Below are 57,671 nucleotides of genomic sequence, written 5' to 3'. Positions count from 1 at the left end.
ATTGTCGTCCGGCAAGTTATACTGCTCTACACCGAGCAAAACTCCTTGGTATTTTTCCGGGTGGCACATATCCGCCTGCGGGTGTTCGCCCTGATAGGCAATAAATACTCCCCCCGCTTTCAGCGCACCCAAACAAATTTCCAAAATATCGGGCAGTTGGCCCATAGCGCGCTCGGTTACAAAATCAAACGCAAATGCAGTTCCCTGCCCAAGACGCGCCTGTTTAACTTTGGTATTTTTGATACCCAGTTGCATAATTGCCCAGTTCATAAACGAGCAACGCTTTTCAATGCTTTCCACCAGCGTTACCTGAACGTGCGGCAAAGCGAGTGCCGTCGTAATACCGATATATCCCGCCCCTGCGCCAACGTCGGCCGCCTGAGGAGAAACCATTTTTTTAGCGTGTATAAAACCGTTTATCTTGGCTGCCGCGGTTAAACCGTCGCAAATATGGCGGGTGATAACTTCGTTCAAATCCGCCGCGCTTGTTAAGTTTAAAAAGTCCTTTTTATTCCACACCAAGTTGGCATAGGATAACATTTGCTCCGCCTGTTTCTGTGAGAGGGGCAAATTAAGCGTTGTGGCGAAATCAATCAGCGTTTTGAGCATTTTTAAGTCTCCGGTATCGTTCAATATGTACCGCCAGTAATTGCAAATCTGCCGGGGTTACACCCGGGATACGCCCGGCCTGCCCCAAGGTTTGCGGTTTTACCTCACGCAGTTTTTGGGCGCTTTCAAACAAAATGCCGCGCACGGAGGACGTGTCAAACCCCTCCGGAATTTTTATATTGTCCATTTCCGCCAATTTTTCGGCATCTTTTTTATTGCGTTCGTAATAACCGGCATATTTATTGTGAATATCGGCGTGCGCACGGGCTTTTTCCAACGTCCACGGGAACAAATCTTCGTCGGTTTCGGCCGGTTGTGCGCCCGGATGTTCAATTAATTTTTCGCACAGCGCGCGGTATTTTTCAAACGGCGCTTTGTACTTTTCTTCCAATAATCCCATTTTAAAGGCGTGGGGCATCAGGCGCAAGTCCGCGTTATCGTTACGCAGTAAAATGCGGTATTCGGCGCGCGACGTAAACATACGGTATGGCTCGTTTACGCCCTTATTTACCAAATCGTCAATCAGCACGCCGATATAGGCTTCGTCCCGGCGCAGAACAAAAGGCTCTTTACCCAAGGTTTTTAATGCCGCATTGATACCCGCTATAAGGCCCTGTCCGCCGGCTTCCTCGTAGCCGGTGGTGCCGTTAATCTGCCCGCCTAAAAACAAGTTGGGCACGAGTTTGCTTTCCAACGACGGAAACAAATCGCGCGGGTCGGAAAAGTCGTATTCCACCGCATAACCGGGGCGCGTGATAGAGGCCTTTTCCATACCGGGTACAGATTTTATCAGCGCGCGTTGGACGTCCTCCGGCATACTGGTAGAAAAGCCCTGAATATAATATTCTTCCGTATGAAAGCCCTCCGGCTCCAAAAACAGCGGGTGGCTGGTAACGTCCGGAAATTTTTTAATTTTATCCTCTACCGACGGACAATAGCGCGGCCCCATCCCGTGAATATTTCCGCTATACATAGCAGAACGTTGGAAGTTATTACGCAGAATTTTATCCGTTTCCAAGGTCGTTCTGGTAATGTGGCAACTCAAAAACCGGCGCTGCTGTTGGGCTTTTACGTCCGTAAAATGGGAAATAGGCTGCAACGGATTATCAGACGGCTGCAAGCGGAATTTAGAATAATCTAAACCGCGTGCGTTAATACGCATAGGCGTACCCGTTTTAAAACGCAGCATATGCAGGTGTAATTCTTCGCGCAAATTTTTAGCCAATCCGTCAGACGGCATATCGTTGTAGCGGCCGCCCTTAAACATTTCGGTACCAATATGTATGGTTCCCGCCAAAAAAGTTCCGGTAGTCAGCACGACGGTCTTGGTATGGTAAAAAGTGTTGCGCAAGGTTAGCACGCCGTTTACACCGTTATCCGAGGTGGAAATTTTGACGGCTTCGTCCTGCATAATATCCAAGTTGGGCTGTAATTCCAAAAAGTGCTTAAAGGTGAACTGGTAAATTTTCTTATCGCACTGTACGCGCGGCGAGTGAACCGCCGGGCCTTTGCCGGTGTTAAGCATATGGTAATGCAAGGCCGCACAGTCCGTTACGCGGCCCATAGCCCCGCCCAAGGCGTCAATTTCGCGCACGATTTGGCCCTTAGCAATACCGCCGATAGACGGATTGCAGGACATTTGGGCAACGGTATCCAAACTTTGCGTAAGCAGGAGCGTTTTAGCCCCCAATTTGGCGGAGGCCAAGGCGGCTTCGCACCCGGCGTGTCCGCCCCCGATTACAATAACATCATACTTATCTTCGCAAACAAACATTTATTTCCCCATACAGAACTTGGAGAATATAATTCCCAAAACATCATCAGGAGTTACCTCTCCAATCAAATCTTGTAAATAATTCAGCGCACGGCGCAGGTGCTCGGCATAAATTTCCCCTCCGGCGTGCGCGGCCAGGCGGATTAAAGCACTTTCCAGTTCGGTTTGTGCGTTAATCAAGGCTTCGTAATGGCGCAAGTTGGAAATCATCAGTCCGTCTGCCGTTTGAGCCTCGTTGATATCGGCGGTAATAGCCAGTTTTAACGCATTTAATCCGTCTCCCGTTTTGCACGAAACCGGCAGCACTATATAATTTTCGCACTCCGCCAACGGGCAAACAGGTTTTTGTACGGCATCTGTTTTATTAAGCACAATAAGGGTGCGCTTTTGCTGCCGGCGGATATCTTGCCACAAATCTTTTTCTTCCGGAGTCAGGGGTCTGGAAGAATCCAGCACAAACAAAATTAAGTCTGCCCCCTGCATGGCTCTTAGGCTGCGCTTCATTCCTTCTTTTTCCGCCGGGTCCAGCGCGTGTTCGCGAATACCGGCAGTATCGGTTAAAATGATTTTTTGCCCGTTAATTTCCAGGGTTTCTTCCACCGTGTCGCGCGTGGTGCCACTGGCAGAAGAAACAATCGCCCGGTCAAACCCTACAAGAGCATTTAGCAAACTGGACTTACCGCTGTTGGGGGCGCCCACGATAGCGGTTTTGAGGCCGTCTTTAATATACTTACCAACGGAAAAAGTGTCTGCCAACGCTTTAATATGTGCCAGAACGGCATTTATTTGGCCGGATACAAATTCGTCCGCAAGCGGGGTCATTTCCTCGTCCACGTCGTCCAAGCGGACCTCTATTTGCGCCAAAAGTTCGGAAAGTTTGGTTTTCATATCGTCCAAACGGGAGGATAGTTTTCCGTCCAAGGAGTCCATAGCCAGTTTATGCGCGTGTTTATTGCCCGAAGCAATCAAATCGCACAACCCCTGCGCTTCCACTAAGTCCATTTTTCCGTTAAAAAAAGCCCGCTGGGAAAATTCCCCCCGCCGCGCCATAGAAGCCCCGTTTTCACACAGCAGTTCCAAGAGCCTGCCCTTGATATAGGGAGATGCGTGGACGGCAAATTCCACCACATCCTCGCCGGTGTAGGAGTGCGGGGCTTTAAAATACGTTACCAGTGCTTTATCCAGCACTTCGCCGCCGTCATAAAGCGTACAAAAAATTTGTTTGCGCGGCTCCGGCGCCGTTTGGCGGCGGGTAAGCGTTTGGAAAAGGGCAAGCGACCGGGGGCCGGACAGGCGGATTAACGCCACCGCTCCGCCCATACCGCTGGCTAATGCGCAGATAGTAGTTTGCATAGGTATATTTTATCAATTTTTCATACGCTTGCGGGGTGTTTTTTGTATTGGGAAAAACAATAATTTTTATACTTGCCAAAGCGCAGGCAAAAAACTATAATCTAAATATTCTTTTTCCGCAGAAAAAAACGGACGTTTCGGAGAGGTTTTTATATGAGTAAAAATATTTTAGTGCTTACGGGCAGCCCGCGCCAACTGGGCAATTCAGCCTTACTGGCGGACGCTTTTATTCAAGGAGCCAAATTTGCAGGCCATACCGTGCAGGTGTTTGAGACGGCTTTCCACCCGGTACTGCCGTGCCACGCCTGCGACAAGTGTTGGTCCGCCAAAGAGCCGTGCGTATTTAAAGATAATTTTGAAAAGTTGGCCCCCATGTTGGAAGAAGCCGATATGTTGGTATTCTGCACGCCTTTGTATTGGTTTACAATGAGCGCGCAGTTAAAATCTGCCATAGACAAATTATATTCGTATATGAAAGACATTGCTCCGCGCAAACTGAAAATTAAAGAGTGCGTATTGCTGGCCGCCGCTGAGGGAAGCGAAAAAGACGGCGACTACGACGGTTTAAAAGCCACCTACCACAGCATAGCCAACTATTTAGGTTGGCAGGACCGCGGTATGGTGTTAGTGGGCGGTGTGGGAGAGCCGGGTGAAATTATCAAAACAGGCAAACTGAAAGAAGCCTTGGAATTTGGTAAAACAATGTAAAAGCAAGGAACACTTTAAACTACCCCGCTAAAATAAATTAGCGGGGTAGTTTTTGTATCTAAAAAACCCCTTGGCTGATAATAAACCAAGGGGAATCGTATAATTTTAAGCAATTAACTATTTGGCGGCGTTTCCGGCAGATTTTTGTTTGAGCAAATTTAACAAGGCCGAACCCGCACCTGAATTTTGTCCTTGAATCGTCTGCGCGGTAGCGGCGGAGGGGTCCTTGCCCTTGGCTATACTCATAGAAGCCGCAGCCGCGGCTTTGGCTGTTTGTTCGGCTGATGACGGCATTAAGCCCGATTCGCCCCCGCTTAGTTGCGCTGCTTGCTGCGGTTTAGCCGCTTTAAAATCTTTGGCTTTCTTTGGCTGATAATTACTCATAGAAGTTTGGGCTTGTGCCATTGGCGCGGCGGTTTTTTTGCCTATATCCACCCCCCCGGGTTTGGACACAGCCGTTTCTCCCCCAGTAGTCGGGCGGCTTGCAGAAACCTGCGTTGTCGGGCGGGACACCTCTACCGTTGTAGCCGGACGGCTGACGGACGGCATTGTAACCGGGTGGTTTGCCGCCGCCGAGGTTTCCGGCTTGGCAACCGTAACTGATGTGGTCGGCTTTTTTACTTGTACAGCGGTAGTGGGTTTAGCGGAAACGCTCCCCGTCGTCGGACGGGATACCGACACCGTAGTTGTCGGGCGGGAAACGGAAACCCGCGTAACCGGGGCCGCCTGCAAAACGGTTGCGCCCAGCACCATATAACCAATAATAAGAAAACGGTTCATTTTATTCTCCTTGTTATATAGTATAAGTTCCGTTTGCCCATAGTCAAGGCGAAAATCCCCCGGACAAAACCGGGGGATTTTTACTTAAACTAAAATCACCTGTTTATTTTTTGCCTGAACTTTGTCCGCCCATAAGGGCCGATAAGTCCGGCATTTGCCCGGAACTGGCCGCCTGCATAATAGCCGACATATCCGGCACCCCGGGGGCAGCCGCCGCGCCGGCATCAGCACCTTTATTAGCGGAGCCTCCCCGGCTAGATGAAGCATTGGAATTGGCACTCCCCGCGCGGGAATTATTACCACGATTGCCCGCCTTTTTATCGTTCTTTCCCTCTGCCTGAGGTACGCCCGTTTGCGGGGCGGAAAGTCCAAAACTGTTCATCATTGCCTGCACTTGGCTGACGGCCGTCTGGGCTTGTTGGTCGCTATCCGCTTTTTTTTCGCCCTCTTTGGGGTCGGCCTTCTGATTTTTTCCTGCGTTTTTGTCCGCTTTACCAGCCTTACCGGAAGAAGGAGTTTGTGGAGCCGTATTGCCCGTTGTTGCAGGGGCGGCCTGCCCGGCGGCAGAAGAGTCCGTTTGCGCCGTTGGAGCAGACGGCTGAGTATTAGCGCTTTGCGTGCGTTGGCGGCGGGCACCGTAACTGCTAAACGTGCGCGTAGCAGGAGCCGCAGTTTCTTCCGTCTGTTGGGAACCAAAACTCGCGCGGGAAGTTCCCCCCACCCGGTACATTTGGGCGGAAGCCGTAACGCTCAGCCCCAAAATAAAAAGTAAAAATCCGATTCTCATAAATGCCTCCTTTTTGGCTACTTTTTATAGTATATACTTACCCGGCAAACTGTCAAGAGTGAAAAGAGTTTCTTTTTTTGCTAAACTGTATGAAATGAATTTGCCTATTTACGACGTAATTATTATCGGTGCGGGTGCCAGCGGGCTAATGTGCGCGCGGGAGTGCGCCCGACGCGGGGAAAAAACGCTTTTACTGGAAAAAGATGCTCTTCCGGCCCGCAAAATTCTTGTCAGCGGAAACGGACGCTGTAACCTGACTAATGCCAACGTCTTGCCTGAATATTACCACGCGGACCCGGTGTTAATTACGTCCGCCCTCAAACAATTTTCCTTTCAGCACGCACTTGATTATTTTCACCAGTTGGGCGTACTCACACAAGAGGAAGCCTTGGGGCGCGTATTTCCGCAAACGGGAAAATCAACCGCCGTGGCCGAACCACTTAAACTGGCCGTAAAAGAGGCCGGGGCTGAACTTTTAACCGGGCAAGAGGTGCTGCGTGTAAAGCGCGGCAAAACTTTTTTAATTTCCACCAAACAAGGCCAAAACTTTCAATCTAAAAAATTAGTCTTGGCGTGCGGTTCGTGCGCATACCCGCAAGTAACAGGCACTAATTTAGGCTATGAACTCGCTAAAAAACTGGGGCATACTATTATCCAGCCGCGCCCGGCATTGAGCGCCTTGTGTGTAAAGGAAACAGCCGTCGCCCGCCTGATGGGTATCCGCAGCCAAGTGGAACTTTCGGCCTGGCAGGATAAAAGCCTGTTGGCCCGGGCAGAGGGCGAAATCTTGTTTACGAATTACGGTGTAAACGGCCCGGCGGTGCTAAATATCAGTTCCGCGGTCTCGCGCGCACTCGCGCACGGAAATGTGCCGCTGACGATTAATTTCTTTGCGCAAATAAAGGAACCTAAAAAATTTTTAGAGGAAAGATTGAAACAATTTTCCCACCGAAAACCTAAGGATTTTTTTGCCGGGATTTTACACGAAAGTATTGCTAATTTACTGATTGATTTTATAGGTCTTCGCAAAAATATCCCTATGCAGGAACAAACGCCAAACGGTTTACAACGTATCGGGGAAACCCTTACCGCGTGGCCGCTTACCGCCACCGGTGTACGCCCGTGGACCGAAGCAATGGCGGCAACAGGGGGTGTAAATACGAAAGAAATAAACTATAATACATTTGAGTCCCTCAAATGCCCGGGGCTGTTTATTACGGGAGAATTATTGGATGTGGACGGAAAAAGCGGCGGATTTAATTTACATTTTGCCTGGGCCTCGGGCTATATAGCGGCCAAAAATGTGTCGGAGGAGAAATAATCATATGGTAGATATCGTTAGAAAGACAACCAGTTTAAATGACCCCTTGCACGTCGGTTTTGTGCGCACTTATTATGTAAACGACAAAGAAGTTTATCAGGAAACTTTGGACAAAAACCTGGATATTGAAAAACACTCCGGCACAATGCCCGACGGAATTGTAAAGGAATTTTTTGAAAACGGAAAGGTTTATTTTGAGTGCGAATTTAAAAACGGACTGAGAAACGGCATCTGTAAAATTTATTTTGAAAACGGCAAAGTAAGTATTGAAAAATTTTACAAAGACGGTATGCTTGAAGGCAAAGCCCGTGTTTTCCACCCGACCGGCCGCCTTTATAAAGAACTGTCGTATGTGGACGATATCCAAGACGGCAAAGAAGTAAAATACTACCCCGACGGAAAAGTATTGGAAAGCGCCGAATATAAAAAGGGCTACTTAAACGGCGTGAGCAAGGTTTATACGCCCGACGGAGATTTGCGCTCCGAGTGTACCTATAAAAACGATAAAATCGTAGGTGATAAAATCATTTACCACCCCAACGGTACGATTGCGCTCATCTCCCCCCACAAGGACGGAAAACCCCACGGCGTAACCAAAAAATTTAATGAAACGGGCGCCCTTATTGAAGAGTGGTTCTTTGAGGACGGCGTTTTAACGCTCAAAAAAGCGCACTAAACTCTTTTATCTTCCCCCCGGGAATACTTTCCCGGGGGTTTTTCTTTATAAATTCAAACGCGGCTCGTTTCTTTTTGCTACAATAATAATAGGGAAGGATTTTCCTTCAAAATTACGCTCCTATGAGAGCCCCAAACAAGGATTCTAAATCAAATGATTATATTGTTTTTAAACTGCGGCAGTTCTTCCGTTAAGTACAGTGTGTACGACTGGGACCAGAAGAAAAGCCTTTGCGCCGGCGCGGTAGAACGCATCGGCATTGACGGTTCCTTCATTTCCCAGGACCGCAACGGATACCCCTCCTTTGAATTAAAAAGAAATTGCAAAGACCACAAAGACGCTATCAACCTGGTAATTGAAACCTTAACCGATAAAGAACACGGCGTCATTGAAAACGTCAACGTCATCAGCGCAGTGGGCCACCGTATCGTGCACGGCGGTAAATTTGCCAAATCTGTTATCGTGGACGACAGCGTGGTTGCCGAACTTAAAAACATTTCCGACTTGGCTCCGCTGCATAACCCGGCACATATTATGGGTATTGAAGCGGCCCGCGCCCTTATGCCCAATGTTACGCACGTTTGCGTAATGGATACCGCTTTTCACCAGACGATGCCGGCTTCCTCTTATATGTATGCATTGCCGCGCAAATGGTACACCGATTATCAAATCCGCCGCTACGGTTTCCACGGTTCTTCCGTTTTATATACCTCCCGCCGCGCCGCCGTACTTCTGGGCAAAAATGTGGACGAAGTAAACACCATTGTCTGCCACATTGGCGCCGGGGCAAGCGTAACCGCCGTAAAGAACGGACAATGCTTAGATACCTCTATGGGCTTAACCCCGTTAGAAGGCCTTGTAATGGGCACGCGTTCGGGCGATATGGACCCTTCCATTTGCTTCCATATGATGAAGAAACTCAATATGAGCCCGGACGAAATGTACACCATTTTAAACAAAAAAAGCGGTATGTATGCCCTGACCGGGGACCGCTTTGCCGACCAGCGCGACGTGCGCAAAGGGGCCGCCAACGGCGACGAACTGTGCAAACTGGCCTTGGACGTGGAATCTTACCGCGTGAAAAAGTACATTGGCGCATATATGGCTGCCTTGGGCCGCTTGGACAGCATTGTCTTTACCGCCGGTGTAGGCGAAAGAGCCACCAATATCCGCGAAATGATTTTAAAAGGCCTTGAAAACTTTGGCATTATCCTGGACGAGGAGCGCAACAACGCGGCAGATACAAACAAAGCCGAGTGCCGCATTTCGGCCGATAATTCGCCGGTAAAAATCTTTGTCATCCCGACAGATGAAGAAATCGTCGGCGTACAAGATATTGTCGCCCTCTTGGCCGGAACATACGACGTATATACTAAGTTCCGCTATATCTTCCAGGAGAAAGACTACCGCAACAAACTGCGCGACGCCGCCTTTATAGAAGAGGTCAAAAAACGCCCCTTCCTGTTAAAAGCAGCCGTTAATTTGCCCGAGCAGTTAAAGCAGGAGTTAAATAAGTAGTTTTTATGTGCGCCCGTTTGGTTATTCAAACGGGCGTTTTTTTAAAGAAAAAAATGCTGTAAGATGTAACCCGCCCGGACGAAACAGGTTCGCACCGGGCCCGCAAGTTGCAAGATGAACGAAAAAAATTAATTGGAGCAAACTTATGTTCTTACCCAAAGAAGTAAAGTTTTTTGATTTGTTTGATAAGCAGGGCGAAAATATCGTCCGCGCGGCTGAGTTTTACAAAAAACTCGTGGATAGCGGCAACTTTACCCCCGAAAACATCCGCGAAATGCACGAAATTGAACACTATGGCGATGAACTCACCCACACCACCATTAACACCTTAAACGAAACCTTTATCACTCCGTTTGACCGCGAGGACATTTTGGCCTTGGCCAACCGTTTGGACGATATTGTAGATAGCATTTACCTGCTTGCAAACCGCTTTTGTATGTACAAAATCCAAAAGCCGACCGAATACAGCAAAAAAATGGGCCATACCATCGCCCAAACGGCCAAGGCCTTGCAAAAGGCTCTTGCCTCCCTGCGCAGTAACAAAAATATGAAGGAAACCCTTATCCAATGCGTGGAAATCAACCGTTTGGAAAACGAGGGCGACGTCCTGCGTGATGAGGCCATTACCTATTTGTTTGAAAACGAAAAAGACCCCATTATGATTTTAAAACAAAAGGAACTCTACGAATTAGGCGAAACCGTAACCGACTTTTGCGAATATGCCGCCAATATGGTGGAATCTATTTTGGTAAAAAATAATTAACGGAGCCGGTTATGCTGTGGATATTATTCCTAATTATTTTGGCCTTATTCTTTGATTATTTAAACGGTTTCCACGATGCTGCCAACTCGGTGGCTACCGTGGTGTCCACGCGCGTATTATCGCCCAAGGTGGCGGTAGCGTGGGCCGGCTTTTTTAACTTTGTAGCCTTTTTGGTATTTCACACGGAAGTTGCCAAAACCATTGGTGCGGGTATTGTAGATATTCACTTTGTGGATGCTAACCTGGTCTTTGGCGCACTGATGGGAGCCTGCGGCTGGAATATCCTCACCTGGTGGTGGGGGTTGCCGTCCAGTTCCTCGCACGCATTAATTGGCGGGCTGATTGGAGCAGGTTTTGTAAAAGGAGGGGTAAACGCTTTGGTTGCCGGCGGGATTTTTAAGACGATTTTATTTATCTTTTTATCCCCCCTTCTGGGTTTTTTACTCAGCATTATTATCGGCATATTAGTATTTAATATCTGCCGTCCGTTTAACCCCTACAAGGTGGACCATTTCTTCCGCAAAGGACAACTCTTTTCAGCAGCGGCCTACTCCTTGGGCCACGGCGGAAACGACGCGCAAAAGACTATGGGTATTATCAGTATGCTGCTTTTAGGCGGGCTTGCCGGGCAAGAAGCAGCCCCTATCCGCGATTTTTTGCTCACACACGAAGAAATGCACCAAGTCGCACAAGGCACATTTATTGTGCCGCTTTCAGTGGTACTTTTGTGCCAAGGCTCTATTGCGTTAGGTACGCTTTCCGGCGGATGGAAGATTGTTAAAACAATGGGACAGAAGATTACGCGTTTGCGCCCGGTGGACGGCTTTTGCGCCGAATCCGGCTCGTCTATCTCTCTCTTTGTGGCATCTATGTTGGGTATTCCTGTCAGCACTACGCACACTATTACAGGTGCGATTGTGGGCATCGGCTCCCTGCGCCGCCTGTCGTGCGTGCGCTGGGGTGTAGCCAACCGCATTGTGTGGGCGTGGTTTATCACTATTCCTGCCGCGGCTTTGATTTCTGCCGCTTGTTACCTGCTTAAAACGTGGCTTTTTAAGTAAGTGAATATTTGCAAAGAACCGCCTCGGGTTTCTACATTTCCCGGGGCGTTTTTTTATGGATCCAAATTATTATCATACAACTAGGAAAGTTGGGAAATGGCGGCCCGCAAAATTTTCAACTCCCCCGACGTAAATTTCCCAAAACAATACGCGCTACAAATCCCGTGCCCCTCTACAAATTTGACATTGGTCCAAATTTGATAAAATGAAATAAAGGATTTACTATGCCCCGCAATATTTTAGCACTTGATTTCTACGGTTCCACCGTTACTGCCGCTCTGGCCGCTGTGGACGACGACACCCGCCCCCTGCGCATCCGCCACGTTTTGCGCCGGACTTGTCGCTCGTTTTCCGGTGCGTTCGTGCGTGATATGGCCGGTGCCGAAGAAGGGCTCAACAAAGTATTTGCGGAAATGAACGAATACATAAATGCCGATCCGTCCGTCGTAGTAGGCTTGCGCGGGAATTTCCTTTCCTTTAAAAGTTCCAGCGGATTCAAATCCATTGATACCCGCAACCGCATCATTGGAGACAGAGAAATTGACGAGGCGATCCGCAACTCCGTACCGATTAATTTAAGCGACACCTTAGAGGTAGTGGATATTCTTCCCCAGTCGTATATGATTGACGGGAACACAGGGATTCTAGACCCCAAGGGGATGGCCGGGTTTACCTTGGAAATCGGCACATTTTTATCCTACGCGCTTGTAACGCACTTAAATAATTTAAATAATGTTTTATCCGCCTGCAACTGCCCGGAATATGCACTTTTGCCGTCCTCGGTGGCGTTAGGCGAAACATTGCTAACCGAGGGCGAAAAACGCTCGGGCGCGCTTTTGCTAGACTTAGGGGAGGAGTCCGTTTCCGCCCTGTTATACAACAAAGGGATTTTACTGGACGGCCTGGAACTGCCCTATGGTTTAAACCGCCGCGCCGAAGCGGTGGCGGACCTGTTGCAAAACGATGTGGAAACCGCCCAAGAGGTGCTAAACGGCTACGAACCGGGTGCGGACGAAATTATGGACGAGGTAATAGAGGATGCCGAAAGCAAAATGCTCCAAGGCATTAATAAGGAAATTTTACAGGCGTTCTGCCTGCACTTAAAATACCCCTCCCCCAACTTGATTTTATGCGGAAGCGGAGCGACTAAGCAAATGGTCAAAACCGCCAAAGCCATTTTTAACGCCAAAAAAGCACGCTTGGGAGTGGTGGACCACCTGATAAGCGATTGCCCCGCCGATAACCCTGCTTACACGGGAGCCTTGTCTCTTATCCGGCACACACTAGAACGCGAGCAAAACCAACTGGGCGTAGCGCAGACCAAGGAGTCCGGCCTGTTTACAGGCTTTTTAGACAAATTAGGCCAACTGTTTGAACATTAATTTTCCTGCTGACAGAAAATGCCGCAAGTTTTTCGGCTTGCGGCATTTTTTTGCGTAAAAAAGGGCCGCACCGAAAGAAGTGTAGCCCTTTAAATTATTTTCACACACCCGGATTATGCTTCTTCTTCCTCGGCGCGTTCCGTGCGTTTGCGCAACAGGTGCGACAAGATTTTCTTTCTCAAACGCAAAGATTGGGGTGTAATTTCCACCAATTCATCCGGCGCAATATATTCCACCGCCTGTTCCAAACTCATCACGCGCGGCGGGGTCAGCACATAAGATTCGTCGCTGGCTTTACTGCGCATATTGCTTAGATGTTTTGCTTTACAGGGGTTGACGACTAAGTCATTACTGCGGGCGTTCTGCCCGACAATTTCGCCCGCATACACTTTTACGCCCGGCCCCAAAAACAGTTCGCCGTTGTTTTCCAAAGCGTACAAGGCATAAGGAGTGGTTTCGCCGTCTTCTTTGGCAATCAGCACCCCGTTGCGGCGCAAGTCCGGCAGGTTCACTTTGGGATAGTAGCCTTTAAAACTGTGGTGCATAATACCCGTGCCGCGGGTATTGGTTAAAAGTTCGTTTTTAAAACCGATAAGCGCGCGGGACGGAATCAAATATTCCAGGCGCAAGCGGTCCTCGCCTTCCGCCACCATATTTTCCAGTTTTGCAGCGCGCGTACCCAACGAAGTAAATACCGCGCCTTGATACTCGCTCTTAATGTCCAAAATCAAGTATTCCATCGGCTCTAAAATTTGCCCGTTTTCCTCTTTGTAAATTACTTCCGGGGAGGAAACGGCCAATTCAAAACCTTCGCGGCGCATATTTTCAATTAAAATGGTTAAATGCAATTCTCCGCGGCCATATACTTTAAATTTACCTTCGCCCTCTAATTGTTCCACTTTCAAGCCCACATTGGTTTGGGCTTCTTTTTCCAAACGGTTTTTCAGGTGGCGGCTGGTAACAAATTTACCTTCGCGGCCGGAGAACGGGCTGTCGTTGACCATAAAGTCCATAGACATCGTCGGCGCATCAATGGCCAAGGGCGGAAGCGGCTTTAAGGCATCGGGGCGGCAAATCGTATCGCCCACGTCCACTCCTTCCAACCCGGCGATAGAAACGATATCGCCCGCAGTGGCACTTTCCACTTCGGTTTTTCCTAAACCGACAAAGCGTTCAATTTTGGCAGCCTTAGCATTGGTCGTGGAGCCATCCGGGTGAATCAGGGTAACTTGCTGGCCCTTGGTGATATTGCCCGCCAAAATACGGCCGATACCGACGTGCCCCAAAAAGTTGTTGTAGTCCAACATTGTAACTTGCATTTGCAAGGGTGCGTCGGGCATAGCCTCGGGCGCGGGAACGTGGGCCAAAATCGTATCCAAAATGGGAGCAATATCTTTGCCTTGTTCTTCCATTTTAAGGCTCGCCCAACCGGCGCGGCCGGAGGCATAAATAATCGGGAAATCCAACTGTTCGTCCGTTGCGCCCAGTTCCATAAAAAGGTTAAACACTTCGTCCACTACTTCGCTGGGGCGGACGTGTTCGCGGTCCATTTTATTGATAACTACAATCGGCTTTAAGCCCAAAGCAAGCGCTTTGCGCAGTACAAAGCGGGTCTGCGGCATAGGCCCTTCCACGGCGTCCACCATTAAAATAGCACCGTCCACCATACGCAAAACGCGTTCCACTTCGCTGCCGAAGTCGGCGTGGCCGGGGGTGTCAACAATGTTAATGGTATGGCCTTTGTAACCGATAGAAGTGCACTTGGCCAAAATCGTAATGCCGCGCTCTCTTTCAAGCGGGTTAGAGTCTAAAACAGTATCTTGGGCTTGGTCTTCTTTTACTTTAAATTCTCCGGCAAATTTTAACAGAGAATCCACAATCGTGGTCTTGCCGTGGTCAACGTGGGCGATAATGGCTACGTTGCGTACGTCCTCGCGGGTATTATTCATATATGTTTATACAGTCCTAATATTAAGATATATATATTTTAGTATTTAAGGGGGCTTTTCCACAAGCGGGGAAAAATTTTTTATAATAACCCTATGGAACAATTTTTACAAATGGCCGGAGTTTTAGCCGCCCTCTATATCGCCTATGCGCTCACCCTAAAAAAATGGGACTACGCCAGCGAAGCCAAGCGCACCGAGCGCCGCACCCAATTAAAAGAATTGGGGCTTTCCAACACGTTTTATTTTATCCACGCAGGTACGCTGCTTATTTTAAATGCTGTTAGCGGCGGGCTGTTTGTGCTCTATTGGCTTTTCCGCCAATGGAAAGCCGTTCTGACGGGTTTCCGCCGCCTGTCCGGGCAACCGCTTTCCGGCGGGGCTTTTATGCGGACATTGGGCGGTGCGGTTACATTTTTTGAGTTAAATGCCCTTATCTGCCGGACCTGTGAATATATGCGCAAAAAATCGCCCTTTCCGCCGTGGGTGTGGGGCACGCTGTGGCTGGGAGGCTTAATCGGCACGGTGTTGGTAAAACCGCTCTTTTGGCGGGCTTGCTGTTACGCGCTGTGGGTGGGCGCGCCTGCGGCCCTGCAACACCGTTTAAATGCCTTACCCGAACAAACTTTATCCGCCAAACCAAAACCCGGGGAACTGGCCTTTGCCGTTTTCGGCCTTGTATGCGTACTGGGGCTTGTGGCGGCATTCCGCGTTTTTATCCGCTAAAAACGGAGCGGTTTGCCCCGCTCCGTTTTAAAGTTCCCCTCCTCCAACAAAATTATTTTTTAATATCTTGGCGCACCTCGTTAATAATGCGGTTAGCCTGTGCTTGCCCTCGTTTTAACCCGGCCTCTGCTTTTTGACGCGCTTTCAAACTTTTTTGGGTTTCAGCCAAGGCTATTTCCCGCTTGTTTTTGGACGCCAAGGCTTTACTTTGCTGGACAACTCCGCGCAACTGTTCAGAAGGCATTTCCAGCAAGTCCCGCACCGCCTGAAAGGTTTCCCGCACACCGTACATTTCTTCGGGCGCCTGGGATAATGCTAATTTTAAAGAGTTTTCCGATACCTCTTGCAAACGGTAAAACTCTTTATTAAATTTGACTGATGCCGCCAGCAAAACAGCCATTTTCCGCTCGCGCGGATATTGCTGATAAACAAGCACCGTTGCCCCCACCATACGGGCATCCTCGTCTTGCGCGCCCAACAAAAGGGCCAAACTGATATCTTCTCCCCCCGCCTGATTAACACGCGCGCGAAGCGAATCTAACTGCGCCGGAACTTGCCCGCGCAAGGCCGCAAAAGAGTCATCTTCCGCCAAAGCAAACTCCCAGCCGGACGCAAAAAAGAATACCAACGCCAAGATAAGCACCGTTAACCCGCCATATGCTTTAAAAAGGTTTTTCATAGCATTTTCCCCCTTACTATAAGTATCTGCGGAAAAGGCATTTTTTCAAGGGTTTTTAAGGGTGGCGGGAAAATAGCAACGGCAAACAACAAAGGGGGCCGTGTCTTTTCCGAGTGGCGTAGTCGAGAATCTGTTGTTATAAAAAAGGGAAACAACGGATACTGGACAGAAACCTTCCAGTATGACTTTGTTGGATAACAACAAAGGCTTTTGCTGTTCTTGTCGCCCTTTTGCGTTGCCTTTAAAAGGCGGTTTAAACGGAAAAGTATTTTTACTTGTTTGAGCCAATAGGGCGAGTTGTAAAAATACCCGTTTAAGCCTGACTTTTATAACGCATTGGGCGACGAGTTTTTTGCTTACTTTTTGTCGGCACAAAAAGTAAATAAAGCGGTAGCCTGCAAGGGCAAAGTCGGTACAAAATTGCCCAAAGGTGAAAAATGGTTTATCCTAATAAGTAACGGGGAACAAAGATTTACTCCTTGTTCCCCGTACGCATTTTACAACAACTGAAAAAGCCGTCCTACAAGGGCCGTCCACAACCAACTGAAAATTTTTTAGACGATTGCCTGATTTGTCAAATTCTAAGCAGTTGGGAGGATGTAGTCGGGGCGCGGTGTGGCTGTATGCCACATAAGCCCCGAAAGACGCCAAACTGCAACGAATTTGGCAAATGGTTGGCCCTAATAAGTAACGGGGAACAAAGACTAACTCTTTGTTCCCCGTACGAATTTCGCAACAACTGAAAAAGCCGTTGTTATCTTACTTGGCTTCGGCTACGGCTACGGCTACCGCCACCGTCGCACCCACCATCGGGTTGTTACCCATACCGATAAGGCCCATCATTTCCACGTGAGCCGGCACAGAGGAGGAACCCGCAAACTGCGCATCGCTGTGCATACGGCCCATCGTATCGGTCATACCGTAAGAGGCAGGACCCGCGGCCATATTGTCCGGGTGCAAGGTGCGGCCAGTACCGCCGCCAGAGGCCACGGAGAAATATTTTTTGCCGTTTTCGGTCGCCCATTTCTTATAGGTTCCGGCCACAGGGTGCTGGAAGCGGGTCGGGTTGGTGGAGTTACCGGTAATGGATACGTCCACCCCTTCGTGACGCATAATCGCCACGCCTTCGTTTACGTCGTCAGCGCCATAGCAGCGCACTTTGGCGCGGTCGCCATTAGAGAAGGCTTTTTCGCTTACGATTTTGAGTTCGCCCGTTTTGTAGTTGTATTCGGTTTCCACAGAGGTAAAACCGTTTACGCGGGAAATAATATAAGCAGCGTCTTTACCCAAACCGTTCAAAATAACGCGAAGCGGTGTTTTGCGTACTTTGTTAGCGGTGCGGGCAATACCGATAGCCCCTTCGGCGGCGGCAAAACTTTCGTGGCCGGCCAAGAAGCAGAAGCATTTGGTGTTTTCGCTCAAAAGCATAGCACCCAAGTTACCGTGGCCCAAGCCTACGGCGCGCTGGTCGGCTACGGAGCCGGGAATGCAGAAACTCTGCAAGCCTACGCCGATTTTTTCGGCGGCTTCGGCAGCGGTTTTTACGCCATTCTTCAAAGCGATAGCGGCACCTACGGTGTAGGCCCACACGGCGTTATCAAAAGCGATAGGCTGAATGCCGCGGACGATTTTTTCCACATCCACACCTTTTTTGGTGCAGATTTCCTTGGCTTCTTCCAAGGAGGCAATGCCGTTTTCTTTCAAAACGGAGTTGATTTTATCAATTCTTCTTTCGTATCCTTCAAACGTAATCATATTCATTTTCTCCTGGGCTTACTCTTTGCGGGGGTCAATCTTTTTGACGGCTTCGTCAAAGCGGCCGTACTGGCTGACGTTCTTTTCAAACGCCACTTTCGGTTCTTCACCTTTCTTAATGGCGTCCATCATTTTGCCCAGGTTGACAAATTTATAACCGATAATTTCGTTGTTGGCATCAAGACCGATTTCCAACACATAGCCTTCGGCCATTTCCAGGTAGCGGGGGCCTTTGGCCTGGGTGCCGTACATCGTACCGATTTGGGAACGGTGCCCTTTACCCAAGTCTTCCATACCGGCGCCAATCGGCAGACCGTCGTCGGAGAAGGCACTCTGGGTGCGGCCATAGACAATTTGCAAGAACAGTTCGCGCATAGCGGTATTGATAGCATCGCAAACGAGGTCGGAGTTTAAGGCTTCCAAAATGGTTTTACCGGGCAAGATTTCCGCGGCCATAGCGGCGGAGTGAGTCATACCGGAGCAGCCAATGGTTTCCACCAACGCTTCTTTAATCACGCCGTTTTTGACGTTGAGCGTCAGTTTGCAAGCGCCCTGTTGGGGAGCGCACCAACCAATACCGTGCGTAAGACCGCTGATGTCGGTAATTTGTTTGGCTTTGACCCATTTACCTTCTTCGGGAATCGGGGCCGGTTCGTGCTTAGCGCCTTTGCAAACGCAGCACATATTCTGTACTTCGGGGGTGCATTTTTCGCAACTCATTTAGGTCTCCTGTCTAAAAGTAAATCTTTCTAATATATTTTACCAAAAAACACCGGGCAAAAACACACGGAAAAAGGACTTTTTAAAAATAGGAAAACGGCAGAACCCGTATAAAAATGCTACGGGATAAACAAAGATAGTTATAAAACAAAGCCGTCGCCCTGAATTTGTTTTAGGACCTGCTGATTGGGGAGGTGGTTGTTACTGGCGTTTTTTCACAACAAAACTCCTCCCGGGCACCCACAATGGCAAAATTTTTTGCTCCGCTTCCTGTAAACTTTTGTAAAATAAAAAAATTAACAAATGAAAAATTAAGGAGTGTATGAAATGATAAAATTAAATCTTACTAAACTCCCTTCCTCCACCTTTACTTGCGGGCCGAGCCAGGGACATCCCGTCATCCGCGAAACGCCGATTTATAAAACTTTATTTGAACGCAGCCACCGGGCTAAGGATATTTCCACCGACGGTTTATACAAAGAAGCAGAGCAAAATTTGCGTGAACTTTTTTCTTTGCCGGAAGATTACACCGTTATCTTTTTTTTAGGAGGAGCCTCGGCGGCGATGGATGCCGTCATGTGGAGTTTGGTTAAAAACTCCGTTTCCGGATTAGCCTTTGGAGCATTTTCCAAACTGTGGGGACAAAAAATTTTATCCCGATTGGAACCAAACGTCGTGCGCTCTGTGCGTGAAAGCGCAGACGGCGAATTTTTCCCCAAAGAAAAGCCGGATTATAATGCCAGTTTAGTATTTTTAACGCCGAACGAAACCTCTACGGGCGTACAAATCCCGGATGAATATTTAGAGGAAGCCTGGAAAGCCAAAGGCCCGGATACCTTAATTGCGTGGGACTGCACCTCTTGCGCGGGAGGGCGGCTCTTACCTAAAAACCAATTTGATATTATGGTATTTTCTATGCAAAAATGCTTTGGCGTAGGAGGCGGGTCCAGCGTGATTATTTTAAGCCCGGCGGCGGTAAAACGCGCCGAAGAGGTTAAAAAATACCGCTCTGTGCCCTACGCGCTTGATTTAACAGCAGCCATAGATAAAGCCCAAACAAAATGCCAAACGGTCAATACCCCCTCCACCACCAATATTTGGATGTTCAACGAAGCCTGCAAATGGATGAACGCCAACGGCGGTTTAAAGGCTATGGATGCGTTGTGCCGACGACACGCGCAATTTTTGCTGGACTGGGCAAAAAAGAGCGACTATTTGGCTCCGCTGGTTCAGGACGAAAAATTCCGTTCCTACACCACGCTTACGCTGGAAGTAACCGACCCAAGCATTAAAGACGCCGATATTTCCGCCGCCTTAAAAGCAACAGGCCGCGCCAATTTAGCCGACGGTATCAAAAAATATTCCTCGGTCAAACAAAACTCCCTGCGCATTGCCTGCTTTCCGTTTGTGGATATCCAAGGCACAAGCGAATATCAAAAACTCGCCGAAACGGTGGACGACATTGTCCGCCAATTAAAGGAGCAACCCAAATGAAAATTTTAATCGCTGATAAATTTCCAGCCCACTGGAAAGAGGTCTTAACCAAGCAAGGGCACACCCTGACGGACAACCCGGAACTGGACGAAAACACCTTGCCCGCCGCTATAAAAGACAACGAAATTTTAATTGTACGAAGTACCAAGGTGCCCGCCGCCGTGCTTGATGCCGGGACGGCTTTAAAACTGGTTATCCGTGCCGGAGCAGGCTACGATACCATAGACACCGCACACGCCGCCCAAAAGGGCATAGCAGTTTGCAACTGTCCGGGGACCAACTCCATAGCCGTAGCAGAACTGGCAATGGGGCTTATGCTCTCGCTGGACCGCCGTTTGTTTCACAATACGCGCGACCTGCGCGCCGGAATATGGAACAAGGCCGAATACAGCAAATCTAAGGGGATTTTCGGGCGCACCTTAGGGATTATCGGGCTAGGGCATATCGGACAAGAGGTAGCCAAACGCGCCGCCGCTTTTGGGATGAAAATCACCGCATACGACCCCTTTGCCTCAACAGATATTTTTGAAAAAATGCACATTACCCCGCAAACGGGTATTTACCAATTAGCCGCAGTGTGCGACATCATTACCGTTCACCTGCCGGACACTCCGCAAACACACGGTCTGTTTAACAAAAAGTTTTTTGATGCCATGAAACCCGGTGCTACGTTTATCAATACCGCACGCGGCGGTTTGGTGGTTACAGCAGATTTAGTGGACGCAATAAAAAACAAACAAATCCGCGCCGCCTTGGACGTATATGAACACGAACCCAAAGCCGCCGATAAAACCTTTGATTACGCGCCCTTTGCCAGTGTGGAAAACTTTTACGGCACACACCATATCGGCGCAAGCACCGAACAAGCACAAGATGCCGTGGCTGAACGTGCGGTAGAAATTATCAACGAATACGCTTCCACAGGTAAATTTTTATTTAAGGTGAACTAAATGGCAACCATTAAACCCTTTAAAGGGCTTCGTCCCGCCGCCCACGCGGAAAAAATAGCCTGCCCGCCCTACGATGTGTTAAACTCGGCAGAAGCGCGCGAAATGGCAAAAGGCAATTCTATTTCTTTTTTACATATTGATAAACCTGAAATAGATTTGCCGGAAAACATTGATTTGTATGCCCCCGAAGTGTATCAAAAGGCTAAGGAAAATCTGGATAAATTTATTCACGACCGCATTTTAGTACGCGACCCCAAAGAATATTTTTACCTTTACGCGCAAACAATGGACGGTCGCACCCAATACGGCCTGGTGGCCGCCGCATCGTGCGACGAATACGACAAAGGTATCGTGCGCAAGCACGAACTCACCCGTAAGGACAAAGAGGACGACCGCACACGCCACGTCAACACCTTATCAGCCACCACAGGCCCCGTGTTTTTAACGTACCCGGATAACAAACAAATCAGCGTAAAAATAGCCGAAATCGCCGCAGAATTCCCCGTGTATGAATTTACCACTGACGACCATATTAAACACGCCTTGTGGGTAATTGATAACCCGCAGGATATTGCTTTTCTGACAGACGCATTTAAAGAAATTCCCACGCTCTATATTGCAGACGGACACCACCGCTCCGCCGCCGCAAGCAATGTGGCCCGCCAACATAAGGCACATAATCCCAAACATACGGGCAAGGAAAAATATAACTTTTTTTTAAGTGTAATTTTTCCGGCCAGCCAGTTGTATGTAATGGACTACAACCGCGTGGTGCAAGATTTAAACGGTTTGACGGAAACGGAATTTTTAGCCAAAATCGGAGAAAAATTTACAGTAGAAGAAACCGGGCAGAACCGCCCCACCAAACGCCATACTTTTGGTATGTATTTAGGCGGAAAATGGTACACATTAACTGCCAAAAAAGGCACCTTTAACCCGGATGACCCGGTTGCCGTATTGGACGTAAGTATTTTACAAAATAACCTGTTACGCCCTGTGCTGGACATTGGCGACCCGCGCACAGACAAACGCATTAGTTTTGTAGGCGGTATCCGTGGATTAAAAGCATTGGAAGAACGCGTAAACCAAAACAACGGGAAGGTGGCTTTTTCAATGTTTCCGACCTCTATGAACGAACTGATGAAGGTAGCCGATGCGCACCAAATTATGCCCCCCAAATCTACTTGGTTTGAACCCAAGTTACGCAGCGGCCTGGTAATTTACACCTACGACGATTAAAAAATTCCCCTGGGGCAAGCAACGCTCCGGGGGTTTTACAAAAAGCAACTGAAAACTTATTTTTCGTCGCGCACGATGTAGCCAAATTCTTCCAGGGATTTCGTGTCATTACGCCAGTTGGGCGAAACCACTACATTTAGTTCCAGGCGGTACTTGCGCCCCAAAAATTCTTCAATACGCTTTTGCGCCCGCTTGCGCAGTTCGGCAATGGCACTGCCGCCCTTACCGATTAAAATAGGTTTTTGGCTTTCGCGTTCCACGTGGATATTGGCGCGGATATAATTTTTAGGGCCGAGGTCTTCGGTAAATTTTTCAATCTCTACAAATGTACTATACGGCACTTCCTTTTGGTAAAGTTTAAAAATCTGCTCGCGGATAAATTCAGCCGCGTAAAAGCGTTCCCAACGGTCCGTCCATTGGCCGGGCGGAAAGTAAGCCGGGCTATTGGGCATTGAGGCAATAACAGCCTGCTTTAACCCATCCGTACCCGTGCCGTTGGCGGCAGAAATACGGAAAGTTTTTTCTATCTTTAAATCGGCCTTAATGCGCGTTTCCAACGTGTCCAGTACGGCAACATCTTGCACAAGGTCAATTTTATTAATGGCTAAAAAGACAGGACAAAAAACGGTTTTTAATTTTTCCACCAGCGGCGCGTTTAAAGCATAATCCGCCGTTGCATCCACTAAAAAAATTACTAAATCGGCATCTTCGCGCACGGCACGGTCTATGCAGCCAACCATTGTTTGCTGTAACTTGTATTGCGCCTTTAAAAAACCGGGCGTATCTACAAACACCACTTGGTAGTCGTCCCCGTCCGCAATAGCCAAAATATTTTGGCGCGTGGTTTGGGGTTTGTTGGTAACGGGCGACAAAAGTCCGCCCGCCAGGTTGTTAAGCAAGGTAGATTTGCCCGCGTTAGGCAGGCCGGCTAATACGGCAAAACCGCTTTTAAAGTTTTTTTCGTCCATAAAAGTATTGTACTTATTTTTTTTCTCTTCGCCAACGCTCCGCGCTACTCGGTAATATAACTATCTATAATTTCACCGAAGTAAAACATATGGTAATCGTCCGGCTCTTTGTTATACCACAATTCGGCAAGCGCCTTATTTAAATTCTCCGCCCCCATTAAACGGCCATACATTACCTTGCACTCAAAGTGCATACCGGGCACGTCAAGCACCGGGGTTGCGATTTTTTGCCCTTTTACGGTTTTTAACCCGCACGCGGCCAGTTTATCCATATTGCGCCCGGATTTGGTTCCGCACACAGCCACAGACTGCGGTAAGTTCACATACGGAATCGTAACGGTAAACTCGTGCGATTTTTCAATTTGCTCGTAGGTAAAGCGGTTCTGGCGCACTACCGTGTTAAATACGGGCAGCCGCCACAAGATACCAATCGTTCCCCACCCGATAACCATTGTGTTTATTTTATTGCCGGACTTCGTGGTTAAAAAGGCGGCTTTGGAAAGAATGTCCAAGTTCTTTTGGGCATTAAAATTATATGGCACTCTTTTTATCATATTTCCCCCTTACTTAAAGTATAATGGGCCAAAGCGTCAGGAACAAGGCCTTTATTGGGTTAGAAAACCCGGCCTTTGCAACTCGGCCGGGTTTATAAAAACTACTTATTTGCGCTTTTTGGCCTTGGCTTTAACAGCCTTATGAGCAGGGGCCTTTTTAACGGTTTTTTTCGCCTTGGGTGCGGCTTTTTTAACTGCTTTTTTAACCGTCTTTTTGGCCGGTGTTACACGCGCCGGAAGAGATTTTTTATGTGTCTTGGCAGATTTTTTGGAACCGTGTTTTTTATTTAACTTGGCTTCAAACTCCTTCCACCCTTCCAGCGAAAGAGGCAAAACTTCGTCCATATGTTTTACCGGAATTAAAGTGAGTTCCTTTCGGACCCGTTCCGGAAGTTCGGACACGTCTTTTTCGTTCGTGTGCGGATAAAGAATCGTCTTGACCCCTTCGCGGTAAGCGGCTAAAAACTTTTCTTTAATACCGCCGACAGGAAGCACACGGCCCGTAATAGTTACCTCACCGGTCATTGCCAAATGCTTTTTAACAGGCAAACCCGTCAAAAGGCTGGTTAGGGCGGTCGTAATCACGCTACCCGCAGACGGACCGTCTTTCGGCACGGCTCCTTCGGGGAAGTGGACGTGAAAGTCCGTCTTGTCAAAATCTACATCTTTGCCATAGCCGCGGCTTCTGGCGTACGTCAGCGCGGCACGGACAGACTCCTTCATTACATTACCGAGCATACCCGTCAAAATCAGTTGGCCTTTGCCCGGTATTTTAGTGGCTTCAATAGACAGCGTTTCGCCGCCTACGCTCGTCCACGCAAGCCCCGTAGCAATACCTACGCCGTTTTCCTCGGTAGCAAAGTTGGAATAGCGCGGCACGCCCAAAAACTCGTTCAGGTTTTCTTTGGTAACCACTACTTTTTTAGAGCCATCTACAATTTTTTTGGCGGCCTTGCGGCACAGAGAACCGATTTCGCGGTCCAAATTGCGCACCCCGGCTTCGCGCACATAGTCGCGCATTAAAAGGGCTACGGCTTCGTGCGTTACTTCCAACTGTCCCTCCTTTAACCCGTGCATCTTCATTTGTTTGGGCAAGAGGTATTTATCCACGATATCGTGTTTTTCGTACTCGGTGTAACCGTCAAAATCAATAATTTCCAAGCGGTCGCGCAAGGTAGACGGAATATTAGCCAGCGAGTTAGCCGTGGTAATAAACATTACTTTGGAAACATCAAACGGCACGTCTAAAAAGTGGTCGGTAAACTCTTTGTTTTGTTCCGGGTCCAACAGTTCAAGTAACGCCGCCGCAGGGTCGCCGCGCCAGTCGCTGCCCATTTTATCAATTTCGTCCAGCAGGAATACCGGGTTCATACTCTTGGCCTTGCTGATACCCTGGATAATGCGCCCCGGCATAGAACCGATATACGTTCTGCGGTGGCCGCGGATTTCGCTTTCGTCCCGCACTCCGCCCAAAGACATCCGCACAAATTTGCGGCCGATGGCGCGTGCAATAGATTTAGCCAAAGAGGTTTTCCCCACGCCGGGCGCACCCGCAAAGCAGAGCACCGGCCCGCGCAGAGAATTATTTAATTTACTGACAGCCAAATATTCCAAAATACGTTCTTTGGGTTTTTCCAAACCAAAATGGTCCTCATCCAAAATCTTTTTGGCCTCTTTCAAATCCAGCACATCCTCCGTCGTGTGGTTCCAAGGCATATTGACGAGCCAATCCAAATAGGTGCGCGAAACCGTCGCCTCCGGCGAGAACGGTGCCATTTTGGACAATCGTTCAATTTCTTTTTCAGCCGCTTCTTTGGCCTGCGGCGGCAACCCGTTCTTTTTAATTTTTGCGCGCAAGGCATCCAATTCCTTTTGGAAATCATCTTTTTGGCTGAGTTCCTTTTGAATCGCCTTCATTTGCTCGTTCAAATAATATTCTTTTTGGTTCTTTTCAATTTGAGCGCGGACCTTGGAGTGGATTTTTTCCTCTAAACCCAAAATTTCCACTTCGCTGGTAATTAGTTTTAAGATTTTTTCCAAGCGGTCTTTGATGTGGACCGCTTCCAAAATTTCTTGGCGCTGCTCGGTTTTGACGAGCATATTGGAAGCCACCGTATCGGCCAGTTTAGAAGCATCATTAATTTGGCGCAGGAAGGAAACGCCTTCCACTGCAATCCGGTGTGATACACGGGCATAATGGTCAAACTCGTCCAACACTTTGCGCATTAAGGCCTGCACCACCGGGGAATTATCGTCCTCTTCCTCAATATAATCTACCGTAGCAAACCAAGCCCCGGCAACTTCGTTCATTTCCAACTTGGTTACGCGCGCACGGGCCAAGCCTTGCAGAAAAATCTTCATAGAGCCGTCGGGCATTTTTAAATTTTGCGAAATTTGCGCAATCACGCCGAAATGGTAAATATCGGCCTCTTTCGGGTCCTCAATTTCCGCATTTTTCTGCGATACGGCCAAAATATATTTGCCCGGTTCACCCAAAGCAAGTTCCACCGCCGAAACGGATTTTTCGCGGTCCACCGATAACGGGAGCGACATCCCCGGAAACATCACCACATCGCGTATGGCGACTGCCGGCACTACCGTCGGCAACGAAAGTGTTTGTTTTTTAATTTCTTCTGCCATAATTTTTCCCTCTCTGTAACGGATAAAAGGTTTCCCAAAAGCGTTATATATATAAAACCCCCGCTTTTGGCTCTTATAAATTGTATCAAATTGCCCTAAAATTAGCAACTACGATATTTGGTTGCTAATTTTGATACAGTTGGGACAAACGGTAACAATAAAAGTTACTATAAAAGTCATCCTGAATTGCCGCCCATACCGCTAGGCATCACCCCGTAGTGTTTCTGTACGGGGTCTATTAATAGGCGTCAGGATCTACCGATTGGGGCGTTTATCTTTTGTATTGTAGTTATCGTCATCCTGGAAAGTTGTAGTCCAGGATCTGTCGTTACTCAAAAAGAGGAAAACAACGGATACTGGACAGAGACCTTCCAGTATGACTTTTTAGACAACAACGAACTACCCAAGATGTAGATTCTGAAACAAGTTCAGAATGACCTTCTTATTTTATTAAGACCCTTTTCCGTGTCATTTCCGAGTGCCGTAGTCGGGAATCTGTCGTTATAAAAAAACAAACGACAGCAACAGATCCCCGAACCCTGCGGGCCGACAAACCATCGGGAATGACGGCAAAGGCTTTTGCTGTTCTTGTCGCCCTTTTGCGTTGCCTTTAAAAGGCGCTTTAAACGGAAAAGTATTTTTACTTGTTTGAGCCAATAGGGCGAGTTGTAAAAATACCCGTTTAAGCCTGACTTTTATAACGCATTGGGCGACGAGTTTTTTGCTTACTTTTTGTCGGCACAAAAAGTAAATAAAGCGGTAGCCTGCAAGGGCTCCAAGGGCAAAGTCAGTGCAAAATTGCCCAAAAGTGAAAAATGGTTGGCCCTAATAAGTACCGGGGAACAAAGATTTACTCTTTGTCCCCCGTACGAATTTTGCAACAACTGAAAAAGCCGTTACTTTTTAAGAGGCAAAACTTCGTCAATCAGCCCATACTCCTTGGCCTCTTGCGCCGACATATAATAATTACGTTCACTGTCGCGGCGGATTTTTTCCTTATCCTGCCCGGTGTGTTTAGCCAAAATATCCAAAAGATGCTCTTTATTATCGCGCAATTCCTTAGATTCAATTTCAATATCTGTTACCTGGCCGGAAATGCCACCGCCCCAAATTAAGGGTTGGTGAATCATAATGCGCGCGTGCGGCAAGGCATAGCGCTTTCCCTTGGAGCCCGCAGCCAATAAAACCGCCCCAAAACTCATCGCCTGCCCCATACATATAGTGGTAATTGGGGCCTTGATGAATTGCATCGTATCGTAAATAGCCAAACCCGCCGTTACCATACCGCCGGGGGAATTGATGTAGAGGTTGATTTCCCGGCTGGAATCGTCCGCATCCAAATAAAGCAGTTGGGCGATAATCATATTAGCGCTGGCAGTATCCACTTCGCCTTCGCGCCCGCCGACAAAGATAATGCGGTCTTTGAGCAAGCGGGAAAAAATATCATAACCGACGTTCTTTTCAATAATGGTAGGTATAATCATATTGTATATTGTAGTATATTTCCCGGCAGATGGGCCCAGCATTTTAATAGGCCCTTTGGCCCAGCGAAATAGGTCCTAAATACCCCTAGTTTTTTTGTGGTTTATTTACTATTTTATTAATATAGGAGTAAAATCTAGGAGGAATTATGAAAAAATTGTTCGTTTTACTTACCGCTCTCACGCTATCCACCGCCGCTTTTGCCGCCAACGCATCCAGCAATAGCGCGCTGATTGAAGAATCCGTTTCCGCCGGAGCACAAGCCGTAAGCGAAGGGGAAGTCAGCCAGCAAATGCTAAAAAACACCCAGCAGGCGTTGCAGTTGGGGTTATTAATTTTTGATGCGCACCGTGATTTAAACCAAATGACTGATACGGACAAAGCCATTGAAAAGGCTTTGGAAAAGGATATTCCGGCGGTCTTTAATAAAATCAAAACAACTTCCGATGAAGTAGCCGACGAAGTGGAACCGCTTTTAACTAAATTAAGTTCCTTGTTAATTGCTAACCAACCCGCCTATCCCAAAACGGCAGTAGATGCTGATACGGCCACTTTTATCACGTTCATTACGGCCATTACCTATACGCAAGGCAAGGGCCTCTTAAACGAAACGGCCGCAACTGTACTTAACCAAGAACTGCAAGCCATTATGATGCAAGGCCTTACCCAGGGAGAATAGTTCTTTCTCTTTTAAAAAACCCCGCCCCAAACGGCGGGGTTTTTTATATTGTACAGGACCCAGATAGGTCCTTTTTTTATATATTTATGGGACTAACGGCCTTTTACTCCGCACAGGAAAACAGTTAAACTACAAGTAAGGAAGTAGATTGTCAAATTTCAAAGGCTGTACCAACAACAAAGGAGATTGTATGAAAAGTTTCAAATGGATGTTAGCCGCATTGTTAGCCGTTACCGTCTGTACACCGCTTATGGCGCAAAATCATAAGGATTTAGGTGCTAAAATTCAACGCCAAATCCAACTGCAAAAACAAAAACAGCAAAGTGCTAAATGCTGGCGCTGCGGAGAGAAAATTACGAGCGAAGATCAACGCTGTGCGGCAGATTGTGATGTGCTCTGCGCACCGGAAAATGAGCCACAGACCAAACCGCAAACAAAAGCAGTAACTCCGGCCAAATCTCAAACCAAACAAACCAAATCTTTGGGAAAATGCTGGCGCTGCGGAGAGGAAATCACGAGCGAATCTAAACGCTGCCCGGCAGATTGTGATGTGTATTGTATGCCGGAAAATGAACCGCAAGCCGAAACTCAAACAAAAGCAGTAACTCCGGCCAAATCTCAAACCAAACAAGCAAAATCTTTGGGAAAATGCTGGCGCTGTGGAGAGGAAATCACGAGCGAATATCAACGCTGTGCGGCAGATTGTGATGTGTTCTGCGCCCCGGAAAACGAACCGCAAGCCAAATCCTTGGGAAAATGTTGGCGCTGTGGAGAAGAAATTATGAGTGAATCCCAACGCTGCTCGGCGGACTGCGATGTGTTCTGCGCGCCGGAATCCAACACGCAACAAGCCGCTCCCAAAAAGCAAAAAAAGGCAAAATCTAAAAAAGTAAAAAAAGCCGTAAAACAAGATTATGAAACCTGCCCGAAATGCCACGCCGTGTATGATGACGATTACTATTTCTACGGCATTCACTATTGCGGATTTAACCACTAATTAAATAGCGGGAAACAATTAAAAACCCTCGCCAAAAGCGGGGGTTTTTGCTATGCAGGGCCTAAATAATTCCTAGGTCCTTTTGAAGACAGAATCTAGGACCAAAGGCCCTTTACTAAAAATAATAAAATAGTTACACTAAACATAAGGGAGCATCAAATCAATCTATATGACAAGACGTACCTATTAAGGAGCCAAAATGAAAAATGTCAACTGGATGTTAGCCGCATTATTAGCCGTTACTTTGTGTACGCCGCTTATGGCGCAAAACACTAAGAATTTAGACGCCAAATTACAACGCCAAATTCAAGTGCAACAGAAGAAACACCGTCAAGCCGCAAAATGCCGCTGGTGCGGTACCCAAATCACCGATTTGTCCGGAAGATGCCCGGCAGATCCGGATGTATATTGTATGCCGGAGCCGAACCCCAGCCAAAAAACCTGCTACCGTTGCGGGCAGAACTTCACCAGAGGACAAAAATGCCAGGAAACACAGTATCATCGTTTCTGTGCCGAAAATTATCGCCAGGCAGAAGTGATTAAACGGGAACAGAATTTCATTTCCAAAGAAGACAGAGCCGCCAGAAAAGCAGCCAAACAGGCTAAAAAAGCACAACAAAAACAACAATCCCGCGACGAAAGCAGATATTGCCCCAAATGCGGCGAAGAATACGATATTGATGTGCTTTATCACGGAGTACAGCACAAATGCACGGAGCCTTACAGCGAGCCTGAGGCCGGTGCTTATTGGATTGAATCCCCCGCTTCTGACGCTTGGGATGCGGCGGACGGAGAACCCCATTCTAATTTAGTTAGTGTCAGTTCTTTGCAAGAAGAATCCGCTTCTGGCGAGCCGGAAATGCACTATTTGCAAGAGTTAGACGAGGATATCGCCGTTAAAGCGGAAACCTTATTGCAAAAAGACCGCGACGCTCACAACGGCTATCCGGAACACTCTTTTGAATATTATTACCATCAGGTATATGCCCAATCTAATGCGCAACCCAGCCATACGGAAAAATGCCGCTGGTGCGGTAAGACTATTACCAGTAATTCTTCCAGATGTTCGGCTGACCCGGATGTGTACTGCACCCCGGCCCCCCAAATGGGTAGTGCCGTAGGCGTTCAACCCAACACAGGCAACACGATTTCTACCACCAAAGAAGAAATCTGTTGCCCCAAATGCGGCGAAGAATACGATATTGATGTACGCTACCACGGTGTACAGCACCGTTGCGAGAAAGCCGAAAAACCGGTAAAATATCATCCCGCCGAAAAATAATTTAATTGTTTAGTAATCCCCCCGAGTTGATACTCGGGGGGATTTATATATACACATAACCCCCGCCTAGAATGAACCACGCGGGGGTTGTTAGAGTTTTAGCAGGCTTTGCTCTTACATATTGGCATACGGGCGAACAACATTTAACAATTTGTTTTCCCGCGTCTTCGCCCAATGCAAAATAGGATACAGGCACTCCGCGTTCTTTTTAAGATAGACCAAGTAATAAAGCACGCTTAAACCTTTATCGTTAATGGGCATAAGGATACGTCCGTAAGTTTCCTGATAATAGCGTCGGGCCAAGCGGCTAAGCACCAAAGCCTGCTGGGGATTTTGTTGGGCCGCTTGTTTAAACGATTCGTAATCGTTGTAAATAGTAATTTTATGGCGTTTGGAAAATTTCTCCCAAAACGGCACCAAATACTGCGCATACGCGCCACCCTCGCTAAGTACAGCAAGGTCCAAGTTCTTTTCTTTATCCAAGCGGATATATTTCCGTTTTGCCAAGGGATGATTTTTCGGAACCGCCAAGTATAAGCCTTCTTTGGCAACAGAAATGCTTTCAAAATCTTTTTTATTTTTGCGCGGCAACGATAAACAAATCACCGCATCAGCCTTCTTTTCTTCTAAGGTAGGCCCCACCTCATTATCCGCGTGCAACAATAAGGAAGAAATTTTAGTTTGCGTACACTTCTGCTGGAAGAAAGGCAACACCAAACGGTATGGCCCTGGGTCCGTAAACGCCAGCGAAGCCGCTGTGTTACGCTCCCCATAGGTGCGGAAAAAGTGCCTCATTTCGCTCACTTGGCTTAAAATATTCTCCGCAAATACCACGGCTTTTTTGCCGGCAGCATTTAAAATAATGCTGTTATTTGCCCGGACAAAAAGTTGCATATTCAAATCCCGTTCCAATTTTCTGACCGCCACGCTCAATGCGGGCTGTGATACCTGCAATTTTTTTGCCGCACGGGACATATTGCCCGTTTGCGCAATCGTTGTAAAATATACCAGTTCTGTCAATTCCATAAGCCACTCTATATATTTACTGCTTATAACTAAATGGTATCAAACTACACGAATTATTATTTTTAAATTATATCACATCTAACGGACAAGGAAACTCCTTTTCCGCAAAAAATTTACCGGTTGGCCCACCGCCAAAAGGCATCCTCAAAATTTGCGGCCGAGGAATAACGGTACGCCCGGCTCATTGCCTTTTCCACCGAGTACGGCTGATAAACCGTTTTTCCGCGGGAATCCTTTTGCAGAAATCCGGTGGCCGGATCACGCACCGGCTCCCCCTGGGCAAGCAAGCGCGTAAACTGTTCAAACTGCATACGGTTAGAGGGCGACATCCCCCCCGCCGGATTTAACAAAAAGCGAACCATCACATAGGCTTGGAAATACCAATCCTGGGTTTTGTTTCGGCTTTCTGCCATTTCCAGGGACCCTTCCTCCATAAATTCGTCAAAAGGGACCAAATACAACGGCGGGCCTTGGCGTTTGGCAGTCAATTTTTTGCCAAATGTAGAAGCGCGTGCCGAGGAAGAAAAACTGCCAAAGGCAGACTGTCCGGACGGGTCGCGCTGGAAATTAAGCGTTTTAAAATCGTTGTTCCACGGCCCGTTTCCACCCGCATAGGACTGGTCCTCCAACAGCACCGCCAAGCCCTCGTCCAACCAGGTAGGAGTCATAATGCGGCCCGTTTTGTGGCTGTCAAAAAACTGCTGGGTAAAAATATGCGTCAATTCGTGTGTGAAACTTTCCTTTAAATTTTGGCCCTGCTTATTGCCGGGAGTGTCATACACCACAATTTCCCCACGCGTGGGGTATGCAAGCGCGCCCGACCAAGCCTTGGCGTTTGGCTCATAGCGCAAATAAGATTGGTGGTCCTGATACACAAACACGCGGACCTTGCCGGACATCATCCACGGAATAAAGCGACGCAAGGTTTGGTAGGCGTTTTCAAACGTCATAGACATATTGGACGAACTAATCCCGCCGTTCGTGCGTTTTTGTGTGTAAATTTCAAAATGCGTACTTTGGGAAGCCACCCACGTTACGCCAGGGCGGAAGGCATTGGGGTTAAATTTTTTGTTTGGCGCGGGAACTTTATTCGGGCGGTTTTGCGAAGCAGGCGCCGGAATTTTCCGTCCGGCGGATTCGGCGGCCTCTTTGGATTTTTCCAACATACGCACCGCGTATTCCAATTCAGCATCTGCGGCGGCTTCCTCGCTTGACTCCTCGTCAGAAGTAGCCGCAGTGGCTTCGGTTTCCGCCTGGTCGCTTGGCGGTAAAAGGGCGTTATTTTTTTCTATATCTTTTTCTAACTGGGTGGGCTTGGATGTCTTTTGCGCGGCAGCGTTTTTTGCGGCCGCATTTTTGGCCGCCGTACGGCGTTGGGACTTGGCGGCTTGCACGCGCTTGGCAGCCGCAGGCGAAAGCGTTTTTTTGGTTGGGGCCACCGAGGTTTGCACCGTCGTTACCGTTCCGCCCACAGAAAGGGGCATATCTAACGTATTAGCGGAACTTGCCGCAGAAGAAGCGGCGGGCGTAGCCGGGGTATTATTTACGGCCGGTACAACATTAACAGGTTTAGCGGAAGGCTTTTGCTCCGTATTAAGCGCGGGTTGGGAGACCTCAATAGATTGCTTTAATAAATCAATATTGGAATCGGGCTCATCTACCACCACAGGCGCAGGCTGATTCTGCACCGACACACGCTGTGCATATACTGGAACCGCCACTAAACAAAACGTCAGCAGAATAAAAATGACTCTCATATCCGTACACCGCTTACATCACGTCCACATTGGACTCAATCGTATAAGTCAATTTGCACTTATTATCCGAATTGATGACGGCATCGGTACCAGAAGAATCAAACGCGGCGGTTACGGCATAGGTTTGCCCATTAAGCGAAATATTGCATTTATACGTTTTCTCGACCTGGGCGGAAGGGCAGGTGCCTGTGGAGGCATCCTTGCAGTACATAATGCACTGGCTCATATCGCGCGCGAACATTTCGGGGCTTTTGGCGGCCCACATATTGTTTACTTGCGCCATACAAGAGTTGACCAACATTTGTGCAGAAACCGTGCGGCGCGTTTTACGCGCGGCGGTCGTGCGGGATAAACTGGCGCGCAGAAGCATTGTCGCCATACCCGCCAAAATAACGGTAACTAACAAAACTTGCAATAAAGCCGCACCTTTTTTATTTTTAAAAATCATATAAGACCCCTTATGCCTTTACTCTGTATCCGTTAGGCAACATAAAAATTTGTTCCACGGCGTCGTTTACCACCGGGGTACTGTCCAACTCGGTAATCAAACGCACCTGTAAAATACTGCCCAAATCCTTGCGGCGCACGGAAACAGCCGATGTGCTGGCATCTCTTACACTATACGTTTCCGGGCCGAAGAACGGAACCGGATAATAGTTGTCATTACCGGAGGAACCAATCGGCGGGATAAATTTTACGTTATAAAGGAACACGTCTGTACTGGTGTTATAAGTGCAAGACGGTGCATTTCCACTCCAAGAGACCGTTCCCTCGCGCCGGTAAATCGTTCCGCCGGAGAGCGCTTTTCCTTCCGGCGCAGCCGTTTTGCTTCCCGGTACAAAACAATAGGTAACGTAAGAATTACCCGTACCAATGACATTTCCGTCAATATCCTCGTTTTTAGCCAAGGATAAAAGCGGAATATCAGTCCCTGCCGTAGCGCTGTCAATCTTGCCGCGGACATAAAGCACGCGGGTGGATTCCTGCACGTCCTGGCGCAATTGGCGTAAGGCAATAGACAAGTTGTTGCGCAGCATTACTTTACTGCGGCCTACCCCTGATTCACGCGAGGCGGCCGTCGTCAAGGAAGCCAGCGCAACCCCGATGATTCCCACAATCATCACCGCTAACAAAATTTCAGTTAAGGTAAAACCCTTTTTGTTCGTCATAACGTAAACCCGTTGCAAGTAATATTAAAGGTAACCTGGCGGCCCTTGGTCGGAAACGCGCTAGCATAATCCGTTACCATATTAGAACCGCCGTAATTATGCGTGGTGAAACTGGCTTCCCTCACCGTATAAGTAAAAGTGGAATTACTGTAATCGCACAAGGGCGGAAGCATACACTTAATGTTATGCGAGCCAATCGACATAGGAGAACTATCCGAAACCTTAACCTCCGCCGGTATCAAACTCCCCCCGCACATACCATTAGCATATTGTTCGTAAAGTTTGCTGTTAGTCATACCAGATACGATACCGGACGAATACATTTGCAACTGGTCGTTGGCGCGTTCCACCGCAAGCACCATTTCTTCGCGGATGTCCGGCGCGCCCGATTTACGGGCAACAGACAATAACACCCCAAAGGTTCCTGCCGCCACCAAAGCGAGCAACCCCAGGGCAATCAGTCCTTCCAAAATGGTAACACCTTTCTTTTTAGTTAAAACTCGTTTTAAAAATTGCATCATAAACTACTCCTATTTGGAGGCATCCTTTACCTTCATAGACTGGTCCACATAAATAAGATAATCTTTATTCTTGCTGACGTCGTATTTATCTCCGGAACCGGCAGCCCCTTTAACTACCACAATCGGCGTATTGGTCCCCGTGGCTTCGCTCAATTTACAGGTCTCGTTAGGCACTTGCCCGGGGCGGGGGTCGCACACCGTAAAGGTATAAGGCAAACTGACAAAATCTTTAAACGACAAATAGCCACACGCAAACAACTGCTTAATTTCCACCGAGCCAGTCGTTTTTTGAAGCGGAATACCCGTTTCGGACGGAGCCACACAGGCAGAAGGCGCCGCCAAAACGATATTTGCTTTATCACTATCCGCCGTAGGTGTAAAGGATTGCCCGCGCGGCACGCCGCCACGGCTAACCTGGTAATAGGTGCGCACAGCCTGCGCCAATTTGTGGGCGGCATTTTTGGCTTGCCCGTTTTTTACCTCGTAACGAACCGAGCGCAACACCGGCACCGCCATAGATACCACCACAGCAATTACCAGTAACACCGCCAAAATTTCCATTAAGGTAAAACCTTTTTTATTCATCATAAAGGCTCCTAAAAACTTTCCGCTCCTACCCCGGCATTAGACACACAATAGGAATACTTTTTATAGCGGTCCGACAGTTTGCCCAAATAGGCGGTTTTGGGGGTCATTTTTACAAAGCAAGAAGAATTAGACGTATCCAACGCATAACTGAAATATTCCGAAGAATCGGCAGAACGGTTCGTTTCCAACAGGCCGCATTGTACCAATGCACCCACCGTGGGCGTAGAGGTAATAGCGACATTGGACGAATAGCAGGCCGACGGGTCCAACAGATAACGCTGGGCCGCCTGTGCCAGAGCATTAGCATAGGCCTTGGCACTTGCCGCGCGCGCATCCGAAGCACTGTTGCGGTAAGCCACCGTAGCAAATACCGCTAAAATGCCGATAATCGTGGCCGCAATCAAAAGTTCTATTAATGTAAAACCATTTCTCTTCATAAAATCCCCACTAATACAGTATTGCGCAGTTTTGCCCCTTTGTCAAGTTTAGTTTTTGGGAATACGCTTGATACTTCCGCTACGCAAAAAAGTCGCCCGGTAATATTGGCCTGCCGTCGGACTGTTTGCTACCGTTTGAAAGGTGCTGTCTTCCATACAGGCCACCACTCCGGCATTGTTATTACAACAATTAGAGGAGGATGCTGTATTCACCGGGCAAGCGTAAAATTTATAGCCCTTATAGATACTAGTAGAGGTATTATCAAACGGAATCGGCGACATATATTTGCGCGCCACCAACGCCCTTTGATAGTTGGAAGACGAAACCACCGCATCCGCCGCCAAGGTTCCGTTCATATTGGAATACGTTACCTGTTGGGCAGCGGACGGAAAAGCATATCCTTCCGATTGCAACGTACGCAGGCCGTTGCCCAAGTCCATAAGCACCCCTTGGGCCGCCAAATAGCGGTTTTTATCCTGCGTTTTTTTGTAGGCCGGCACGGCAAACACCGCAACAGACACCGCAATCACCACTACAATCAGAACTTCCAATAATGTAAAACCTTTCTTCATACTTTCCCCCGATTAGTTGCCGCCGATTTGGGACAACTTGAAGATAGGCAAGAAGATAGAGGCTACAATGATACCAATCAGAGCACCGACACCGCAGATTAAGATAGGGTCAATCACCGCGGAGAAACGGGCAATAAACTGGTCCACGTTATCGGCATAGAACTTGGAAAGCGTGCCAATAATGCTGGGCAGTTTACCAGATTCCTCGCCCATCAGCATCATTTCCGTCATCAAGCCGGGGAATACCCCCGTAGCGCGAAACGATTCGGAAATGGCCTTACCGGCCGCAACTTCCGTGCGGACGTGCTTCAAAGCGTTTTGGATGATGACGTTTCCGTCAAAGGATTCTTCCAATACCAAGATAGCGTTCAAAATAGTTACACCGCTTTTAAGCAGGGTACAAAGAGTGGAAAGCATCCGGTCGTAATAAATGTTTTTAAGGAAGTTACCAAACAGCGGCATTGAAAGTAAAAACGCGTGCCAACGTTTTTTGCCGTCTGCCGTCTTGATATAGAAACGGAACGCCACAAACAGAGCAATCGCAGAGACAATAATCAAAATACCGTTATTGATAAGCAAACTAGACACATTTAATACGACAACCGTAATCATCGGCAAGTCAATATTAAAGTCCTTAAAGATTTGCGCAAATGTCGGTACGATACCCAAAATAAAGTAAATAAGCACGCCGACAGAGGCCAACATCAAAATAGCCGGGTAGGTAACGGCCGTGATGATTTTGCTCTTCATCCCTTCCTGCGTTTTGGTATAGAGCGAAATCTGCATCAACGTATCCGCCAACTGGCCACCTACTTCACCCGCCTGGACCAAAGACAGCCAAATATGGCTGAACGTCTTGGGGTGTTGGGCAAGCGCAGAATGCAAAGACTGACCGCCTGCAATATCCTTGGCCACTTGCGTAAGCACATAACCTAATGTGGGGTTGGAAGCGTATTCACCCAACAACGATACGGCGCGCACGAGCGGCACACCGCCGGCAATAAGTGTGGATAACTGTTCGGCAAAGAAGGCCAAAACGTGGCCGGGCACTTTACCGCCTCTCTTTTTAGCCGGGCCACCGCCCCCAAACAAACCACCGTTTCCTTCCTGCACGTCCAACACTAAATACCCTTTGTTTTGAAGGGCGAGAATTACCTTTTCGCGGTTGTCCGCCGACACGGAACCTTTAATGGTTTTGCCGTTAGCATCTCTGACTGTATAAGTATATTTTTGCATAAACCCTCTGTTATTCGTCTGATGTCGTAATACTCAAAATTTCATCTACCGTCGTTTGCCCGCGGATGACTTTGTGCCACCCGTTTGCACGCAGATTGAGCGAGCCGGAGCGTTCCGCCGCCCGTTTCAACTCCACGAGGTCCTGTGTTTTATAAATAATATTACGCATTTCCTCCGTCATACGATATACTTCGTAAATGGCGCGGCGGCCCATAAACCCGGTGCCGAAGCACTTGGGGCAACCGACAGACTTGAAAAATGTCCAAGAATTTTGGTCGTGCGGGTTCAAATGACCCTCTTTAATGATACGCTGCAAGGTGGCCGGGTCCGGTATATGCGGCACTTTGCAGTACGGGCACAAGATACGCACCAAGCGCTGCGCCGCCACCAACGCCAAGGAGGACGCAAGCAAAAAGGGTTCCATACCCATATCAATCAAACGGGGAACCGCCCCCAAGGCTTCGTTGGTGTGAAGCGTGGAAAGCACCAAGTGGCCGGTTAAGGCCGCCTTCAAGCAGGCTTCGGCAGTTTCGTTATCGCGGACTTCCCCCACCAGAATTACGTCCGGGTCCTGACGTAAGAACGAGCGTAAGCCCGCCGCAAACGTAAGGCCAATGGCCGGCTTTACCTGCACCTGGCTAATACCCGCCAGTTTGTATTCCACCGGGTCTTCCAATGTCATAAAGTTTAACTCGGGGGTGCGGATGGTTGTCAGTACCGCGTTTAACGTGGTAGATTTACCGGAACCGGTAGGCCCTGTCAAGAAAATCAGCCCGTGCGGCAAGTTGGCCGCTTCCAAGAACGCCTTTTTCTGGTCCGGTTCAAACCCCAGTTTATCCACGTTCATTTCGCTCGTACCTTTATCCAAAATACGAAGCACCAGTTTTTCGCCATATACCGTCGGGCAGACAGATACACGGACTTCAATGGAACGGTTTTGGTAGCGGATAGTAAAACTGCCGTCCTGCGGCAAGCGTTTTTCCGCGATGTCCAATTTAGACAAAATTTTAATACGGGAAATAATAGCGTTTACAGACTCTTTGGCCGGGGCCGTGCGTTCGTACAAAGACCCGTCAATACGGAAGCGCAAACTTACGCGCGCATCAAACAGTTCTAAGTGAATATCTGACGTGCGCTCTGTAATGGCCTGGCGCAAAATAGCGTTTACCTGTTTTACATACTGCGAAGCACTGGGTGAAACTTTATCCAAGTCCAAAAAGCCCGACACATCCACATCGTCGTCGCTTTCTTCGCCGGCCACCTCCACTTGGGGTTTGGCGGCTTCGTTCATTACTTCTTCCAACAGGTTTTTGTTAGAATAAAAAGTATCAATTACGTTTAAAAGTTGGCTTTTGCTGGCTAAAAAGGGTTGCACCTGCTTACCGGACATCATTTTGATATTTTCAAGCAGGAACACATTGGTCGGGTCCAACACCGCTACCGCGAGGGAATCATCCTCCACGAACAACGGAATAACCATATTTTCACGGGCGAATTTTTCAGGAATAATATCCTGCAAATTCTGCTCTTTTTCCGGCACTAAAATACCGTTTTCCTTAGAAGCGTAGGGAACCGCAAAATGTTTAGAGAGCGCCGCCGTTACCTTTTCTTCGGACGCAAAGCCGAACTTGATAACGGCCTCCGCGAACGTTACGTTGTTTTGTTTGGAGAACAACATCGCACGCTTGACTTGATCTTCATTTAAGGTGCCTTGTTCTACCAAAATCTCACTTAACTGTTTTGCCATTTCCTAATCCTCTATATTGCTTGCTTTTGATACTGTCCGCCCCCAGTTTATCACCGGGGGCGGTTAAAGAATTAACTATTCCGCCAAAATGGTCGGGGTAATGAAGATGACCAAGTCGGTGGTGCTTTTAGATTTGGTCTTGCTCGTAAACAGCCAGCCCAACAGAGGGATATCGCCCAAGAGCGGTACTTTGCGGGTCTGGTCCGTTTCACGCGAAGTGAGCAGACCGCCGATAACGACCGTTTGGCCGTTCTTCACGCGGACCAAGGTGGACGCCGCGCGGGTGGTAGTATCTTTGGAGAAGTCAAAACCGGAACTCACCAAGTCGGAGTAAGAAGGCTGCACATACAGCGTTACATAGCCTTCGCGGTTTACCTGCGGGGTAACCTGCAAGGTAAGACCGACGCGTTTTCTTTCCGCCGATTGGGTGGTCAGGGCTTCACCTCCACCGCTACCGGACTGGCTCACCGTTTGACCAACGGTGGCATCCGTAGAGGTGGTGATGGTGGCCGTTTTATTGTTCAAGGTTACCACTTTCGGTTTACCCAAATATTTGGCTTCACCGCGGGTCAGTAAACTTTTCAGCACAATGTTAAAGGCCGAGAAGTCCAACAAACCACCCTTATCTTCGCCTTCGTCGCTAGAAGAGGAGGAAGAACCGGAACCGGAACCGGAACCAGAGCCGGAGGAACCGCTGTTCAACTGGTCCTTGCTCGGGAAAATATAGTTCCAACCTTTCACGCCTTGGCCTTTAATATATTCCAAGTCCACTTTGCGTTTGGGAGCCGTCATAGAAACCATTGCGCCATCGCTTCCGCCGTATTCAAAGCCGAGGCTCAAACCGCTCGTCTTGCTGACTTCCACGATTTGCGCTTCAATCAAAATCTGCGGGGGTTTAATATCCAACTCGGCCAAGATGTTTTCCACCTGCGGGAAGACTTCGGCCACGTCGGTAATAATCAATTTGTTCGTGCGGGGATCCACGGCAATCTTGCCGACAGGGGAGAGCATACTTTTGACAATTGTCGTAATTTCTGCACCGCCGCTGTAAGAGTCGGAACCCGAACCGGAGGAAGAGCCACCCAAGTTCAAACCGGTAGAATCACCGGACGAACTGGAAGAACTGCTAGAAGACACATCCTGCGGCATAATGCTGTTAAGTTCGCTCTGCGCGGAACCAACGCCTTGCAGGGAAATATAACTAAGGGTATAAATCTTAGTAATGGTATCCGGGGCATCATTGGAGCGTTTGGTTACGACGTAACTGTCGCTCTTGCCGATGCGCTGATAAGCCAACCCTTGCACGCGCAAAAGCGTATCCAACGCTTCGCGTACCGTTACACGTGTCAGCGAAGCCGTCACTTTTTTATTGGCGAATTCCTCGCTCATAATAAAGTTGATTTTGGCTTGCGTCGTGATACTGTTCAAGAACGCCGATATCGGTACGTTGGAAACGCGGATGGACACTTTGCGGTCCAAAGGCGAGGACGCTTCGGTTTCTTTGTACAGTTCGGATTCGCCATTCAACTTTACCGTTGTATCTTCTGTTACAGCGATAGTGTTGTCGCTAGGTAAGGATTGCCGGGATTTTTGGGCAAAGGCATTGCCACCCAAACTCACAGCCGCCACACACGCCAGCGCAACTGCTAAACGATTTGTCATCTATCCTCCTATAATTTTTCCTAAATGATTTGATTACAACTGCATTTTACGAACAAATTTATGACCCTTGTAAGAAAACACAACGGAATCTGGACGGACTTCCACAATCCGCGCGCCATAAATGCTTTTTCCTACGGTGTAAATCTTACTGCCGATAAAAACCTCTTGTCCGATAATACCGCCGATTTTAATGCGGTTTCTAACCTCACGGGTCGGGTCTTTAATGCGGGCGAGTTCCAACTGACGCAAGCGTTCTTCTTCTTCGCGTTTACGTCTTTCTTCGGCGAGTTTGCGTTGGCGTTCCGCTTCAATAGCGGCCAAACGCTGTTGCTCGCGAAATTGCAAGAGCAAAAAGTCATCGGGCGATAAGGTCGGATCCCGGCGGGACTTGGGGTTATACACCACACGCGGGGCCGCGGCCTCCTCGGGCTTTTCGGCTACTTCTTCACGCGGGGCAACAAAACCTTCCCCCTCGGCGGCTGGCACAGCCGGAGCGTCACCCGCAACGGGCAACACAGGTTGTGCGCCTTCTTGCGGAACCTGGGGCGTTGCGTCAACAGCAACCGCTCCCGCTTGCGGCAAGGCTTCCACCGACACGTCCGCCTGGGCGGCCAAGGCTTTTTGCGCCTGCGGGGCTACCGTACCCGTCATATCCTTTTTGGCAGAGGCACGGCGTCCTTTGCGGGCCGTTTTTTGCGCTTGCGCAAACGGCACGCAGACAAAAGCCAAAAGTGTAAATAAACAAATGAGTTTCTTCATTATTTTTTACCTCCTTTTCTCTTGGAGGATTTTTGGATCTGTTGCTCTTGGATTATTTTATCATAATCTTTAAAGAGACCTTTGGCAATTTTTTCTTTCGGGAAAATGGTGTTAAAGCGCATAGACACTTTATTTACCCCCAATTTGCTGGCTTCCTGCTGCTTGGCAATGGAAAACTCGGTAACTTTGATGTATTCATCCAAGTTTTCAATGCCCGCCAAGAACTCGGCAAACGGCGTAAAACCCATTTCCGTATTTACCCGCAGAGAAGCGGCAACAAAGGTGGAATTACTTGTATCCTCGGTCTGTTGCCCTTCAATTTGGGGCGTAATATTAGCGGCCTTAAAAATACCCAAAATTTGGCTGAGCAACCATTCGTTTTTGGATTCAATATTCGGGAACTTCGGCTCCAAGGACAAGAGTTTCGTCTTGTTGGCCTGATATTCCTGCTCGCTGGTTTGCTGAACGCGGATAGCATCTACCTGCCCATTAAAATTGCGGACTTTGTCATCAAACTTGCCGTTGGCATAGCGCAACAACAAGAATACAACCAACACCGCCACAAACTGTTTGACGAAGAGTTTTACGTTCCCTTCCTGCGCCACCGTTTGGATGTCTTGGAAGCCCTTTTTCAGGTTTTCCTGCATTTTAGCCGCTTTTTCCTTCATATCTGCTGCCATAATTAGCGACCTCCTTCCTGCTGCTGACTTCCGCAGGTGAATACGAAACTGGTTTCCGTGCCGGCCGCAGAAGAGGAGTCATTACCTCTAGATGAGTTTCCGCCCGCCGTGCCCGCTACATTTGGATAGCGGATATTGGCTTTTTCGCCACAGATTTTTTTGAAATTGGGCTGTTGGACAAGTTTATCTCTAAACTGGTTACCCAAAGCCAAGTCGGCGCGTCCGTCTTTACCGGTTTTAATAGCCCCTTCCAATACAATACTGCGGGCCTCACCGCCTTTGGACGGGAACGGGTCCGTATAGGAAAACTTGGTAATCCACATTTCCTGCGGAATCGTATCCACCACTTCCATAATTACAGGCGTAATAACATGGTCAAACTGCAACATTTGCTGTAAGTTGGAGTTTTGGCTCTTCATTTTGCTCAAATTGCTTTGAATTTGACTGGCAGTTAAGCCGTCAAAATCGGCAATCGTCTGCGTGGCAGATGCCTTGGTTTGGCGGAGATTTTTCTCAGCACTCTTTACACCTAAGTAGCCTTTGCCAATAAGAAGCAACAAAATAACAATCAGCACTGCGGACACTTTCCAAGCAGTCAAACTGGCGTTAAATTCATAATCGCTTAAACGGTTGCCTTTGGTAAAGTCCAAATCCGGCGTTTTGTGATCGTGGAATTTAATACTCGCGCCAATGGCGGCAATTTCTCCCGCCGAGCGCGTTTCAATTCCGTAAACCTCGCTTAAATTCCATTTGCGGACCGGTTTTTTGGAGTCGGCTTCCAACGCAGGAATCCACGGGTCCACATCCGTACCCACAATAACGGCTTCTTCAAAGGGATCCTTTTCCAACTGTTTGGCCACAAATTCCGTGCAGTTGGTGATTTCAAAGCGGCGGCGTTCCGCCGGTAAAGAACCCGAAATTTCCACCTCGCGCAAGAGAACAGGAGCGTTTTCATTTAAGAAAACAAAACTCGCCAAGTCCTTGCCGAAAAAGGAATAAATACGTCCGCCGTTGCCAACGGCTTCTTTGTCGCTATCGTTAAACGCGCGCCCCAGAGAAAGGCTGGACGGTTCCACTGATATAAGTTCCAATCCCACCGATTTCAATCCTTTGCGCAACCGTTCAATAATCTGCTGGGTAGTCATTGCAAACACCACACCCAAGCGTTTTTGCTTGGTAGCGGCCGTTTCAAATTCGTAAACGTGATATGCGTATTCCGCTTTTTCAAACGGAAAATGGATATACTTGCGCGCTTGAAGAGGAATAGAACTCTTCCACATTTTGCGCTCAATAGCGGCCGGAATCACAAAGTGGCGCAATAAACAAAACGAAGAAGCCAAACTGATAACCACGCGGTTGGTTTTCCATTTCTTTTTAGACGTTACTTTTTTCAAGGATTCCAACCAGTTATCCATAGCAAAGAACGCTTCGTTCAAATCTAATGGTTTTAACAAAGTTTTATCTACGGAATTAATCGGCACGCGCACCAAAGATTCCAGCACGGTTCCGCTGTCTTTTTTGGTGGTTTGCGCCACATACATTTCGTCAATGCCAATATAGATACCCAGGCAATCCGGGTGGGCATTCATATTTTGGCCGATTAACGCTTCCGTAATACTAGCAAGACTGCTACTCATACTCACCTCGGGATTAGTTGGCGCTTCCGGTATTGTAATCTTCGTACGGCATATCGTACGGGTTATTTACCGGAGCGGTGGACGGTTGCGTACCATAGGCTTGCGCATCCGTCGGGGTATCATACGGAGAATAAGACTGTTGGGCAGACGGATAAGCCGTACCGCCAAGCGTATCGGGCGTATCCACCGGAGCAGGCGCCGTTACGTCCGTGGTGGGAGCCGTTGCCGTTTGGGCTTGCGTTTCTACCGGTTGTTCCGCAGTTTCGTGGGCAGCACCCATAGTGCGGGTCGGTTTGGTCCACAAACGGTCCGTTTTATAATTGCAAGAGGGGCAAAGTTCGTCACCCGTTACCTTTGTCTGGCAGGCAGAGGTGGTGCAGGAGGCGGAAGATGTCTTCTTCTGCGCCGAACATTTAACAATTACGCGGCGGCGCAAGGTTTGTTTTTGTCCCTTTAAATCAGTTGCGGTCAATACCAAGGTATATTTGCCGCAGGGGAGTTCCGGCCCGATAATGCCTTTGCGTCCGTTCCATAAAATCTGATGATAAACGGGCGTAAAGCCTTCCAACTGGCGGACAACGTAATAGTTGCCGTCGCGCCCGTGCTGAACGACCTGCAAGAGCCAATTATCAATCGGGTTTACCGTTTCCAATACGGAAAAATCCACCGCATATGCTTCGCCCAACGAACGGTCAATGGCGTGGCATTGGGGAACAATCGCCATACTTAAAAGCGGAGCCTTTTCGTTGCCTTCGTTCTTTTCCATACGGGTCGGCAATTTGGCGGTATAATCAAACACGATAGAAAGCCCGTTTAAATTTGCAAAGCGGGCCGGCGGTTCCTGGTCGGCAAGACCCAGATTGTAATGCAATTTCCCTTGGGAAATACCGCGGTTTACAAAATAAGAGTTAAGTGCCATTGCCTGGCGGATACCCGCCAATGTTACATCGTCGGTATAAGAGCCGGGCGGCAAAATAACATAACCCGCGCCCTGCACCAAAGCCAGCATTTCATAAATGCTGTTTAAAAGAGGCAAGGCTTCGGGGCGGAATTTGTTGCCGTCAAAAAGGACATCGGCATCAATATCCAGGGCATCCGGCATATTGTCGCGGAAATAGAGATGTACGCCCTTAGCGGCATTGATTTTTTCAATGGCGGCGGCGGTCATAGAATCCAATTTTTGGTTGGTATATAATTCGCGCGCCTCCACGGCTTCGGGGGACGTCAAATCGGTAAAGGTGGAATCAGCAGACGAGGTCAGCGTGCCTTCTTGGCGCGGAGTAGCGCCCAAAGCAGCATCCGTTACAGTCTGCGTTTGATTGGCAATCGCTTGTTCATCCGCATTTTGTACAGCCGTTCCGGCGGAAGCGACTCCGGCCACAGCCGTGGTTTCAATGGCGGCTTCGTTCACGTCTGCGGCGGTTTGCAAAGCATCTTGGCGCGCCTGTGCGGCGGCTTCCTGGGCGGCCAAGCGTTGCGCTTCAATGCGGTCCGTCAACGCCTGTTGTTGGGCGTTCACGTCGTTTACTAAACCTTCCTTGGCAGCGGCGGCCTGGGCTTTCTGTTCCTGCGCTTTGGCCTGTGCTTCTTGGGCGGCAAGTTGAGCCTGCTGTTGGGCCTCGGCTACGGCATCGGTGGCGACGTCGTCAAGCGTTTTCACTTCGCCTTCTTTAAAGTTTACATCCACTTCCACCGGGGTTTGAATACCGCCCACGCGGTTATGGATTAATTCCACATATTTGTTGGCTTCGGCCACTTGGTCTTTATCGCCGTGAACCATCACGTCAATAAAATAGTCCATTGCTTCGCTGTCTTTATTTTTTTCATACAGCGAAATACCCTTTGCCAACTGTTTGGCGGGAGAGGCCGCATAAACCAGCGTTCCCCCCGTCAACAAAAAGCATAAGAAAGAAACGGTCAAATAACTAAATATTCTATTTGTTTTCATTATTGATTTTCCTGTCCCTTGCGTTAATAATGGGTTTACCCTGCAACACACAGATACTAGAATTATAGCAATTTAGCGCGGTTTGTAAAGCAACTTTTTTATAAACGCAAAAAATTGTCCTTATCCAAGGGCTTTTAGGCGTGCCGTAGCAGCCGAATTTTGCGGATAATAAAACAGCGCATCTAACAAACAGCGTTTGGCATTTTTTACATCCTCTGCCTTGCGGTAGAGCGTGGAAAGCGCAATATTGGCCCACAAGTCGTCCGGATGTTCTTGAAGCAAGCGGTCCAAAACCTCCTTGGACTTAATATCATTGCCCGAAAGCGACAAGATACGCGCCAACAAAATCGGCCCGTTGGTATCCTCGGGGAATTCTTTTATATAGTTTTCCACATCACTACGCAGGCGATGTTGGTAAAATTCGGACATTTTTTCAAACTTGTCCGCTTTTTCCTGATACCGCTGTAACCGCCGTGCCTGTGCCAAAATAGCGGGCTTATCCTTGCTTTTTCCGTACAGTGCGTCCAAACGAGAGAGGAGTTCCTTATCCAACGTATCCACCGTCAGCCCACGCTTATAGACGTTTTTAGCGTATTCGGTATCGCCCAGTTTTTGGTGGATTTCCCCCGCCACGCGCCACAAAGCCGGCTCGTACGGAAAAAGTTTTAAGCCGCGCTCCACCAAAGCAAGTGCCGTTTCGTCGGCGTAAATAACGTCCTCGTCCAACAGTTGCGAGAGCATTTGGTATGCCTGCAAATTATACGGGTGAAGTTTTAAATTATCTATCAAATAATGCACGGCTTTTTTATTATCGTGCGTGCCCAAGGCCGCCAACGCGGCGTGGAAATAGACTTCCTCGTAATACGAAGCGGCGGAAATGGTCTTTTCAAAGGCGGCCAGAGAATCCTTGTACTTGCCCTGCGACAAAAGCACATTTCCCAAGCGGAAACCTGCCTCGGTATTAGCCGGGTACAGTTTTAACGCGCGGGAAAGATTTTCCACTGCGGCAGGATAATTTTTCGCCGCAATTTCCTTTTGACCTACAAACGCGCGGTACTCACTAGCCAACCACAAACCTTGCCACACAATCACCGCCACAGAAAAGCCTAAAATGGCCAAGGCAACGGTTTTGGTAACCGGGTTGACGGTAATTACAACACTTCGCTCTTCTTTACCGACACCGCTTACTTCGGCCCCAACCATCCACCAAAAGATAAACGCCGGAACCACCGCGTGCAGGGAAATGTTAAACATATTGTCCGCAAGCATTCCCAAAATACCACAGAAAAGCGCCTGCAAGAGTTGCTTTTTGTCGCCTTCTTTTTTGTGTGCGGCAAAATCGCGCACCTCCAAAAACAGCACCATAAACATAAAGAGGAACAACCCCAGGCCGACAATCCCCCCCTGCGCCAGTTGGAAGAACAGTTCATTATGCGGCGCATTGGTAATGGTTTTGAGTTCACGCAGATTGGGATAATGGAGCAAGGTTTTGGGTTGGTTCTGCTCAAAGGCCATTTGGAAATTTCCAAGCCCGCTGCCCATTACCGGACGGTCCAAAAAGATTTCCTTGGAAACATCCCACATAAACAAGCGTTGGTGAAGCGACTGAAAGATATGGTCTTTATCCACGTTAAGCGTAATGTTAGACGGCGTAACGAGGGTAAGTTCCTTGGCGCGCGTAGCCACCGGGCGGGTAGCGGACGAGCCGTCTATATACACGGAACCCCACCCTACGCCCACGGCAAGCAACGCAAGCAAAAACACGCGGCCTTTGCGCTGCCAAATAAGCGAACGCAGCGTGCCGAACATCCACATCATAATAAGCCCGCACAAGGCCCCCAGCCAGCACGAGCGCGCCACCCCGAAAGACAAGAACAAAATATAGACTAAAACAAGCAGACCGTAAACGATAAAATCTTTTTTGCTGTCCGTCCGCATATAGTACACGAGGAGCGACGGCAACAGCATCACCACCGCCGAGGACAAAAAGTTCGGGTTGCCAAAGGTGGAAAATGCCTTGGTGGCAAACTGATTGATTTCAAACGGCCATAAAAATTCAAGTCCGAGCGACTGCAACACCCCGTAACAACAAGCCAAAAACACAGCAACAAATATCAGCACTAAAATATTTTCCTGCGTGAGTTTTTTAAGCACCCGCACCCCTAAATAAACGCCTAAAACCCATAAAACAAGCGCGTACCAATCAAACATTTGCGCAAAAAGCCCGTCGGAAGACATATGCGTTTTGAGCATAGGCAAAAAGTACCACAGCCCGCCCCACGCAAGGAACATCAAAATATAATTGGTTTTGCTTTCAATTACGCCGGAAAAAACCACATTTTTGCTGATTACATACGCCCCCAAGGCCACAATTACCAACAGGGTGCCATAGTTTAACATTCCGTAAAACATTGTTTGGCGCAAGGCTTGCGGTGCGGACGATACGGCAGAAAGCCACCCCACAACGCACGCTATGACATAAACGAAGAAAGCCAAATCAAAAAAAGTTTTGGTAAAATCAATATCTTTTAAACGCAAAAAGCGGAACGCCAAAGTGCCGTAAATAAGGGCCAAAAGCACATACAAAAGTGTATTTTGTACAAAAAAAGGGTTGGCGGTAAGGTCGGTAAAAAACACGAGCGGCACGACGAGAAAACACATAGCCAGCAGCACGCGGATAATCTTCATATAGATAGTTTCTTTTTCGGGTTTGATTAAATTTAGCATAAAAAGTCCATAAAAAGGTTTATTATATTGTAGTTTTTTAAGGCGCACAAGGTAAAGAGGCAGTATTGGATTAGAAATTGTTATTAAATTTGGGGGCATTTTCTTGTCGGTCGTCATCTCCGAAAGAGCGACCGCCCGCGTTATTATTGTTGTCATTCCCGAGTGTTTGGCGGCCCGCAGGGTTCGGGAATCTGTTGTTCGTCGTGGTTGTTCTCTTACAAAAAGACAGATCCCCGACAGAAGCCCTCGGGGATGACTACAAAAGCACACAGCAACAGAAGCGACAGTTCCCCGAACCCTGCGGGCCGCAAAACCTTACAGAACGACAGAAAAAGGGAATAACCCCAGCAAAATAACAAGAAAGCCACTCACGCGCACCCTATCAAAAGCACACCGCCCCGCTGGGTATAAAACCCAAGCGGGGCGGTGTTATCTGTTTTTAGCAAAATTATTTATATTTCGCTTCGGCTTTCAAGAAATCAAATACTTTGCGTTCGGAAAGCGTAGCCAAAATGTGGGCTTTGCGCTCGTCAAAGAAAGATTTAATTTTCTTTTCGTCAGCCTTGTTTTGCGTGTTGGAAGCAAGGCTCTTATCCAACTCGGCTTTCCAGTCGGCCTCGGTGGCTTCCAAGTTTTCCTTTTTGGCAATAGCGTGCACAATATAGCCAATGCGCAAGTCCTTTTCCACACTAGGGCGGATGCGTTCTTCAAACGCTTTGCGCTGTTCGGCATTTAATTGTTCAGGCTTCATCTGCGTCATACTGCGCACAAAGTTGTTAAGGGAAGATTCCGTATATTCTTCCACCAGGCTTTGCGGCAAGGCAAAATCGTTGGCTTTAACCAAGTGGTTTTCAATTTGGGCGATTTCGTCGCGGCGGGCATTTTGTTTGGCTTCTTCGTCCAGGCTTTCTTTTACCTTGGCTTTCAAAGCGTCCAAGGTATCAAAGCCCATATCTTTGGCGAAACCGTCGTCCAACGCGGGCACGATTTTATTTTTAATATCGTCCACAACCACGTGGAAGGAAAGAGTATCTTCCCCTTCTTTGGACTCAAAATCTTTTTCGTCGCCTTTTTTAAGCCCTTTAATGGCTTCGGCTAAGCCGGGCATTGTCTGCGGGGCAGCCATATCTACCAATTCACTGTCGGCGCTTAATTTGTAATCGTCTTTGCCGTTGCGTTGGCCTTTGTAATGCACAACCGCATAGCATTTATCGTCAATAGCGGCACCGTCTTGGGCACTTTCCAAGCGGGCATTAGCGTCTTGCACACGGGAAAGATTTTCGTTTACGTCGGCATCTGTGGCAGTTTCGGGCTTTTTGGCAATTTCAATACCTTTGTAATCTTTTACATCAAATTCCGGAGCGACATCTACCGCAATTTCAAACAGAAAGGCTTTGCCGTCGTTGAAATTGGCAAAATCGGCCTTGGTGAGGGTAGGAACGGCCACGGCATCCAACTTAGCATCGGCAATAGCGGCGTTGATAGCGGCTTTAACGGTTAAGTCCAAGGCGCGTTCTTTGATATGTCCGGCAAAATTTTGTTTAACGAGGTCAAGCGGCACTTTACCGGCGCGGAAACCTTGCATTTGCGCGCGGGATTGTACCTGCACGGCGGCATTTTGAAAGCATTTAGATACCAGTTCGGGGGCGGCTTCCACGGACAATGTAACGCGGCAGCCTTCTTTGCCTAATTGTTTAGTTTTTACTTCCCCGGCCTGGGCAGTTTTGAAGATGGACATCGTACTCACTCCTGTTTATCGGCATAGCCGAAAATCTGGACGGAGAGGGACTTGAACCCTCACGGATTGCTCCATACGCTCCTAAGGCGTACGCGTCTACCGATTCCGCCACCCGTCCTATATTTTTAACTTCTTTATATGTTTGAAAATCCAAAGTGGGCCATGTGAGGCTCGAACTCACGACCTTACGCTTAAGAGGCGTCTGCTCTACCAACTGAGCTAATGGCCCGGAAAGGGTTATAATTAGATTATAGCAAAAACGGCCTTGCGGGTAAACCTTTATTAAATATTACGGCCGTTTGAAGATAATTTATTTTAACAAATTTTTCCACGCTTAGCAAACCTTTTTAAATTGACAAAGCACGCACGCAAAAAATACAATATCTTTGTCCGCCTATGGCGGGCGTTTTACTTTATTATAAAACAGGATCTTATGAAAAAAAATTGCTTCTTTTCATTACTGGGCTGCGCGTGCGGGCTTTTGGCTTTTTCCGCCGCCAACGCCCAAACGGGCTTTGATTTTGGAAATATTGATTTCCTTTTAACCGACAACGCCCTAGATGATGCGGCCAACCGCTATGCCTCCGTTACGCTCACGTCCGAGCCCGAACGCGCCGGGCGGTTAGGGTTTACCTCCGCTAACGCTAAATTAAACGACCGCTCCCCCCGCGCCCAAGCCGCTCAACTGGCCGCACTGCGCGCGGTGCGAAACGCCTTGGACGAAATTTCCGCCAAGCAATTATCCCCTTCCAAACGGGCCGATTTAACCTTGTTAAAGGAGTCAATGGATGACGATATTTTTGCCTTACAGCAGCACCGCGCCGAAAGCGACCCCTTGTATTATGCCGAGGCGCTGGATGCGGTGTATGACGTAGTATTAAAGCCCGTGTCCTCCCCCCGCCGACAGCGCGCCGATTTAACCGCGCGGCTAAACGATTTAAAAAACGTGGCGGACCAGGCGGAAAAGAATTTGGCCAATCCCTCCGCTTTTTTGGCACGCTTGGCGATGGAAAAAACCTACTACGCCTATATTTCATTTGATGAACTGGTAAATATTTTGGTACAGGACGCCGAGGACGATATTGCCGCCGCGCAAATCAAAAACCAGGCAAACGAAGCCAAACGCTCCATTAAAAGGATGTTTGATTTATTTAAGGAACAATCCCAGCAAGAATCAGCCGCCGATTTCCGTTTGGGCAAAGAAGCCTATGCAGAAATTTTAAAAAACCGCTATCAAACCACAGAACCTTTGGCTAAACTGGAAAAACGCTTTGCGCAAGATTTTTTATCGGCACAAAAACAACTGGCCAAGGCATTAGAACCTTTTGCACAGGACGTAAGCGCCAACGAAGATAAGGTAACGGTGATTGACGGGTTAAACAACCAACCCATTGTGGAGGAGCAAAAAAAAGAACCTGCCAAAAAAGAAAAAAAGGCCAAAAAGGGTAAATTTATTCCGCCGACCGCGCAAGATTTTTACACCGTAGCCAAACGCATTACGCAAGCCCCCGCAGAAACCGATTTACCCGCCTTGCTCACGCAAGAAGCCAATCAGTTAGCGGCCCTTTTGACGGACAACGGTTTACTTCCAGCCGGGCAGGTGGCCTTTACGGTCAAGCCGCTGCCGCAATATTACGCTTACACGCAGAGTGATTTATTTCTGCCCCCGTTTGGTAATAATGCGCGGAGCGACTTTTTTATCCGCCTGCCCTTTGGCAACCGCCGCGCCCAAGCCGAACAGTTGGTGCGTGATTACAACACCCCGACACGCAAACTTTTAACCGCCCATGAATTAGTGCCGGGCCGCTTTTACCAAACCGCCAAAACAGCCGGATTGTCCGCGGCGCGCCGCTTTTACCCGGCGCAGAGTATGGCAGACGGTTGGAACGAATACGCGCTCAAACTGGCGGGCGAAGCGGGCTATATTGTAACCGACGATGAACTGCTGTTTTTAGCGTGGCACAATTACCGCCGGGCCGCCGCGGCTTTGGTGGATATGCGCCTGCAAAGCCGTCAATATTCCTACAACGACGCAATGGACTTTTTGGTGGGCGAAAATGGCTTTACCCAAGAAGATGCCGAAGCACTTATTAAAGAGTCGGCTTTGAACCCCGGCAAGGCCGTAGGCTATGCGGCGGGCTTGGATGCGTTGGAAAGCGCGCGCGCCAAATACACCAAGAAATTGGGCAAAAAATTCTCGCTAGCGGACTTTCACACCAAGGTATTAAAGGCGGGCAATGTTTCGCCCAACGAACTGGCCGACGAACTGGAAAGACTTTACAAATAAAACGCAGAGAAAAAACCCCGGAGCAATATAAAGCCCCGGGGTTTTTATTGCACTAAAAACTTGGAATTTACCGGCACCAGGCTGAACCCGTAGAGTCCAACCCGTACACCGCACAACCGTCGGTTACGCCGCCGTTATTGCAGAAGAATTTGCTTTTATTGGGGTCCGTTTCCAACTCGCCCAAATACAGGAAATTCACGCCCGCATAATCACCAGAGCGGCGCACAGCACAAACCGCGTTGGCGATAGTGGCAGTAGAACCGCCGGGGATAGTTCCCGCAGGCAGTAATTTATAGGTAAAATCTTTCGTCATTATGGACGCCCCCGCACAACGGGAAAGTTTTTCGCCGGAAGAATTTACACACGGCACACTAACATCCAAATTTTCAAAGCCGAACAAGTCTCCTGAATAATTAACTGTATCCATATTATCCAAAATGCGCAGTTTGGACTCCAAAATCTTTTTAAGCATCGTGCGCGATTCAGTCATACGGCTTTTTTCTACCGTTTTTTCGTACATAGGCATTGCCATTGTAACCAGCAAGGCCACAATCATAATAACAACCAAAATTTCTACTAGCGTAAAACCGCCGTTAAACAAATTTTTCTTCATATTATCCTCTTACAGTACGTCCAAACCATAGGTGTCGCACGCATCGCCTTCCGGAGAGCAGTAAAGTTGTTGGTTGCCGCGGTCAAACAAAATCACCGTATCTTTATAGGTTCCGCTAACCTTGGTAGCCTGCACAAAAGCGCGTCCGCTTTTAACCACATAAGGTACAAAAACAAATTTGGCACAGGTAAGCGTTTTGCTGTCCGTCAATTTGCACCCGCGGGGCAGGTTGGACGAATCAAACATATCCATACGGCTGAAAACAGCCTTGGAGGAATCGTTTTGAGCCATTTCCACAAAATTGCGGTAGCCAAACTCCCCTGCCAAGCGTTCGCTGGAATCGTAAATCGTCCGCATCATACTTTCCGCTTCCGACAAATTGGCCTTTTCCACCACCTTGCGGTACTGTGGCAAAGCCACACCCGACAAAATAGCCACAATAAGAACTACGGCTAATAATTCCACTAATGTAAAACCTTTCTTGTTCATTTTGATTATCCCCTAAAATTAAGAGTACAATGTGCTGCCTGCGTTACATTCAAACGGTCGCAAGAATCCCGCACTGTACCGGGGCAACATAAAAAATCATTGCCGGTATAATAAATAGTCGTCCCTTTATAGGTTCCGCGCAACATATTGGCCGACACATTGGGCTCTCCATTTATAAGGCACAGAATACCAACACAATTATTCGCCAAATTGTAAGTAAAGTTATCCGTTACCCAAGTGGTAGCGTTTGCCCCCTGCTTTCCTTTCATTTCCATATCCAACTTTTTAAAGGACACATTACTTGCCGCCGAACCGGCGTGCATTCCTTCACTCCACGTCCACCCGTTTTCCGTTACTAATCTTTCGCGGGCATCATAAATACTGGGCAGCATTTGCAAGGCCTCCGCCACGCGGGTGCGCTCCAAACTGCGGCGATACTGGGGTAAGGCAACCGCCGTCAAAATACCCATAATCAGTACAGCCGCTAACAATTCAATTAAGGTAAACCCTTTTTTCATATCGGCTCCATTACAAAAAGTATAGTTGTATTTAGGCTAAATACAATACCCATTATATCTAAAAAACCGCCGTCTGGCAAAAAGTTTTTTGCCGTTTGGGGCACTTAAATTTTGTATGATATAAAACGGTTTGGGAGGAAAGGCCATTTTTCCCTCAAACAGGAGGATTTATGAGAATTTATGATGATATCCAACTAGACTATTGCGACGTACTCCTGCGTCCCAAACGCTCCACTTTGGCTTCCCGCTCGGAAGTGGACATTACGCGCAACTATGCCTTTAAATGGTGTCCGCGCCAGATAAACGCCACGGGCATTATTGCGGCCAATATGGCCACGACCGGCACCTTTAAAATCGCACGCGAAATGCAAAAACAACATTTGATGAGTGCCCTGCACAAGCATTACTGCGCCGAAGATTTAATCCAATTTTTAAAGGATAACGCCAAAGAATTTGCCTCCAACGATTTACTCTTTGTCAGTTCCGGCGTATCTGATGCGGACTTTGAAAAATTGACCCGCGTAATGGACGAAAAACTTTGCGCCAATATTTGTGTGGACGTAGCCAACGGCTATTCGCCCTATTTGATTAATTACATCCGCAAAGTGCGTAAAGCGTGGCCGCAAGCCCTAATTATGGCGGGCAACGTGGTTACGGGCGATATGTGCGAGGACCTGATTTTAAACGGGGCCGATATTGTAAAAGTGGGCATTGGCCCTGGCTCCGTCTGCACCACGCGCAAACTGACCGGAGTCGGCAGGCCCCAATTTTCCACAGTAATTGAATGCGCAGATGCGGCCCACGGGGTAGGCGGGATGATTTGCGCCGACGGCGGATGTACGGTTCCCGGAGATGTATGCAAAAGTTTTTGCGCCGGAGCGGACTTTGTAATGTTGGGCGGTATGTTGGCCGGCCACACCGAAAGCGGCGGCGAAATGTGCACTAAAAATTATCAAACGGGCGAAGTGAATATGATTGACGACAAGACCTGCGCTATGAAAATTGAGGAAAAACAGTACAAAATTTTCTACGGGATGAGTTCCCAATACGCGCAGGACAAGCATTACGGCGGGATGAAAAAGTACCGCGCGAGCGAAGGCAAAGTGGTGGAACTGCCGTTCCGCGGCCCGATTGAGCCTACGCTGTTGGCTCTGTTGGGCGGTATGCGCAGTTGTATGACGTATATCGGCGCAAAGCGGCTAAAAGATATGCCCAAATGCGCCACCTTTTACCGCGTAAACCGCCAATTAAACACCATTTTCGGCAACGAATAATAAAGCGAACAAACAACTTTTGCCGAAATTGAACCGCCCCGGAGACTTTTTACAGTACCCCGGGGCAGTTTTTATATAGAGAAAACTTCCTTACCAACCGTTTTTACTTAATTCACACAAACATTCTCCGTCTTCATATATGCCACCGCCACAAGCCATCCACTCACACCTTTCACCAACGACAGAACAAGATTTTTGGTCGCAATCATTATAATAATCATTGCGTTCCTCACAAGAGGGATCATTACCCGCGGAATTAGTATGGCAACTACCCCATTGCAACTTATAACACACGGCATCTGTTTTAGGGGCGGACGGACAGCACTCTTTCTTATGGCTAGCCTTATATGTGGCATCACTACAACCTTGGACCGTCCGGCAAGTATTAGAAGTTTCGTCATATTGGCAAGACGTAGAGTTCCAAGTATAGGTAATTTGTCCACTTTGGACCGACAACCCGAGGGTTGTTGGAGTCAACCAAAGGTATGGGGCGGGGCAACCTTCGGCAGGTTCGGTGCGGCACCGCAAAACTTTGAACTGTTGGATTATCGTGGGATAAGAGAGTAATTATGGAGAAATCGGCTGATTGAGACCCCTGCGTTGAATAAACACAGGGGTCTCGCTTTTTAATAGTTTTTATGAATATTGGGATTCCACCTGGCTTCGTATCCAACATCTGTCGTCGTGCCAGAATAACTACATATTACAAAATTGTACTTTATAGTACGGGTAGCACAGGTGTGCCCATATGGACAATTAGTAGTTGATGAGTTTTCCGTTTGGTAACAACTATATACACAATGCTCTCCACTACTACCAGCATAGACCCCCGCAGGAGCATATTCCACACACCCTTGTCCGGCTTTTACGGTTTTATCACAGGCTTTATACGGAAAGCCCTTCATTTCCGAGCAATTCAACTGACAATTAGCATATCCCATAAACCCCTGTGTATAATCAATAGTACAAGTATAAGTTTGCTCTTTTTGTTCCTGCCATATAAACTTGGATGAGGTTTTTGCACGCCAACAATTCGTATCGGATTTTGGCGTTTGATAAGAACAGCAGGCATTTGTTTCAGGGATATAATATTCGTAACTGCCAGGACAAACACAGCGCGTTCCGTCCCACTTACTTTTTACCTGTCCGTCACACGTTTCTCCCTGCTCTGCTTCGCCACAAACTAAATACACTTCGTCCTTATTTTTGAGTTTTAATTTCTGCCAACTCATTGTTTCCCCACTACACGCCGGGAATTTATAGCCAAACAAGTTTAGTTCGCTCAAATACATATTATCCGTCTGCATAGTGTAGCCTTGCTTGTAGTTGCCTACGCGCAAATTGGTTTCAAAATCAAAATCACTCACACCATTACCGCTACCAATGCGCGCGGTGCTGCCCTCTATTGCAGGCGCATCATTTAGTTCCAGTTTTCCCCCTGC

The 57,671-nt window shown here is 48.2% G+C and carries 51 protein-coding genes and 2 tRNA genes (1 of these 53 running past the window's edge); 16 read left to right on the top strand and 37 right to left on the bottom strand.

Going from position 1 to position 57,671, the window contains the following annotated elements:
- The 3 genes in view from rsmG to mnmE are tightly spaced (each overlapping or abutting the next) and all read right to left on the bottom strand, a layout consistent with a single transcriptional unit that may run on beyond the window.
- Positions 1-633 carry the 5' portion of a 16S rRNA (guanine(527)-N(7))-methyltransferase RsmG gene (gene rsmG / locus ACQY2K_RS03390; protein WP_428040757.1) on the bottom strand. 36 nt of this gene lie to the left of the window's left edge, so the window shows 633 of its 669 coding nt (coding positions 1-633); it begins with the start codon at positions 631-633; its stop codon lies off the left edge, out of view.
- Complete coding sequence (mnmG, locus tag ACQY2K_RS03385) at positions 590-2,383, bottom strand: tRNA uridine-5-carboxymethylaminomethyl(34) synthesis enzyme MnmG (RefSeq protein ID WP_428040756.1); 1,794 nt, start codon at positions 2,381-2,383, stop codon at positions 590-592. The genes rsmG and mnmG overlap by 44 nt, the downstream gene beginning before the upstream one ends.
- Entirely contained in the window at positions 2,384-3,736 is a 1,353-nt protein-coding gene (gene mnmE / locus ACQY2K_RS03380) for a tRNA uridine-5-carboxymethylaminomethyl(34) synthesis GTPase MnmE (protein ID WP_428040755.1), read from the bottom strand.
- A gap of 153 nt (positions 3,737-3,889) precedes the next feature.
- Here mnmE and ACQY2K_RS03375 point away from each other — a divergent pair, with 153 nt between their 5' ends.
- A complete protein-coding gene (locus tag ACQY2K_RS03375) occupies positions 3,890-4,444 on the top strand; it encodes a flavodoxin family protein (RefSeq protein WP_428040754.1) in 555 nt (184 codons plus the stop codon).
- Positions 4,445-4,561: 117 nt separating this feature from the next.
- Here the strand turns inward: ACQY2K_RS03375 and ACQY2K_RS03370 are convergent, their stop codons facing one another.
- Complete coding sequence (locus ACQY2K_RS03370) at positions 4,562-5,224, bottom strand: hypothetical protein (protein WP_428040753.1); 663 nt, start codon at positions 5,222-5,224, stop codon at positions 4,562-4,564.
- Positions 5,225-5,327: 103 nt separating this feature from the next.
- A complete protein-coding gene (locus ACQY2K_RS03365) occupies positions 5,328-6,011 on the bottom strand; it encodes a hypothetical protein (RefSeq protein WP_428040752.1) in 684 nt (227 codons plus the stop codon).
- A gap of 94 nt (positions 6,012-6,105) precedes the next feature.
- Between ACQY2K_RS03365 and ACQY2K_RS03360 the strand changes: the two genes are divergently transcribed.
- The 6 genes from ACQY2K_RS03360 to ACQY2K_RS03335 all read left to right on the top strand — a co-directional run bounded on the left by ACQY2K_RS03360 (position 6,106) and on the right by ACQY2K_RS03335 (position 12,732).
- Complete coding sequence (locus ACQY2K_RS03360) at positions 6,106-7,332, top strand: NAD(P)/FAD-dependent oxidoreductase (RefSeq protein WP_428040751.1); 1,227 nt, start codon at positions 6,106-6,108, stop codon at positions 7,330-7,332.
- 4 nt (positions 7,333-7,336) lie between these two features.
- The gene (locus ACQY2K_RS03355) at positions 7,337-8,008 is read left to right on the top strand and encodes a toxin-antitoxin system YwqK family antitoxin (RefSeq protein ID WP_177746317.1); all 672 of its coding nucleotides are present in this window, start codon (positions 7,337-7,339) and stop codon (positions 8,006-8,008) included.
- 153 nt (positions 8,009-8,161) lie between these two features.
- Positions 8,162-9,526 (top strand): acetate/propionate family kinase, encoded by a 1,365-nt coding sequence (locus tag ACQY2K_RS03350; protein ID WP_177746315.1) that lies wholly within the window; start codon positions 8,162-8,164, stop codon positions 9,524-9,526.
- Between the two features lie 145 nt (positions 9,527-9,671).
- A complete protein-coding gene (locus ACQY2K_RS03345) occupies positions 9,672-10,289 on the top strand; it encodes a DUF47 family protein (RefSeq protein ID WP_177746313.1) in 618 nt (205 codons plus the stop codon).
- An 11-nt stretch (positions 10,290-10,300) separates the two neighbouring features.
- A complete protein-coding gene (locus ACQY2K_RS03340; RefSeq protein WP_177746311.1) occupies positions 10,301-11,350 on the top strand; it encodes an inorganic phosphate transporter in 1,050 nt (349 codons plus the stop codon).
- Positions 11,351-11,574: 224 nt separating this feature from the next.
- Positions 11,575-12,732 (top strand): hypothetical protein, encoded by a 1,158-nt coding sequence (locus tag ACQY2K_RS03335; protein WP_428040750.1) that lies wholly within the window; start codon positions 11,575-11,577, stop codon positions 12,730-12,732.
- Positions 12,733-12,845: 113 nt separating this feature from the next.
- Here ACQY2K_RS03335 and typA read toward each other — a convergent pair whose 3' ends face one another.
- On the bottom strand, positions 12,846-14,681 hold the full coding sequence (gene typA, locus ACQY2K_RS03330; protein WP_428038063.1) for a translational GTPase TypA: 1,836 nt from the start codon (positions 14,679-14,681) through the stop codon (positions 12,846-12,848).
- A 93-nt stretch (positions 14,682-14,774) separates the two neighbouring features.
- Here typA and ACQY2K_RS03325 point away from each other — a divergent pair, with 93 nt between their 5' ends.
- The gene (locus ACQY2K_RS03325) at positions 14,775-15,404 is read left to right on the top strand and encodes a hypothetical protein (protein ID WP_428040749.1); all 630 of its coding nucleotides are present in this window, start codon (positions 14,775-14,777) and stop codon (positions 15,402-15,404) included.
- A 52-nt stretch (positions 15,405-15,456) separates the two neighbouring features.
- On the opposite strand, the gene ACQY2K_RS03320 is transcribed toward ACQY2K_RS03325, so the two are convergent.
- From ACQY2K_RS03320 to ACQY2K_RS03310, 3 genes are all read right to left on the bottom strand, one after another.
- Positions 15,457-16,083: a hypothetical protein gene (locus tag ACQY2K_RS03320; RefSeq protein ID WP_428040748.1), complete on the bottom strand. Its 627-nt coding sequence runs from the start codon at positions 16,081-16,083 to the stop codon at positions 15,457-15,459.
- A 759-nt stretch (positions 16,084-16,842) separates the two neighbouring features.
- Positions 16,843-17,838 (bottom strand): GGGtGRT protein, encoded by a 996-nt coding sequence (locus ACQY2K_RS03315; protein WP_428040747.1) that lies wholly within the window; start codon positions 17,836-17,838, stop codon positions 16,843-16,845.
- A gap of 18 nt (positions 17,839-17,856) precedes the next feature.
- Positions 17,857-18,558 (bottom strand): hypothetical protein, encoded by a 702-nt coding sequence (locus tag ACQY2K_RS03310; protein ID WP_177746005.1) that lies wholly within the window; start codon positions 18,556-18,558, stop codon positions 17,857-17,859.
- Positions 18,559-18,885: 327 nt separating this feature from the next.
- Between ACQY2K_RS03310 and ACQY2K_RS03305 the strand changes: the two genes are divergently transcribed.
- The 3 genes from ACQY2K_RS03305 to ACQY2K_RS03295 are packed head-to-tail and all read left to right on the top strand — an operon-like array spanning position 18,886 to position 22,241.
- On the top strand, positions 18,886-20,052 hold the full coding sequence (locus tag ACQY2K_RS03305) for an aminotransferase class V-fold PLP-dependent enzyme (RefSeq protein WP_428040746.1): 1,167 nt from the start codon (positions 18,886-18,888) through the stop codon (positions 20,050-20,052).
- On the top strand, positions 20,049-21,002 hold the full coding sequence (locus ACQY2K_RS03300) for an NAD(P)-dependent oxidoreductase (protein ID WP_428040744.1): 954 nt from the start codon (positions 20,049-20,051) through the stop codon (positions 21,000-21,002). Before ACQY2K_RS03305 ends, ACQY2K_RS03300 begins: the two co-directional genes overlap by 4 nt.
- Positions 21,003-22,241, top strand: coding sequence for a DUF1015 domain-containing protein (locus tag ACQY2K_RS03295; protein WP_428040743.1), 1,239 nt, complete (start codon positions 21,003-21,005; stop codon positions 22,239-22,241). It begins immediately after the preceding gene.
- Positions 22,242-22,297: 56 nt separating this feature from the next.
- Here the strand turns inward: ACQY2K_RS03295 and era are convergent, their stop codons facing one another.
- The 4 genes from era to ACQY2K_RS03275 form a co-directional block, all read right to left on the bottom strand.
- Positions 22,298-23,209 (bottom strand): GTPase Era, encoded by a 912-nt coding sequence (gene era / locus ACQY2K_RS03290; RefSeq protein ID WP_428040742.1) that lies wholly within the window; start codon positions 23,207-23,209, stop codon positions 22,298-22,300.
- A gap of 44 nt (positions 23,210-23,253) precedes the next feature.
- Positions 23,254-23,763, bottom strand: a complete 510-nt coding sequence (locus ACQY2K_RS03285; protein WP_428040741.1) for a flavin reductase — start codon at positions 23,761-23,763, stop codon at positions 23,254-23,256.
- 105 nt (positions 23,764-23,868) lie between these two features.
- Positions 23,869-26,403: an endopeptidase La gene (gene lon, locus ACQY2K_RS03280; protein WP_428040740.1), complete on the bottom strand. Its 2,535-nt coding sequence runs from the start codon at positions 26,401-26,403 to the stop codon at positions 23,869-23,871.
- An 896-nt stretch (positions 26,404-27,299) separates the two neighbouring features.
- Positions 27,300-27,887 carry an ATP-dependent Clp protease proteolytic subunit gene (locus ACQY2K_RS03275; protein WP_177746181.1) on the bottom strand — a complete coding sequence of 196 codons (588 nt, stop codon included), beginning with the start codon at positions 27,885-27,887 and terminating at the stop codon, positions 27,300-27,302.
- Positions 27,888-28,033: 146 nt separating this feature from the next.
- Here ACQY2K_RS03275 and ACQY2K_RS03270 point away from each other — a divergent pair, with 146 nt between their 5' ends.
- The 3 genes from ACQY2K_RS03270 to ACQY2K_RS03260 all read left to right on the top strand — a co-directional run bounded on the left by ACQY2K_RS03270 (position 28,034) and on the right by ACQY2K_RS03260 (position 30,843).
- Entirely contained in the window at positions 28,034-28,564 is a 531-nt protein-coding gene (locus tag ACQY2K_RS03270; protein ID WP_428040739.1) for a hypothetical protein, read from the top strand.
- A 190-nt stretch (positions 28,565-28,754) separates the two neighbouring features.
- Positions 28,755-29,561: a hypothetical protein gene (locus ACQY2K_RS03265; RefSeq protein WP_428040738.1), complete on the top strand. Its 807-nt coding sequence runs from the start codon at positions 28,755-28,757 to the stop codon at positions 29,559-29,561.
- A gap of 199 nt (positions 29,562-29,760) precedes the next feature.
- Positions 29,761-30,843, top strand: coding sequence for a hypothetical protein (locus ACQY2K_RS03260; protein WP_428040737.1), 1,083 nt, complete (start codon positions 29,761-29,763; stop codon positions 30,841-30,843).
- Positions 30,844-30,957: 114 nt separating this feature from the next.
- Here ACQY2K_RS03260 and ACQY2K_RS03255 read toward each other — a convergent pair whose 3' ends face one another.
- The 19 genes from ACQY2K_RS03255 to ACQY2K_RS03165 all read right to left on the bottom strand — a co-directional run bounded on the left by ACQY2K_RS03255 (position 30,958) and on the right by ACQY2K_RS03165 (position 51,277).
- Positions 30,958-31,869: a LysR family transcriptional regulator gene (locus ACQY2K_RS03255; protein ID WP_428040736.1), complete on the bottom strand. Its 912-nt coding sequence runs from the start codon at positions 31,867-31,869 to the stop codon at positions 30,958-30,960.
- A gap of 113 nt (positions 31,870-31,982) precedes the next feature.
- Entirely contained in the window at positions 31,983-33,626 is a 1,644-nt protein-coding gene (locus ACQY2K_RS03250; protein WP_428040735.1) for a hypothetical protein, read from the bottom strand.
- Positions 33,627-33,639: 13 nt separating this feature from the next.
- Positions 33,640-34,074 carry a hypothetical protein gene (locus ACQY2K_RS03245; RefSeq protein ID WP_428040734.1) on the bottom strand — a complete coding sequence of 145 codons (435 nt, stop codon included), beginning with the start codon at positions 34,072-34,074 and terminating at the stop codon, positions 33,640-33,642.
- A gap of 10 nt (positions 34,075-34,084) precedes the next feature.
- Positions 34,085-34,795, bottom strand: a complete 711-nt coding sequence (locus ACQY2K_RS03240) for a PulJ/GspJ family protein (protein WP_428040733.1) — start codon at positions 34,793-34,795, stop codon at positions 34,085-34,087.
- On the bottom strand, positions 34,792-35,316 hold the full coding sequence (locus ACQY2K_RS03235) for a hypothetical protein (protein ID WP_428040732.1): 525 nt from the start codon (positions 35,314-35,316) through the stop codon (positions 34,792-34,794). Before ACQY2K_RS03235 ends, ACQY2K_RS03240 begins: the two co-directional genes overlap by 4 nt.
- A gap of 9 nt (positions 35,317-35,325) precedes the next feature.
- A complete protein-coding gene (locus ACQY2K_RS03230; RefSeq protein WP_428040731.1) occupies positions 35,326-35,904 on the bottom strand; it encodes a prepilin-type N-terminal cleavage/methylation domain-containing protein in 579 nt (192 codons plus the stop codon).
- An 8-nt stretch (positions 35,905-35,912) separates the two neighbouring features.
- Positions 35,913-36,341: a type II secretion system protein gene (locus ACQY2K_RS03225; protein ID WP_428040000.1), complete on the bottom strand. Its 429-nt coding sequence runs from the start codon at positions 36,339-36,341 to the stop codon at positions 35,913-35,915.
- 48 nt (positions 36,342-36,389) lie between these two features.
- Complete coding sequence (locus ACQY2K_RS03220; protein ID WP_177745853.1) at positions 36,390-36,914, bottom strand: prepilin-type N-terminal cleavage/methylation domain-containing protein; 525 nt, start codon at positions 36,912-36,914, stop codon at positions 36,390-36,392.
- 12 nt (positions 36,915-36,926) lie between these two features.
- Complete coding sequence (locus tag ACQY2K_RS03215) at positions 36,927-38,150, bottom strand: type II secretion system F family protein (RefSeq protein WP_428040730.1); 1,224 nt, start codon at positions 38,148-38,150, stop codon at positions 36,927-36,929.
- 10 nt (positions 38,151-38,160) lie between these two features.
- Positions 38,161-39,897, bottom strand: a complete 1,737-nt coding sequence (locus ACQY2K_RS03210) for a GspE/PulE family protein (protein WP_428040729.1) — start codon at positions 39,895-39,897, stop codon at positions 38,161-38,163.
- A gap of 75 nt (positions 39,898-39,972) precedes the next feature.
- The gene (locus ACQY2K_RS03205) at positions 39,973-41,559 is read right to left on the bottom strand and encodes a secretin N-terminal domain-containing protein (protein ID WP_428040728.1); all 1,587 of its coding nucleotides are present in this window, start codon (positions 41,557-41,559) and stop codon (positions 39,973-39,975) included.
- Positions 41,560-41,592: 33 nt separating this feature from the next.
- Positions 41,593-42,318, bottom strand: coding sequence for a hypothetical protein (locus ACQY2K_RS03200; RefSeq protein ID WP_177745845.1), 726 nt, complete (start codon positions 42,316-42,318; stop codon positions 41,593-41,595).
- Positions 42,318-42,998, bottom strand: a complete 681-nt coding sequence (locus tag ACQY2K_RS03195) for a hypothetical protein (RefSeq protein WP_428040727.1) — start codon at positions 42,996-42,998, stop codon at positions 42,318-42,320. Before ACQY2K_RS03195 ends, ACQY2K_RS03200 begins: the two co-directional genes overlap by 1 nt.
- A 2-nt stretch (positions 42,999-43,000) precedes the next feature.
- On the bottom strand, positions 43,001-44,635 hold the full coding sequence (locus ACQY2K_RS03190; RefSeq protein ID WP_177745841.1) for a hypothetical protein: 1,635 nt from the start codon (positions 44,633-44,635) through the stop codon (positions 43,001-43,003).
- 13 nt (positions 44,636-44,648) lie between these two features.
- Positions 44,649-46,583 (bottom strand): hypothetical protein, encoded by a 1,935-nt coding sequence (locus tag ACQY2K_RS03185; RefSeq protein WP_428040726.1) that lies wholly within the window; start codon positions 46,581-46,583, stop codon positions 44,649-44,651.
- Positions 46,584-46,703: 120 nt separating this feature from the next.
- Positions 46,704-49,310, bottom strand: a complete 2,607-nt coding sequence (locus ACQY2K_RS03180) for a tetratricopeptide repeat protein (protein ID WP_428040725.1) — start codon at positions 49,308-49,310, stop codon at positions 46,704-46,706.
- 448 nt (positions 49,311-49,758) lie between these two features.
- On the bottom strand, positions 49,759-51,048 hold the full coding sequence (tig, locus tag ACQY2K_RS03175) for a trigger factor (RefSeq protein ID WP_428040724.1): 1,290 nt from the start codon (positions 51,046-51,048) through the stop codon (positions 49,759-49,761).
- Positions 51,049-51,084: 36 nt separating this feature from the next.
- A tRNA-Leu gene (locus ACQY2K_RS03170) sits at positions 51,085-51,166 on the bottom strand.
- Positions 51,167-51,204: 38 nt separating this feature from the next.
- Positions 51,205-51,277, bottom strand: a tRNA-Lys gene (locus ACQY2K_RS03165).
- A gap of 204 nt (positions 51,278-51,481) precedes the next feature.
- Here ACQY2K_RS03165 and ACQY2K_RS03160 point away from each other — a divergent pair.
- Positions 51,482-53,335 carry a DUF885 family protein gene (locus ACQY2K_RS03160; RefSeq protein WP_428040723.1) on the top strand — a complete coding sequence of 618 codons (1,854 nt, stop codon included), beginning with the start codon at positions 51,482-51,484 and terminating at the stop codon, positions 53,333-53,335.
- A gap of 67 nt (positions 53,336-53,402) precedes the next feature.
- Here ACQY2K_RS03160 and ACQY2K_RS03155 read toward each other — a convergent pair whose 3' ends face one another.
- The 3 genes from ACQY2K_RS03155 to ACQY2K_RS03145 are packed head-to-tail and all read right to left on the bottom strand — an operon-like array spanning position 53,403 to position 54,955.
- The gene (locus tag ACQY2K_RS03155; protein WP_428040722.1) at positions 53,403-53,948 is read right to left on the bottom strand and encodes a type IV pilin protein; all 546 of its coding nucleotides are present in this window, start codon (positions 53,946-53,948) and stop codon (positions 53,403-53,405) included.
- Positions 53,949-53,957: 9 nt separating this feature from the next.
- A complete protein-coding gene (locus tag ACQY2K_RS03150) occupies positions 53,958-54,437 on the bottom strand; it encodes a type IV pilin protein (RefSeq protein ID WP_428040721.1) in 480 nt (159 codons plus the stop codon).
- A 5-nt stretch (positions 54,438-54,442) separates the two neighbouring features.
- On the bottom strand, positions 54,443-54,955 hold the full coding sequence (locus tag ACQY2K_RS03145) for a type IV pilin protein (RefSeq protein WP_428040720.1): 513 nt from the start codon (positions 54,953-54,955) through the stop codon (positions 54,443-54,445).
- A 170-nt stretch (positions 54,956-55,125) separates the two neighbouring features.
- On the opposite strand from ACQY2K_RS03145, the gene ACQY2K_RS03140 reads away from it, so the two are divergent.
- The gene (locus ACQY2K_RS03140) at positions 55,126-56,229 is read left to right on the top strand and encodes a GMP reductase (protein WP_428040719.1); all 1,104 of its coding nucleotides are present in this window, start codon (positions 55,126-55,128) and stop codon (positions 56,227-56,229) included.
- A gap of 90 nt (positions 56,230-56,319) precedes the next feature.
- On the opposite strand, the gene ACQY2K_RS03135 is transcribed toward ACQY2K_RS03140, so the two are convergent.
- Positions 56,320-56,706, bottom strand: a complete 387-nt coding sequence (locus ACQY2K_RS03135) for a hypothetical protein (protein WP_428040718.1) — start codon at positions 56,704-56,706, stop codon at positions 56,320-56,322.
- Between the two features lie 149 nt (positions 56,707-56,855).
- A partial coding sequence (locus tag ACQY2K_RS03130) for a hypothetical protein (protein ID WP_428040717.1) occupies positions 56,856-57,671 on the bottom strand: 816 nt, incomplete at its 5' end.

The sequence above is a fragment of the Candidatus Avelusimicrobium fimicolum genome (genome assembly GCF_021632165.1).
Taxonomy (GTDB): domain Bacteria; phylum Elusimicrobiota; class Elusimicrobia; order Elusimicrobiales; family Elusimicrobiaceae; genus Avelusimicrobium; species Avelusimicrobium fimicola.
This window is presented reverse-complemented; position numbering and strand designations above follow the sequence as displayed.

What these genes read in the sequence shown, in the direction of transcription:
- mnmG (WP_428040756.1), bottom strand. Translation starts at nt 2,383, where the DNA reads ATGTTTGTTTGCGAAGATAAGTATGATGTTATTGTAATCGGGGGCGGA.
- mnmE (WP_428040755.1), bottom strand. Translation starts at nt 3,736, where the DNA reads ATGCAAACTACTATCTGCGCATTAGCCAGCGGTATGGGCGGAGCGGTG.
- ACQY2K_RS03375 (WP_428040754.1), top strand. Translation starts at nt 3,890, where the DNA reads ATGAGTAAAAATATTTTAGTGCTTACGGGCAGCCCGCGCCAACTGGGC.
- ACQY2K_RS03370 (WP_428040753.1), bottom strand. Translation starts at nt 5,224, where the DNA reads ATGAACCGTTTTCTTATTATTGGTTATATGGTGCTGGGCGCAACCGTT.
- ACQY2K_RS03365 (WP_428040752.1), bottom strand. Translation starts at nt 6,011, where the DNA reads ATGAGAATCGGATTTTTACTTTTTATTTTGGGGCTGAGCGTTACGGCT.
- ACQY2K_RS03360 (WP_428040751.1), top strand. Translation starts at nt 6,106, where the DNA reads ATGAATTTGCCTATTTACGACGTAATTATTATCGGTGCGGGTGCCAGC.
- ACQY2K_RS03355 (WP_177746317.1), top strand. Translation starts at nt 7,337, where the DNA reads ATGGTAGATATCGTTAGAAAGACAACCAGTTTAAATGACCCCTTGCAC.
- ACQY2K_RS03350 (WP_177746315.1), top strand. Translation starts at nt 8,162, where the DNA reads ATGATTATATTGTTTTTAAACTGCGGCAGTTCTTCCGTTAAGTACAGT.
- ACQY2K_RS03345 (WP_177746313.1), top strand. Translation starts at nt 9,672, where the DNA reads ATGTTCTTACCCAAAGAAGTAAAGTTTTTTGATTTGTTTGATAAGCAG.
- ACQY2K_RS03340 (WP_177746311.1), top strand. Translation starts at nt 10,301, where the DNA reads ATGCTGTGGATATTATTCCTAATTATTTTGGCCTTATTCTTTGATTAT.
- ACQY2K_RS03335 (WP_428040750.1), top strand. Translation starts at nt 11,575, where the DNA reads ATGCCCCGCAATATTTTAGCACTTGATTTCTACGGTTCCACCGTTACT.
- typA (WP_428038063.1), bottom strand. Translation starts at nt 14,681, where the DNA reads ATGAATAATACCCGCGAGGACGTACGCAACGTAGCCATTATCGCCCAC.
- ACQY2K_RS03325 (WP_428040749.1), top strand. Translation starts at nt 14,775, where the DNA reads ATGGAACAATTTTTACAAATGGCCGGAGTTTTAGCCGCCCTCTATATC.
- ACQY2K_RS03320 (WP_428040748.1), bottom strand. Translation starts at nt 16,083, where the DNA reads ATGAAAAACCTTTTTAAAGCATATGGCGGGTTAACGGTGCTTATCTTG.
- ACQY2K_RS03315 (WP_428040747.1), bottom strand. Translation starts at nt 17,838, where the DNA reads ATGATTACGTTTGAAGGATACGAAAGAAGAATTGATAAAATCAACTCC.
- ACQY2K_RS03310 (WP_177746005.1), bottom strand. Translation starts at nt 18,558, where the DNA reads ATGAGTTGCGAAAAATGCACCCCCGAAGTACAGAATATGTGCTGCGTT.
- ACQY2K_RS03305 (WP_428040746.1), top strand. Translation starts at nt 18,886, where the DNA reads ATGATAAAATTAAATCTTACTAAACTCCCTTCCTCCACCTTTACTTGC.
- ACQY2K_RS03300 (WP_428040744.1), top strand. Translation starts at nt 20,049, where the DNA reads ATGAAAATTTTAATCGCTGATAAATTTCCAGCCCACTGGAAAGAGGTC.
- ACQY2K_RS03295 (WP_428040743.1), top strand. Translation starts at nt 21,003, where the DNA reads ATGGCAACCATTAAACCCTTTAAAGGGCTTCGTCCCGCCGCCCACGCG.
- era (WP_428040742.1), bottom strand. Translation starts at nt 23,209, where the DNA reads ATGGACGAAAAAAACTTTAAAAGCGGTTTTGCCGTATTAGCCGGCCTG.
- ACQY2K_RS03285 (WP_428040741.1), bottom strand. Translation starts at nt 23,763, where the DNA reads ATGATAAAAAGAGTGCCATATAATTTTAATGCCCAAAAGAACTTGGAC.
- lon (WP_428040740.1), bottom strand. Translation starts at nt 26,403, where the DNA reads ATGGCAGAAGAAATTAAAAAACAAACACTTTCGTTGCCGACGGTAGTG.
- ACQY2K_RS03275 (WP_177746181.1), bottom strand. Translation starts at nt 27,887, where the DNA reads ATGATTATACCTACCATTATTGAAAAGAACGTCGGTTATGATATTTTT.
- ACQY2K_RS03270 (WP_428040739.1), top strand. Translation starts at nt 28,034, where the DNA reads ATGAAAAAATTGTTCGTTTTACTTACCGCTCTCACGCTATCCACCGCC.
- ACQY2K_RS03265 (WP_428040738.1), top strand. Translation starts at nt 28,755, where the DNA reads ATGAAAAGTTTCAAATGGATGTTAGCCGCATTGTTAGCCGTTACCGTC.
- ACQY2K_RS03260 (WP_428040737.1), top strand. Translation starts at nt 29,761, where the DNA reads ATGAAAAATGTCAACTGGATGTTAGCCGCATTATTAGCCGTTACTTTG.
- ACQY2K_RS03255 (WP_428040736.1), bottom strand. Translation starts at nt 31,869, where the DNA reads ATGGAATTGACAGAACTGGTATATTTTACAACGATTGCGCAAACGGGC.
- ACQY2K_RS03250 (WP_428040735.1), bottom strand. Translation starts at nt 33,626, where the DNA reads ATGAGAGTCATTTTTATTCTGCTGACGTTTTGTTTAGTGGCGGTTCCA.
- ACQY2K_RS03245 (WP_428040734.1), bottom strand. Translation starts at nt 34,074, where the DNA reads ATGATTTTTAAAAATAAAAAAGGTGCGGCTTTATTGCAAGTTTTGTTA.
- ACQY2K_RS03240 (WP_428040733.1), bottom strand. Translation starts at nt 34,795, where the DNA reads ATGACGAACAAAAAGGGTTTTACCTTAACTGAAATTTTGTTAGCGGTG.
- ACQY2K_RS03235 (WP_428040732.1), bottom strand. Translation starts at nt 35,316, where the DNA reads ATGATGCAATTTTTAAAACGAGTTTTAACTAAAAAGAAAGGTGTTACC.
- ACQY2K_RS03230 (WP_428040731.1), bottom strand. Translation starts at nt 35,904, where the DNA reads ATGATGAATAAAAAAGGTTTTACCTTAATGGAAATTTTGGCGGTGTTA.
- ACQY2K_RS03225 (WP_428040000.1), bottom strand. Translation starts at nt 36,341, where the DNA reads ATGAAGAGAAATGGTTTTACATTAATAGAACTTTTGATTGCGGCCACG.
- ACQY2K_RS03220 (WP_177745853.1), bottom strand. Translation starts at nt 36,914, where the DNA reads ATGAAGAAAGGTTTTACATTATTGGAAGTTCTGATTGTAGTGGTGATT.
- ACQY2K_RS03215 (WP_428040730.1), bottom strand. Translation starts at nt 38,150, where the DNA reads ATGCAAAAATATACTTATACAGTCAGAGATGCTAACGGCAAAACCATT.
- ACQY2K_RS03210 (WP_428040729.1), bottom strand. Translation starts at nt 39,897, where the DNA reads ATGGCAAAACAGTTAAGTGAGATTTTGGTAGAACAAGGCACCTTAAAT.
- ACQY2K_RS03205 (WP_428040728.1), bottom strand. Translation starts at nt 41,559, where the DNA reads ATGACAAATCGTTTAGCAGTTGCGCTGGCGTGTGTGGCGGCTGTGAGT.
- ACQY2K_RS03200 (WP_177745845.1), bottom strand. Translation starts at nt 42,318, where the DNA reads ATGAAGAAACTCATTTGTTTATTTACACTTTTGGCTTTTGTCTGCGTG.
- ACQY2K_RS03195 (WP_428040727.1), bottom strand. Translation starts at nt 42,998, where the DNA reads ATGGCAGCAGATATGAAGGAAAAAGCGGCTAAAATGCAGGAAAACCTG.
- ACQY2K_RS03190 (WP_177745841.1), bottom strand. Translation starts at nt 44,635, where the DNA reads ATGAGTAGCAGTCTTGCTAGTATTACGGAAGCGTTAATCGGCCAAAAT.
- ACQY2K_RS03185 (WP_428040726.1), bottom strand. Translation starts at nt 46,583, where the DNA reads ATGAAAACAAATAGAATATTTAGTTATTTGACCGTTTCTTTCTTATGC.
- ACQY2K_RS03180 (WP_428040725.1), bottom strand. Translation starts at nt 49,310, where the DNA reads ATGCTAAATTTAATCAAACCCGAAAAAGAAACTATCTATATGAAGATT.
- tig (WP_428040724.1), bottom strand. Translation starts at nt 51,048, where the DNA reads ATGTCCATCTTCAAAACTGCCCAGGCCGGGGAAGTAAAAACTAAACAA.
- ACQY2K_RS03160 (WP_428040723.1), top strand. Translation starts at nt 51,482, where the DNA reads ATGAAAAAAAATTGCTTCTTTTCATTACTGGGCTGCGCGTGCGGGCTT.
- ACQY2K_RS03155 (WP_428040722.1), bottom strand. Translation starts at nt 53,948, where the DNA reads ATGAAGAAAAATTTGTTTAACGGCGGTTTTACGCTAGTAGAAATTTTG.
- ACQY2K_RS03150 (WP_428040721.1), bottom strand. Translation starts at nt 54,437, where the DNA reads ATGAACAAGAAAGGTTTTACATTAGTGGAATTATTAGCCGTAGTTCTT.
- ACQY2K_RS03145 (WP_428040720.1), bottom strand. Translation starts at nt 54,955, where the DNA reads ATGAAAAAAGGGTTTACCTTAATTGAATTGTTAGCGGCTGTACTGATT.
- ACQY2K_RS03140 (WP_428040719.1), top strand. Translation starts at nt 55,126, where the DNA reads ATGAGAATTTATGATGATATCCAACTAGACTATTGCGACGTACTCCTG.